Source organism: Oceanospirillum multiglobuliferum (assembly GCF_900167095.1).
Taxonomy (GTDB): domain Bacteria; phylum Pseudomonadota; class Gammaproteobacteria; order Pseudomonadales; family Halomonadaceae; genus Oceanospirillum; species Oceanospirillum multiglobuliferum.
On sequence record NZ_FUXG01000021.1, the window covers coordinates 1 to 54,990 of the forward strand.

A 54,990-nucleotide genomic window follows, 5' to 3' on the forward strand; every position below is an offset into this window, starting at 1 on the left:
CGTGAGGCTTGACCATATAACACCAAAGCAGTTTTTGACTTGCTTAACAATCGACGGATACGTCAGAGATTACAAGCGACAAGCTCAGGCTTGGACGTAAGAATACAAGATACGAACAAAGTAGAAAGTCTAATAACAGATAGGCTTAATTGGCAGACATTCAATCTACACCTTTTTTGCTTGACGACAATAGCGTATTGGAACCACCTGATCCCTTCCCGAACTCAGCAGTGAAACGGTACAGCGCCGATGGTAGTGTGGGGTCTCCCCATGTGAGAGTAGGACATCGTCAAGCGCCTTATATAGAACCCCAGTCTAGCGATAGACTGGGGTTTTTGCGTTTAAAGCGTTTGGAGTGCTTAACAATAAAAGACGGAAGCTCTTTAGTTTAGTGTTTAGGGGAGATTACAGTTGGAAATTAGAATATTAGAAAGTCGGCGTAAAATGTATACCGACTTTCCTGAGTAGCTATTTGATTAATTATCTTTAAGACTTTTTAGCCCGACGCTGTTTGTCTTCGTCTGCGATTGCATTGAGCACATCAACGACAATACCGCTTTGATCCTCCATCTCTTTTAGATGAGTGAGTGCTGTCCGGCAATCGCCTGATTGGGCTGATGCGACCGCAGATTGTCCTGCACGATGTACACCTGCATGTGGTGTTTCAAGTTGTTTAAAGTTACGCAGGCTGGAATAGCGTTCTTTGCCCTCACCCTGATAATACCACTTGCCTAAACGGCATTGAGTGTGATCTGTTAGATCATGGCTAGACTTACGGTTAAGTCCTAAATAAGCTTGATAAACTTCATTTTTATAAACGATATGGTCTAGTTTAACGGTTTCAATGAAGCTTGAAGTTGCACTGCCATCAATGGTTATTTTCATATCTTTAGACAGTTGAACAACTTCTTGAATCAGGGATTCTGCTTCGGCAACAGAGCTACTGATCTCGTGAGCTTCTTCATCCATTAACTTTGCACTGTTAGCCGTTTTGGTTGTCTGCTGTTCAATGATTTCCACAAGACTCGTGATTTCGGCTGTTGCACTACTAGCACGCTGTGCTAGGCTACGGACCTCATCTGCAACAACCGCAAACCCACGGCCATGCTCTCCTGCACGAGCCGCTTCAATTGCAGCATTCAGTGCTAGCAAATTGGTTTGTTCAGAGATGGTATGAATAATATTTACAAACTCTGAAATTCGACCTGATGCATCGTCTAACACAGCAACTTCTTTATGAGTACTGCTAGACTGTTGGCTAATCTCTTTAGATTGCACGTTGATTCGAGACAAAAGTGCAAGGCAGCGGTCAAAAAGCTGATTCGAGTCTTTAAGTGCGCTGCTTTGCTGTGCAAGTTGCTGAGCTGAGTAAGCTACTTTTTCGCGAACCTCATTAAGAGAGGCGTGTCCTGTACCCCATAAGGTATGAAATTTTTTATTGAGGTCGTGCAGCTCATCTTTGCCATTATTTGTCGACTTTAGTTGATATAGCTCAGATTCTAGCGCAGACTTCTCTTGGTTTAGGCGCTGATTTTGGGTTTCTAAATCATCTATTTTACGTTGTAGTTCAAGTATCGTTTTCTTGCCGCTGTTCCACATAACCCGCTCCAAGCGATCTAACTGTAGGGTAGATATCGTAACGCAGTGTAAGCAAATATTAATCTTATCTTACCAATGTCTGCATAGTATTGTCATAAATAAGATTAGATATTTCTGACTCTGCTATATGCCATAAAATGTCTTGTATAAGAGCGGTCATATATTTGACTAAAGTCTTGGGGTGCTTCGTTTATGTTTGTGCGACTAAAGAAAGGACTATTAACCACTATTTTACTAATAGTGTTGGGTGTGTGTTTGCTACTCAGTCCATGGGGGTTAACCAAGTTAAGCAATTATTTAGGCCAGCCCTATTTGTTATCTGTGGACAGGGTTAGCTTGACACTACGCCCTTTTGGTTTGCAGTTGCACGATATTGTGTTAGGTAAAGGAGATAGCGCACTAACGTTAACTCAGTTAGATCTACGTTTGAACCCTGCGGCCTTATGGGGTGAAGTTGCAGAGTTCACGGTTGTGGGTGATCGTTTACGCGTTGGTTATCAAGGCAATGATCCGATGGTAGCAGGATTAACTTTGCTACAGTGGCAAAAGCAGCTAAAACTTGATGCTGATACCTCAACGCAAGCGCCCTCTAACTCTTTGTCTTCTACAGCAAGCTCCGAGGAGAAAAGTGACGCATTACCCGCACTAATAATACCAAGCATCCGATTCGCAGAAATTAATCTGCAGTCAGAGCGAGCTGGCTGGCCTAATGTTGTGATTAAAAATATACAAATGGGCGCAATTAGCACAGAAGCAACAGAGCAGGCTGCAAGTCTAAAAGCATCCATTAATACAGGCAAAGGCGACTTTCTATTATCAGGATATTTCTATCCTTTAGCTCAGCAGCACAGTGGTGAGTTTGATATTGAAGTTAAACACTTCCAGCCCACGAATCGCTGGCTAAAGTTTGTCCCAGCGGCACTTAATAGTGTCAATGTTAACGCAAAACTGAAAGCAGCATGGAAACAAAATAAGAGCAGCCCACTACCAAAATTTCATCTACAGGGTGATATCAACTTAAATGCACTGCACTGGAAAACACTTGGACAGGATCTTCAGCTTGCTGCATTAGAGCTTAATGGATTAGTGCTTGATGAGCGCAGTATTCGGCTATCTGATCTGGATTTGCAAAAATTGGCGTTGAAGTTAGATGGTAATCCAAATACGGCAATTCAATACCAACTAGAGCAACTAACATTATCAGAATTTATCCTACATCATTGGCTGCAACCTGAGCACTTTGAGCTGGATCTGGTACAGCTTGATTTAACTGGGCAACGTTTTCAGCAAGCTAGTACTGATCTATTGTTGCAGAAATTGGCATTATCTAGCGTGGTGATAACACCTTCACAGCTGGCATTGTCACAAGTACTTGGACAGCAGATAGCGCTACAACTGCATGGAAAGACTACTGATCTGGCGTCGGGTGCTTCACCTTTGACTAACCAATACCTGCTACAACACTTTGAGCTAAAAGGTTTAGAGCTTGTGGACTGGCAATCAAGACCTCAAATAAAACTTAAACAAGCTGTAATTGTTGATGGTGAGTTGAACTGGCAGAAAGAAGAAATAGCGGTTTCAAAAGCTATCCCTACAGCTGAAGCATCAAAAAGCGAAGTGAAAAATGAGATGCTAGATGCAGGTTCTGTTAATGAAGTTTCAGCTAATGAAGAGCCGGAAAAAGCAAGGGAGCATTTATCTGTTCAAGTACAACAACTAAACATTCAGCGACAAAAGGTGCTTTACCAAGACCACAATTTACTGAAGCCAACTCAGAGTGAGTTCCTACTGGAGTCCATGACATTAAATGATTTTGAATGGCCTTCTGATAAAACCGCTCACTGGACATTAGACGCTTGGCTAGATGGACAGAGTCATTGGCTATTAGCAGGAAGTTTACAGCCGGAACCATTAGTATTTACCGCTACAGGCAGTCAAAAAGGGTTAGCACTACCCTCTATTAGTCCTTATGCAGAACAGGTTGCCCAAGTTTATTTTCTGCAAGGTGTCATGGATAACCAAATTAAGTTGGATTTTGAGCAAGATCATCTTAAAGGCGAAATAGGCTTTTTGTTTCATCAGCTTGATATGTCGCTAAAAGGTGAATTTGCCTCGCAAAACTTACCCTTGCAAATGGCTCTTTCGATATTAGAAGACAGTGATGACCGTATAGAACTAAACATTAGCATTGACAAAAAAGGCGATGAATTGAAAGTCGGAAGTGCCGATGTGATTCGCGAATTTATTCTCAGTGCCAGCCAAAAAGGCGCACTTAGCTACTTGAAATATACCCTTCAGCCTTTTGCTTCTCTAATGACTTTAAAAAGCCTAGGAGAAAGCTTGTTAGAAGGAGGAGCAATACCTCTTGAGCCTGTCGAGTTTGAACTGCTTCAAGCAGAGTTGAATGCTCAGCAAAAAGCCTATGCTGATAAAATAGGTGTGATACTAAAAGAGCGCACAGCTTTGAAGCTAACGAGCTGTTTGCGTTCTAATCAGGCGGAGTACCAGTTGCTACTGGAGCAGAATAAGGGAGATGTTAAGCTCAGCCAAAAAGCATTTTTGACACTAGAGCAAGGACGTTTAAGGCAATGGCGCAGAATTATGGCCAGCAAAGGAGTTGCTAGCCAATTAAAAGCCTGTGAATTACCAAGAAAAGAACTCAGTTCGCAGGATGCTAATGGTCCTGCAATGCTAGTATTAAAGTTAGCACCATGATGATTTTAACAACCCTTTAGGGAGATCGGGAATAATGAAAACAAGTCACTATTTATTGGCGACATCTTTGGCCGTTACATTATTGGCGGGCTGTGCCAGCGATGATGTTCAAGAGCAGCCGATGGAGCAAATGAGTGAGCAAAATGTAATGGGGGGGGCAGGCCCTATGACGTTGGCACATATCAATCATGTCCGCAGCCGATGGGCAGATACACCTAATCAAGTGGGTTTGTTAACGATAGCTAGGGAAGAGGCTGCTATAGCTCGTACTCACGCTCACTTGGCGGCAAAAAAAGCAGATAATACGGACTGGGTGAAAATGCATGCCGTACATATTAAACATGCATTAATACCTAATGGCGAAAAGGGACCAGGGAAGGGCTACGGTTTGATTAAAGCCGTTGCAGGTGTCCAAAAGCACACAATGTTGGCATTAGAGCAAGATGATAAGTCTCAAGCCGTAGCACTTTATGGCGAGCAGATTGTTGCTAGTACCGATAGTATAAATATGCGTTTGGAACAGATGTACAATCTAGTTGCTGAAATATTAAGAGCACCTAGAAGTGAAAACCTATCATCTCAAGCGCACATGTTAGCCAAACTATCAGACCAAGTTCTGATGGGCGAAGACCTGAATCAAGATGGTGAGATTGATTGGCGTAACAATGAACCTGGGCTGAATCAAACCCTGCGTTATCTTAATGATCTAAGTCAAAAAGAAGCGCTATAAAAGTCCAGTGGAGCCTAAAATCACGAGTCAAATCCTATAAAAAGCCCCTCAATATGATCCTGTTCACATTGAGGGAGGCTGGTCGTTTTTATTACTTATTTGATTTATAAGGGATTATTCTTATTGAAGTCTATCTTATACATATTTTTTGTATGCCTATGTGTCATCGTGTAAACTAATTGACAGTCGACATATTTGAAGTGAATCCCACCATGATCCTACCCAGCCTTAAAAGCAAAACCTTAGTGTTTGTTGTCATCAGTATTGTCTTTCTGTTAGTACAGATGGTAATGCTGCGTAATGAAACCTCGCAGGTCATACTTAATGTAGAACAATTGGCTGAGCAACGTATTCCCCAGTTGGAAAAAGCCCATGAGATGCAAATTGCGGTGATCCAAGTGCAGCAGTGGTTGACCGATATCAGTGCCACTCGAGGCTTAGATGGACTCAATGATGGCTTTGATGTAGCGGAAGAAAATGCGGTGCTCTTTCGCCAGCGCACAAACGAATTGCAACAAGTGGATCAGGCTAACGCAGCATTTTACCGTGAGTTATTGCCTGTTTTTGAAGCTTATTACAACACGGGCAAAAAAATGGCGCAGGGCTATATTTCTGAAGGGCCTGCAGTTGGGAACAAATTAATGGCGGAGTTTGACAGCACCGCCACAGCGATCAATGAAAAAATTGATCAATTAATGGTTTCGCATAAAAACAATACCAATACAGCGCTGGCTCAAGCGGTTGCAAGTGCCAAAAGTACTCAAAACACCAGTATGTTATTCACGGGCTTATTGGCATTGCTAATGCTGTCGCTAACTGCAGGATTAAGCTTTTTTGTGCTGACCCCTATTAAGCGCATGTTTATATTGGTTGAGGAGCTGGGTAAAGGTGAGGGTGACCTATCGCAGCGTTTACCGGAAGATCGCAAAGATGAAATTGGTGATTTAGCGCGCTCATTTAACCATTTTCTAACTAAAACGGATCAAACGGTTGCTACCGTGATGAAGTCTGTGGTGCGTTTGATTCCAATGGCAGATGAGCTGTCTGAAACCAATACCCATGTTCAAGACCGTATCATGAAACAGAATGAACAGAGTAAAAAAGTGCACAGCTGCATGCACACTACCCGTGATGCCTCTGACTCTGTTGCAAGTGCGGTACAACGTATTTCTGCTGCCACCACTCAAGGCTACGACCGCGTTCAGCGTGGCCAAGAGGTTGTGATTAGCTCCAGTCAAACAATGGAGCGTTTGGCATTACGTTTAGGCCAAGCCCAAGACACCATTACCCGACTCAGCGAGAGCAGTGAGCGCATTGAGGGGGTGATTGATGTGATTCGTAGCATCGCAGAGCAAACCAATTTGTTGGCTTTAAACGCGGCTATCGAAGCGGCTCGTGCAGGTGAAGCTGGCCGTGGTTTTGCTGTGGTCGCCGATGAGGTACGTGGCTTGGCAGGTAAAACCCACGAATCAACCGCAGAAGTTCAATCTATGGTCGAAGCGATTCGCAACCAAACCCAAGAGGTGGTTGAGGTCATGGGGCAAAGTATCAGTGAGGCTAACGCCAGTCGTGAATTAACAGAGGCGAGCAAAGAAAGTCTATCTGAAATTAATGATGCTATTTTGCATATCAAAAGCTGCTCAGAAGAGATTCTTGAGGCTATCAGCATTCAAGGTGATAACTTTGACAAAGTTGGTCGTAACTTCGATGTAATGGATGAATACTTCCGAGAAACATTAGCCTCAGGTCAGCTGACGTTTAGCTTTGGCGAAGATTTGAAAAAAATGAGTGCCAAGTTACAGAAGTTAATGGGTGAGTTTAAGGTAACTGATCGCAGTATTAGCACCAAACAGCGTGCCGGTGTACGCGTTAATCAAGAGGCGGAGCTGTTCTAAGCGCCAGCTCTCCTAATGTTTTTAATGCGTTTTCAACTGTGCTACTCCAAGGAATAGCACAGTTGAGACGCAAATAGTTCTGATACTGCTCTCGTGCTGAAAACAGTCGCCCCGGCATGACACCAATCCCTTCTTGCAACGCTAAATGATGCAAATTCATTGAATCGACCCCTTCCGGTAGACGTACCCACAAAATATAGCCTCCAGAGGGGTGGCTTAGGCTGGTGCCCTCTGGGAAATAACGCATGACAGCAGCACTCATCTTTTGCACTTGTGTGGCATAAGATGATTGGATACGCCGTAAATGACGGTCATAGCCACCGTTGGCGAGAAACTCAGCTACAGCCATCTGGCTTAATGTGGATGTGCCAACACTGCTAAAAGATTTCAGAAACTCTAGCTGAGATTGGTAGCGACCTGCAGAAACCCAACCAACTCGTAAGCCTGAAGCAATTGATTTTGAAACTGAAGAGCAGTAGAGCACTCTGCCGTCTTCATCATAGGCTTTAATCGCTTTTGGCCGACTGCCCGAATAGTTAAGATCGCCAAAGAGATCATCTTCTATCACAGGAATCTGTAATGGTTTTAACATTGCCAGCAACTGTTTGCGATGAGCGTCAGGCATAGTTGAACCTAACGGGTTGTTGTTAGTGGGTACTAGCGCAACTGCTTTAATCGGCCATTGCTCTAAGGCGAGCTTAAGCGCTTCTAAACTAATACCTTGTTCTGGGTGACAGGGAATCTCAACGGCTTTCATACCTTGAGATTCAATGGCCTGTAGCAAGCCCACAAACGCAGGGCTTTCTATTGCGATCACATCTCCTGCTTTAGCCACGGCTCTTAAACAAAGTGTTAGGGCTTCTTGGCAACCATTGGTGATGACAATTTCATTGGCGCTAACATGGCAGCCCGACTCTGCCATACGCTTAGCCAACTGCAAGCGTAACTCTTCTAATCCTGGTGGGAAAACAGACACCACCACCTCATCCATACGCTGGCGCACCAAGCTACCCATAATGCGTTGCAACTGCTTAACAGGTAAAAACTCAGCAGATGGAATCGCTGCACCAAGATTAATCAAACGTGGTTGTTGGCAACGTTTGAGCACCTCCGCAGCAGATTGCTTAATACTGACCGCAGTAGGTAGCGCTAAATCATCGGCTGCTTTTGATAGCATAAAAGCTGAACTAACAGGCAAGCGTACCCTCTCTCGGACATAAAAACCGGATTGAGGGCGAGACTCGATATGTTGGCGCAGCTCCAATTGCTCATAAGCGCTTTGAATGGTTGCTATACTGACCTGTTTTTGTTTGCTTAGCCTGCGAATAGAAGGCAGCTTGTCACCTACTTGAAATACGCCTTGGTCGATCTGAGAGGCCAATTCATCTGCAATCTGTTGATATAAGGTTGACATACTTTGTTCTCTACACTGCTGACTGAGGCCACAAAACAAAACGAGGCGATAAAAGAAAAGATAGCGATGATCAGTGTTTGACTACTATTAAAACTAGAGTTACGTGGTTATCAAAAGTAACCCTATAGAGGGTTCGCTTGTTGAAAGCTGCTCATTGTGATCTCTTGTCGTGCTTTTGATAGGTACAGTTTAGGTGAAAGCTAGCAGTACAGTTACTATAAATTGAAACTGTACCGATTCAATCAGTAAAAACTAGCTCTGCAACAGATCAGTAATATTGACCAAAATACTGGGTAATCAAAAAAGGTAGGCGTACTGCAGCTAAAAGACCTACCTAATTAGCCAGAATAATTATAAGGCAGGGTCATGACTTACAAAATTTTAAATGGTAACGAACTGATTATTCAGGGCGGACTGGAAGCAGGCTTCTCTCTTTATACAGGCTATCCCGGTTCTCCGCTGGCGGACTATTTCAACATCTTGCATGCACGCAAAGATGAACTGCATGATAAAGGCATTCGCGTTGCCCTTGGCAATACAGAAGCTAACGCCGCAGCTATGGCCGGTGGTGCTAAACAGGCTGGCCGTAATGTGATGGTTGGCATGAAGTCAATGGGGCTTCATGTGGCTTCAGATGCCTTGTCTGTGGGTAACTTTGCCAATGGCGGTATGCCAACGATTGACCCTGTCACCGGTGAAACTGTTTATTCCGGTGTGGTTGTGGTTGTGGGTGATGACCCTTGGTCGATGTCTACGTCAACCGCAGCAGATTCGCGCTACCTATTCAAGCATCTTCACATGCCTTTTTTGGAGCCTTCCACGCCTCAAGAGTTGAAAGACTGGATTGCCCATGCTCTAACTCTATCTCAGCGCTCCTCTTTATATACGGGTGTATTAGTGACCACTTTCATTGCGGAAGGTGGTGGGCGAGTACAAATTGGTGACGAAGCGCTTGTACCTCAGGAAAGGACAGACTTTGATCCAAGCACCTTTAACTTGTCTGAATCGGTGATGGTACCACCTAACTCTTTAGGTGCGGATCAGCGCATGATTCGCCAACGTTTTCCAAAAGTGAAGAAACTACTAAAAGAGTTGGCATTAGACCGTCAATTGGGGTTTGCTGACGCCAAAATTGGCTTTATCTCTTCAGGGGTGGTGTACGAATCACTCAAGCAAATCATGGAAGAAGAGCAGTACTTAGACGAGTTTTCACTGTACAAAGTGGCGGCGTCTTACCCATTAGTTGACGAACTGTTGGTGCCTTGGCTGTCGAAACTTGAAACCTTAGTTGTGGTTGAAGAAAAGCGCGGTTTCTTAGAAAACGAACTGCTGCACTTATGCCAAGAGCATGACATCAAGTTGAAACTCTTTGGTAAAGACTTCCTCGACCCGAGTTTGCCTGAGGGTGAACAGATATTGGAAGGCTTCCCCGCAGATGGTGGTATCTCTTACGAAATTTTACGCAGTAAGATGAACCAGTTGATGGGCTTATTGCATCGTCATCCTTGTCAGCACAAAACCCCAGAGCTTATCCGATTAGATAACCCGCTGCCGATGCGTTTGCCGACATTCTGCCCAGGTTGTCCGCACCGTGAAACCTTAAGCTTGTTAAAAGAGCTGCGCAAAGTCTTCAAAGAGGAAGAGGGGATTAACCTGATTTCGCATGGTGATGTGGGCTGCTACTCGCTGTCGTTCCTAGAACCCTTTAAAGAGATGCACGACATTTCAGCGATGGGGCAGGGGGGCGCATTTGGTGCGGGAATGGACTTGTTCTCCAATAACCCATCAGTGGTGTTGATGGGAGACTCGACCTTCTTCCACTCAGGATTAAGTGCGATCTCGAACTCGGTACAGTTAGGTCACAACATCACTTACATCGTATTAGACAATGACTTCACCGCGATGACTGGTCACCAGATGTCGCCTAGTACTGGTCAGTCTGTTGAGGGGCGCAAGCGCCCAGAGCAGGATATGCTGAACCTAGTACGCGGCATGGGTGTTGATGAAGCGGTTGAGGTGAATCCATCTGATCGTTATTTCTATCGCAATGTGTTGAAGCACTATGTGAAGAAATCAGGCACTAAGGTTATTGTTTCTAATAAAGAGTGCGGCTTAACCTTCGCGGCTAGCCAGAAAGCCCGTGATCGTAAAATCTTCGGTGCAGGCGAAACTAAGCCTGTGCAAACCTTTTTCCAGATCAACACCTCGGCTTGTGAAGATTGCCGTATGTGTGTGGAGATGACAGGTTGTCCCGGCCTATCTCAAACTGAAGATGCCTATGGCCCGAAAATGTTCATTGACCCTCAGATCTGTGTGTCGGACGGTTACTGCTCGAAGATTCTGGCCTGCCCAAGCTTTGAAAAAGTAGAAGTGATCAACTATCACCCAACTCGTTACCAAACGGCTGAGCAGGGCTTAAAAGCCGCATCTGCCAGTTTGCCAGAGCCAGAAAGGGTGAAAAGCTTTGACGATATTCTGCAAGGCAGTGACTGGCGAGTGGTGGTAACTGGTGTAGGTGGTTCAGGCGTGACCACCATCTCTCGCGTGCTGGCGGAAGCTGGTGAAGAGATGAATGGCATTGATGATCTTGATTTTAAGTTTATGGATCAGAAAGGTCTGGCGCAGCGTAATGGTCGAGTGACTGGCCACTTAAGTATCTTTAATCGTAATAAGTCAGCCAGTGCGATTACGCCACTTGGTACAGCCGATTTGGTATTGTCACCTGATCTATTGGATGGCAGTGCGGCAGTTGGTTTCTTAGCACCTTATGGTCAAGCCTTGTTAGATGAAGAGTTTCAGATTCCGCTTAGTATTTTGCTGAACTACGGTGAAGAGCAGGAAGTACTGAAATCGGCCAAACTGCGTGAACAACTGGCAGATAAGCTAAAAGAGCGTGCATTCTTTAGCCCAATGAAAGCTGTTTCCCACCGTCAGTTGGGTAAAAGTGTATACGCTTCGGCAATTTTACTGGGTATCGCATATCAAAAAGGCATGTTGCCGTTTACAGAGGCAAATATGGAGGGGGCTTTCCGTCGCAGTGTGCCGAAAGCAGAGTTTGATAACAACTGGCGTGCTTTCACTCTAGGGCGTGAAATGGTGGTGATGGGGGTTGAAGCATTCCGAAACCAATACCTGCCACAAATTGAGAACAGTTTGATTAGCTTGTTCCGTCAAAGTGTACAAGAAAGTGCAGCGGTTTGGGAAAGCAGTGACCGTTTGGCTCAGCTGTTCGATCAAGGTTTAAAAGAGCTACAAGTCTTATTCCCTGAGATCGATCATAATCATCTGGCTCACTATGTACATGATCTAGTGGTCTATGATCGCAATCAGGCTTTGACGGGCTTTATGGCCGATGCGAAAGGTTTAAAAAGCCTCTACCCTGATCCGTCTCTGCAAAAAATTGCGCTGCGGGCATTGTGTAAAACCTACTGGATTAAGGATGAGGTCTTTGTTGCGCATCTGATGATTTCGCCATTGAAAGAAGCGCAAGATCAGCAAGCCTATCAACACCTTGGCACCGACTACCGCATCATTCACTTGAACCGTCCAGAGTTTGATTTGATGGATCGCCGCATCGCGTTTGAGTTTTCACCTAAGAAGTGGATGCTAAAACAGATGCGTCACCAGCGCTGGTTGCGTAAGGCACAAGCTAAAGTACATGCGCAGGAACATGAAATTGCACTGAAAATACGCCACGAGCTGTTGAATGCAATCCCTAAACAAGAGGGAGATAAACGCCAACAGCTGATGCGGTTAGACAACATTAAAGGCTATCGCCAAGTGCGTTATGAGAAGGCAGCTAAAGTGTTTGACAACATGCAGCCTCCTGCTAGCACTGGGCAGCAGATTCCAGTTGTACAGGTGCATCAACCTTAACCTTTTACTGCTGGATGATAACCACTGCCGTAGTGCTCAACGGCAGTGGTATAAGATTTGAGGTTCCGAGTCGTTAAAAGCGCGTCAACTTGTTGATTAAGCGCTCTGCACATTTCCCCGCCATTGGCGGGGATTTTTTGTCTTAAAGGTCTTAAGCCAGCTTAGTTTGGTTGTGCTTTCTCTGTGTTTCTTTGAGCTTGAATTTCTGTTCACGATCTTTGGCTGCATGATGTTTAGCTTGACCGCCCACATGTTCAACACCTCGGGCTTTTGCCAGTTGCACTTGCTGCTCTCGGTCGCGGAAGCGCTTAAGCTGCTCTTCTGTATGAGTGCCAAAACACTTTGGACAACTGACACCGGCTTCATATTGTGCAGATAGCTTGTCAGCCTCAGTGATTGGCAGACGGCAGGCATTGCACATCTCATATTGGCCTTTCTCTAAACGATGGTTTACAGCAACACGGCCATCAAAAACATAACACTCACCTTGCCATAGTGACTCGCTTTCGGGCACTTCCTCTAGGTATTTCAGAATACCGCCTTCAAGGTGATAGACCTCATCAAAGCCTTGCTCTTTTAAGTAAGCGGTTGATTTTTCGCAGCGGATGCCACCAGTACAGAACATGGCAACCTTTTTATGTTTTGCGGGATCTAGGTGTTCTTTTACATAGGCTGGAAACTCGCGAAAACTGCTGGTGCTCGGGTTTTCGGCATATTTAAAGGTACCAATTTCAATCTCGTAATTATTGCGAGTGTCCACCAATAATACTTCTGGATCACTGATTAGCTCATTCCAATCTTTAGGTTTTACGTAGGTGCCAACCACATGGCGTGGGTCAATCCCCTCAACACCCATGGTGACGATCTCATTTTTTAATTTAACTTTGGTTCTATTAAATGGATTTTTGTCATGAAAAGATTCTTTGGTAACAATATTGCTAAGGCTGCTGTCTTTGGCTAACCAAGCTAAAACCTCGGCGATGCCGTTGGCTGATCCAGCAATAGTACCGTTAATACCTTCTTCTGCTAATAGCAGCGTACCTTTAACGCTGTTAGCTAACATGATCTGCTGTAGTGGTTCACGTAATGTTTTAAAGTTTTTAAGACGAACAAATTTATATAGTGCGCATACCGTAATCATAAAATCTCCAGCTAAACGAATCGTAAATCCGTCGCAAGTAATCTGTATCAAACCTGACTTAATTTGTCAGGTATTAGGTATGGGATTGTAATGATTCGGTTGAGATTAGATAGCATTATTGCTGGGACAGCGGTATGAATAGGCCATATCCAAGTACTAGTGCTTTGAATATGGCCATTGTTGGCTGGTTATAACGCTTCAGCCAATAGTTGATAGCTTTGCAGTCGATCTTGAAAGCTGTGTGTAACTGTGACCAGGCCAATTTCATCGCACTGGTAGGCTTTTGTCAGTTGGTTGATTTCATCCCAGCATTGCGTTGCAGTACCAACGGTAAAGCCGTTAAGAATATGGTCATACTGTGATTGGTAAGAGTGTGATAGTGCGTTATAGCGATCCTGCACTTGCTCGGGGGTTAAAAAGGGTTCCCTAAGCCCCATTTGTGCAGCCAGCTTTCGGTAAACTGCGGTTCCTGCTATTAGACGAGCTTCTTCATTTGTTTCTGCACAGATACAGGCAATCGCCAGCATTTTATTGGGTGTACCTGCATGTTTTGCTTTTTGCCATTCATTTAGGTGTGCTTTGAAAATATCTGGACTACAGTTGTCTGGGTCAATAAAACGCGCAAGGGCAATATGGTAGCCCAAGTGCCCTGCAAGTCCTGCACTACCGCCACTAGAACCTAACATCCACATTTCAGGTTTGGGGTCATTATCTGGCAAAACCTTCAAACTATGGAAGGCATTGTCTTTAGGCATAGAGCCATCAATAAAGTGTTTAAGATCTTGGGCTTGTGTGGCGTATAACTCACCATTATGCGGTCTTGAGAAATAAGACAGTGCTTGAGAGGTCAGCTGCGTACCACCGGGTGCGCGACCGATACCTAAGTCTATTCGATCTGGAAACAGTGTCGCCAGCATCTTAAAACACTCAGCAACTTTGTAGGGGCTATAGTGGTTGAGCATTACTCCGCCGCTGCCGACACGAATGTTTTTGGTGATACTGGCAATATGTGCAATCAATATTTCTGGGCAAGGATTGGCAAAGTGAATGCTATCGTGGTGTTCCGCAACCCAGTAGCGATAATAGCCTAGCTGGTCACAGGCTTGTGCAAGTGTGGCAGATAAACTAGGGGACTCTTTTGCAGGGTGAGAGCCATATACAGGGGATTGGTCTACAACCGATAACTTAATACTCACAGGTGATTCCTTTTATAGTTAATATATTAACTATATCCTGTTTTGTACTTTTTGTTAAATCAGCATACCGAATGACTCATGCTGCAAGCTTTAAAACAGGACATCCTTATCCTTAGCACTGCCTTAACCATGGGATTGATTAACTCTCCACAAAGGCTCTTTCGATTACATAGTGGCCTAAGTCACCATGGCGTGCCTCAATGAAACCTTGCTCGTTCAATATCTCGCAAGTCTCTTTCAACATGCTTGGGCCGCCGCAAATCATAAAGCGGTCATTTTCTAAATCGAACGCAGGTAGCCCCAAGTCTGTAAATAATTTACCGCTACGCATTAGGTCGGTTAAACGGCCTTCATTGGTATAGGCTTCGCGTGTCACTGTTGGGTAATAGACCAGCTTTTCGCGGACAACATCACCAAAAAATTCGTTATTGGGTAGCTCGTCTAATATCACATCTTGATAAGCCAGCTCTGCCACGTAGCGACAGCCATGAGTCAAAATGACTTTGTCATAATGCTCATAAATTTCAGGATCACGAATAATGCTCATAAAGGGTGCCAACCCTGTACCAGTGCTGAGCAAATATAAGTTTCTACCTGGCAGTAAATGGTCTTGAATTAATGTACCAGTGGGTTTGCTACTGAGCATAATCTCATCGCCAACTTGAATATTTTGTAGACGAGAGGTTAAAGGGCCATCAGGTACTTTAATGCTGAAGAACTCTAAATGATCTTCGTAGTTGGCGCTGGCGATACTGTAGGCGCGCATCAGTGGCTTTCCAGCAACTTCAAGGCCAATCATAATGAAGTGACCATTTTTGAAGCGTAAAGAAGAGCCTCGACTGGTTTTAAAACTGAACAAAGTATCAGTCCAGTGATGTACGCTGAGTACTTGCTCTTTCACTAACCCTGCCATTTTTTGCCTCTTTTGTCGTGATGACGCTGAAATTATTGCTGCGCTGAAATGCAGCTGTTGAATTTATGTCAGTCAGTGTAATGCAACGTATAAGTATCTAATAAACTGATAATTTTGATATGATTAATCGTTTTTTTAGATAACTCGTTTGCGTAAGTCTCGTTAGACTGAGTTTTAAATCTCAATTTTTAGATTTTTGTTATTGAAAGGTTATGTTGTGCTGATTATTTCTGGCCCGTTGGCTATTGCAGATGATGAGATTGAACTCAGTGCCATTCGTGCTCAGGGCGCAGGTGGTCAAAATGTCAATAAAGTGTCATCGGCCATTCATCTACGTTTTGATATTCATGCCAGCTCTTTGCCCGAGTTCTATAAGGCGCGTTTATTACAGCTAAGTGATAACCGTATTAGCAAAGAAGGCATCATCATTATTAAGGCGCAACAATACCGTACCCAAGAAAAAAATCGTGAAGATGCACTAGAGCGCTTAAAAGCGTTAATTTTAAGTGCAGTGATTGTACAAAAAGCACGTAGAGCCACGCGCCCTACAAGAAACTCACAGAAAAAGCGTGTGGATAGCAAAACCCGGCGCGGCAATATTAAATCGTTAAGAGGCCGAGTGACTGATTAATTAATCTACCATAGCCTAGTTTAATCTAGGGTTGTCCCTAGGTTTAGTGACACCGTTACTCTGTTAAGCTGTAGCTAATAACAATTTGAAACCAAAGGCTTTTTCGATATTAAAGATAAAGCTAATGATGAGTAGGGTGGTATGATATGGCAGAAGAAATAACTCGGTGTGATATCAATGAGATATATTGTTTTGAAGGTTGTGCCAGTACGGGTAAACAATGCTCTTTTTTTGATCAAAACCTACAAGCTTACTTGATGTGCCCCTCTTTGATCTGGCTGCAATATGCGGGAAAAGATTATAAACCAAGCATCAGCGAGATGCCGCAAATACAATCTTGTAGGCAACAGGTAAGCACCTGAATAAAAGTATTTCGGTGTTTTCCGGCCAGTGGCCGGAAAATATGAGAATTCTGTTTAGAAAAAACGCTGTGTGAGTGCTTATTGGCGCTGTCAATGCATAGCGCTGATTAAGACTAACAGTGCTTAGCCCGAAAGTGCCAATCCTCAGCTGCCATTGTATTGATGATTGACTGCCTTAACGTGAAGTCAATTTCATTGGAATCCTGATTGTACAATCCACAAAGCGCCAAAGCGCGTTGTTTATCAACAGATTCACCAAGGTATTCATATACCACCCTTGTACAGCAAGGCATACGTTCACCACTACCTGATACCCCCTGTTTTAGACCACTAAGCCGAGACACTCTGTTTTTGAAAGAGGGAAATAAGGTGGTCAATGTCATTTCATTGCCCGTCAGAGACTCATAGTCGATCATAAAAATACGATCTGTCAGAAGGTGTACAACACCTAAATAGATGGCATGGCAGGTTTTATCTTGTGCAGACTCTTTTAAACGCTCAGTTCTCTGGTAATAAACACAATCATCCTGCTGTTGAATACAAATTAGTGTACGCAATATTTTTCCGGGGCAGGCCATCGACTGGTAGTACTCAAAGTAGTATCCCAAATATTTGTCTAAACCTGAGAGGCTGCTGTGTTGCTTGAGTATATTAAAATGCTCTATTTCTGGGCGTAATGGCGCTTTTGAGCTTGAGGTTTTAGGGCGAACCTGTATTAAACGTTGAAACTGGTCATGAGGTAAGAGAATTTCGTACTCCTCTACGCCAAAAAAATCACAAAAGCGCAGCATAGTGTGTGCAGAAGGCTTACATCGACCGCTTAAATAACGATTAAACTGCGGCCTGTTGACATTTAAACGTCGGCAAACTTCAGATATTGATTTGTAGAAACTGCACAACAGCCTCAAATTGCGTGAAAAATCATCATGCATTGTAGTCCCCTTCAAATTGACGCCCACCTTATCCGGTTGCCGAGAGAAATCATAAGCTAAGGTTTATAGGATGAATATAGCTTGATTGGCGCTACTTGATGCTATTTTGACAACAAAATGCATCAACTGGTGCCAGTTAGCCAAATACCCACCCGTTATTTTCTTTGTTTGAATAGACACTTCCTAACAATAAAAAAATGCGAGATTGATTCGCACGTGGAGACTTTCAATGCTAGATCTACTGAACGATATACTCTGGGGCAAAGTGCTAATCGGGGTGCTCATTCTATTGGGGCTATGGTTTACAGTGGCTTCAAATTTTGTGCAGTTTCGATACTTTGGTCGCATGTTTCGTATTTTAGGGCTGAAACAAGCTAAGCATGATCAACATGGACATTTAAGCTCATTTCAGGCGCTGCTGCTGTCAGTAGCTGGGCGTGTGGGGGGCGGTAATATTGCGGGTGTTGCGGTTGCTCTGACATTAGGCGGTCCAGGTGCTATTTTTTGGATGTGGGTGGTGGGCTTAATGGGTATGGCAACCAGCTATTTTGAATGCACTTTGGCACAGGTTTTTAAAAAGGCTGAGCCAGATGGTACCTATCGTGGGGGACCTGCTTACTATATTGCCAAAGGTTTAGGGGGTAGCTGGAAGTGGCTGGCGTTTCTGTATTCTATTTTACTGCTGGTGACTTTCGGCTTCGGTTTTACCGCGTTGCAATCTTATTCGGTTGCAACCTCTATTAATGATGCTTTTGGTATCTCAACTTATTACACCGGCATTATGTTGGCACTGGTTGTGGGGCTGATTATTTTTGGTGGTGTAAAGCGTATTGCCAAGGTTTCGGAGGTGCTAGTACCTGTTATGGCGCTGGGTTACTTAGGCATTGCACTGGTAGTACTGAGTATTAACTTAGAGAAAATTCCTGACGTAATCAGTTTGATTGTGCGTAGTGCATTTGGTTTGGAGCCTGCCGTTGGCGGTGGTATCGGCGCTGCGATTTTAATGGGTGTTAAGCGAGGCCTATTTTCTAACGAGGCAGGTTTGGGTAGTGCGCCAAACGTTGCCGCAGTTGCTTACGTGCCACACCCGGCAAGCCAAGGTATTGTACAGTCATTTTCAGTTTTTATTGATACGCTGATTTTATGCTCTTGCACGGCTTTTATTATTTTACTGAGCGGTGTCTATGATCCTGCGACAGTCGGCAGCCAAGGTGGTGTTGCATTAACTCAAATGGCGTTGGCAGAACATGTTGGTGAATGGGGACGTATGTTTGTCAGTGTGGCGCTGCTGCTGTTTGGTTTTAGTACCATTTTGTATAACTACTACTTGGGCGAAAATAGCTTGAACTACCTCAGCGAAGAAAATAGCAATCTATTTAACGGGTTCCGTGTTGCCATTATCTGTCTGTGTTGTTGGGGGGCTATTATGGATCTTGGCACTGTATTCGCTTTTGCAGATGTCACGATGGGATTTTTAGCCTTGGCTAATTTATTTGCACTGGCACTGTTATTCAAAACAGGCCTGCGCATTATGAAAGACTACGATCAACAGCTTTTGGAAGGCCATGAGCAACCTACTTTTGATCCTGCAGATTTTCCTGACCTTGATATTGATTCAAAAGCATGGGAACTAGAGCCTGAACACCAAGCGTTGAAGCGGACGCCGATACAAGGCCAAAAATCTACAGTAGTGACACAGTCTTAATCACTCTTAACTTTAATGCACAATGATGCAATCTCAGCGGTTTAATAATGAACCGCTGTTTGGTTTCGTCGCCCTTGCCAATACTTCCTGATGGAGTTTAAAAATGACAGTACGTACTGAACATGATTTATTGGGTGATATGGATATTCCTGCGGATGCCTGGTATGGCGTACAAACTCAGCGCGCAGTCGATAATTTTTCGATTACAGGAGTGCCTATCAGCCACTTTCCAGAGCTGATAAAGGCATTGGCACTGGTCAAAATGGCGGCAGCCAAAGCCAATGAACAGCTAGGTTTAATCAGCAGTGCCAAGGCCAATGTTATTATCGAGGCTTGTCAGGACATTTGTCAGGGGCATTTGCAAGATCAGTTTGTGGTTGACCTGATACAAGGTGGCGCTGGCACATCAACGAATATGAATGCCAATGAGGTGATTGCTAACCTTGCGTTGGAAAAACTTGGACATGGTAAAGGTGAGTACCGTTATCTTCATCCCAATGATGATGTGAACTGCTCGCAATCTACCAATGATGCCTATCCAACAGCAGCTTGTTTGGCGATTCAATTTGCAGCAGAGCCTTTGATCGACACGATTCGAAGCTTAGTTGCATCGCTTTCAGTCAAAGGGGTTGAATTTTCTGATGTGGTTAAAATGGGGCGTACCCAACTGCAAGATGCAGTACCTATGACTTTAGGCCAAGAGTTTGAAGCCTTCGCGGTGACACTCAGTGAGGATATTGATCGCTTACATGAAGCTTGTGCGCTGTTATCTGAGGTTAACCTTGGTGGTACAGCTATTGGTACTGGTATTAATACCCATCCTGAATACTCTGCTTTGGCGATTAGCTATCTTTCTGATTTTTCAGGTAAGGCTATGAAGCCAGCCGCAAATTTGGTTGAAGCCACTTCTGATATGGGGGCGTTTGTTCTTTTCTCAGGCATATTGAAGCGCTTTGCGATCAAACTTAGCAAAATTGCGAATGACTTGCGCTTACTATCCAGTGGTCCAAGAACCGGTTTTGGTGAAATTAAATTACCGCCAATGCAGCCGGGATCTTCAATTATGCCGGGCAAGGTAAATCCGGTGATTCCTGAAGCAGTTAACCAAACTGCCTTTCAAGTGATTGCCAATGATCTTGCGGTTACCTTAGCGGCAGAGGCTGGTCAACTACAGTTGAATGCGATGGAACCATTGATTATTTATAACTTGCTGAATTCTATGAGAATGCTTTGCTCAGCTTGCACTATGTTAGAGGAACGCTGTATCAAGGGTATTGAGGCTGATCGTGCCCGTTGTGCTGATCTGTTGAATATTAGTATTGGCAGTATTACGGCGCTAGTGCCTCATATTGGCTATGCCAATGCCTCTCGTATCGCTCAGGCAGCATTGCATACAGGCAGCACAGTGCGTGAACTTATTTTGTCTGAGCAATTATTAAGCGAAGAGACTTTGGATCAGTTGCTGAGTCCACAGTCTATGCTAACACCTCAATTCAGAACAACTGCGAAACAATAGTCATGAGCGCGCACATACTTATTTTATACACTGGTGGCACTATCGGTATGATCCGCTCTGCTCGGGGGTATGTGCCAAAAGAGGGCTTCGAGGCACGGCTGGCAGAGCAGCTTCAGTGTCAAAGCTCTGATCAACTGCCAATGTATAGTGTTTTAGAGTTTGAACAGTTGATCGACAGCTCTAATCTACATCCCCGCGATTGGACTGCAATTGCGACAGTGATTACTGAGTATTGGGAAATGTATGACGGCTTTGTTGTCTTGCATGGTACTGACACTATGGCTTACACAGCGTCTGCATTGTCTTTTATGCTAAAGGACCTAGACAAGCCCGTGATTGTCACGGGGTCGCAAATCCCTTTGTCAGAGTTGCGTAACGATGCTTTAGATAATCTTATAACGAGTTTGATATTGGCTGGGCAGCAGAGTATTTCTGAGGTCTGTATCTATTTTAATGGTCGATTATTACGTGGTAATCGCAGTACTAAGCTAAAAAGTGTTGGCTTTGATGCCTTTGACTCTCCCAACTATCCTTGGTTGGCAGAAGTCGGTATTCATATCACCTTGAAAAAAGAGCTGTTGCTGAAACCTAGCACACCTTCCTTCCATCTTTTTGACTTTAATCCTGATGCTGTTGCTATGGTGCAGATGTACCCTGGTATCCAAGCGCAGGTGGTTGAGGCCGTTCTAAACAGTGGTGATGTGAAAGCGCTTATTTTGCAATCTTACGGTGCAGGTAATCCACCCGACAGTAACCAAGCGTTAATGCAAGTATTGGCGCAAGCCAGTTTGAGAGGCATTGTTATTGTCAATATCAGTCAATGTTTGCAAGGTGGTGTTTATCAAGGCGCTTATGCTACGGGAGAAACCTTAAACCAAATGGGTGTTATTTCTGGGCATGATTTAACCTTGGAGGCGGCTTTCACTAAGCTTCATTGCTTGATCAGCGCGGGATACAGCCCCTATTACATCAGTGAGCTTATGCCAACGGCTCTCTGTGGAGAGTGTCGTTAAGCTGCTTAATATTCAAACTCTGGTTTAAAGTTTCAAGGTTTCTCTGCGCTGATAGATATTTTCATAAACAAAGTGCCTGAACCATTTGTGTAAATGATCATGGTGCATACGGGCATGCCAGAACATGGATATTTCGATAGGTGGAATTGAAAACGGAGCTTCAATCACTGCAAACTTGTCAGAGTCTGCATAGCGCCGGATAAAATGACTAGGCAATAAAATCATCAAGTCGGTGGAGGCGATAATCTCTAATGCTGCAAAAAAATGCGGTACGCGTACGCCAATATTTCTAGTCTTGCCCTGTTGTTTAAGCAGCTCATCCACAACGCTTAAACCTGAGCCGTTAGGACTGACCATGACATGGTTTAGTGCGAGGTATTGCTCAAGGCTAACCCCGTTAGCGTTAGGGTGGTGTTTACGTACCAGTCCAAGATAATGGTCTTGTGCAACAATGCGTTGAAAAATATCCGCGGGAGGCTGGTCAGATGCACCGCCAATCATTAAGTCGACCTTGTTATCTTCTAACTCTGTCAATAAGTTTGATCGCCAGTCAACGGCCGATAAACGTACATAAGGTGCTGCTTCATTGAGCAAGGGAACTAGCCTTGGCAATATCGTATGCGAGCCATAATCTGTAGTCGCTAAACGAATAGCCCCCTGGTGAGTCAATGGATTGAATGCATCGGGCATCAATAAGATCAATGCACTTTCAAGCAACTGATTTAACTTCGGCTGTAACCGTTCCGCTTTGGTGGTAAGTGCCAAATGTTTGCCCGATTTAACCAAGATAGGGTCATCAAACATCTCGCGCAATTTGGCCAAAGTACGACTCACAGCAGACTGTGTTAGATTCAGTTTTTCTGCGGCTTGTGTCACATGCCTTTCATCTAACAGCACTTTGAGCGTGACGAGTGCATTCAAATCAATTTTCTTGAGCGTTTGAATATCCACACTTTGCCCCTATTTCAGCTTAAGATCAGCTTGAGAGCTTATCATTATGATTAAATGTAATCACAAACATTTAAACAATGAATTTAACTTATAGCTGAAAAAATAGAACAATAGTCCTATTCAAATCCAAGTGAGAGAGACTTATGGCTCAAGTAAGTGATGCACTTTACGAAAAAACCATTGAGGTTCGTTGGTCAGACTGTGATGCGAACCAACACATGCGCCACAGTGCTTACGCTGATTTTTGCGCCCATACCCGTGTTGGCTTTATGCATCAAGTTGGCATTAACGAAAAATGGCTAAAAGAGCATGGGTTAGGCCCTGTGCTGTTTAAAGAGGAAACAGAGTATTTTCGAGAGTTGTTTATGGGGGAGTTGGTGCGTGTAACCCTAGAAGCAGGCGAACCGACAGGCTCTGAAAAATCAATTTGTGTCATCAATCATCTTTATAACGCAAAAGGCGAATTGGCCGCACGACACCGCGCCGTTTTTGGCTGGTTTGATATGACTCAGCGCAAAGTGGTTAAGCTGCCAGAAACTATTCGTCAGCTTTGTCTGCCGGAACCAGAAACCCTAGAGTAAGCCTATCTGATAATCCCGTAGGCAGTACATTTTTAAGTCCTGAAGGCAATTGCCCGCCTGATCCTTAAACCCGACAGGCGGGATTTTTTTGCATTATTTAAAGCAAGTTATGACTTTAAAACAGCAATGCCTTGTTTATAACCTAAGCCACCGTTGCCATGCACAATACCCAGCTGATTATCGCCTGCTTGCAAACTGAGACACATTGAAATTAAGCCATTTAAGGCGGGATTGTTCCAAGCACCTCGACCTAAGTTCATCCCACCTGTTTGAGTAACAGGCTTGGTGGATAGCAATGCTAATAAAGCAGCTTTGTCTGTTGCCGCTCCTGACTTTACCAGTAACGCAAGCGGTACAACAGGGTAGCAGGTATAGGCGTCTAGTTTGACATTGGGAGCCGCAATAGCGGTAGCCATCTCGATACCTGATTGCACTTCTGCATAGTGCAGCGCCTTTTCTAGCGCGTGATAGGTTGCCAAGTTTTTAACCTGTTCTGGGCCATCTGCATCAGCAAGTCCTATACCTATGCCTTGTATTCTGATGGGCTTAATTGCGGGGCTGAGTTGCGGCAATGTTGCAGGGGTACAGAGCACAAGACAACCTTCGAAATCGACTAATGGATTTGCGCAATCGACACCACGGAATAGCTCTGTGAGCAGTGAATACCAGCGCTGGTCTGGTAGTGGTAAATCAAGTTCTGCTGCGGTTCTGGAGAGGTTGTTAAATAGCGCATCGCGCAGCTCAATAAAGTCATCAAGGCTCAAGTTGTGCAGCTGGCAAAACTGTTTGGCAAGGGCGGTATAGCCTTCTGGCAAGCTGCCTGCGTCACCATATACATTCATCAATTGATGACGGTCGGCTTTACTGTATTCAGAGCGTAAGTAATCACGCCCATGAATGACCACAATATCGGCATCAGACTCGTTGAGCAGGCGATTGGCCACGGCTAAAGCTTCTATAGGCGCACAACCACTGCGATAGTGGTTATCTTGTACTGGACTGTTCCAGTCGGTGCGCAGCGGGTCAATTTCTAATGTTCTAATGCGCAGATTAAGCTGTGCAGCTTGAGCCAGTATTTGCTCAGAGGCACTGAGGTCGCCCTGCTGGTCTAATATTCGATCAGCGGCAATAATGCAGTTTTGTGTCATGTTCCGACCCCTATTGATTATGCTTATGGTTTCTTGTTTTTAAACTATTGGTTTATGACTTAGACTCAGTAGTTGCAAAATCAGGCCATAACCTCTTTGCCACAGAGGAGTGCTCTGCCAACGAGTGACAAGTGTTCATAATGGCAGGCTTGCTACCACTGGCTTCTTCTTTTTTCTTCAGTTCTGAGTACAGCGCCTGATATGCCGTCGTCGCCATAGGCCCTAGTAGCTCTGTATGATGGGTGCAGCCGTATTGATTACCAAGGCGTGCTTTGATCTCCTTATTCCATCCTGCGCCAATTTTTAAACCAATCAGTTTTTTATAAGCAGGGGTGATATCAGCACAGATATTAAAAGGTGCATAGTCTGTGCAGGCTTCTGCATCATGGATCAATAGATCCACATCAATACTGATTCTTAGCCACATCTCATGTACAGGCTCGCCTGCGGCAATTACACCACCACGATCTTCGTTGTCTATAGCTTTGGTTTTGATGTCGGTCATATGGCCTTCAATATCCCAAAGGCCATCGTTACGGGCGTAGGCACGGCAAGTTACTGTGCGAGTGTGTACTAACTGCCGTGTTTGGCCATCTGATAAAGGCATAATCAATTACCGAAACAAATTAAGGTCATGTATTAGGTTGAGTATATTGTTATGGATGAGCCGATAAAAAAGCCGACTATTTGTCGGCTTTTTGGTAGCTAGATAAGGTGCTCAAGCTGGAGCTTATCCTAAAACGGCAAGCATTTCAGCGATTGAAGTGAACTTTTCCCTTGGTTTTCCCTCAGGCGCACGGTCAACCTCTGCTTGGCTGATTCTCTGCCAGTCCTCGTTGTTCACCACACGTATGTTGCGCTCATTTAGCAGTTGATCCATTGCGTGGCTGCCTGCTTTATGTTCAACAATAGGTGTTGCTTCTAAGTCAGCAATAATGCGCTTGGCCACATCCATTGAGTCTGCACGGTTTGCAGGAATCACACCGTTAGGGCCACGTTTGCACCATCCTGAGGTATAGACACCTGACTCAACAAAGCCGTTGTCATTGGCAACAATACCGCGCTGTTCATCAAACGGCATACCGGGAATGGCTTTGCTGCGGTAGCCAATGGCAGAAAATAGGGTGTCAACGGGTAGATTAACGCTTTCGCCAGCACTGTTTTCAAGTATCAAATTGCTGATGCGACCATTGTTTCCTGTAATGGCCTTTGGGCTATGCCAAAATAAAAAGTGCAAACGTACTGGTTTTTGCTCAGGGGTATTGGCCGCATACTCCTGTAGAATCTCTAGGTTGCGTTGGCGCGCTTTGGCATCGCGAGGGTCATAACCTTCGCCCACTTCTGCTGGTACTTCAATGTTCTGTACCAGTGGTACACAGCGTGTCATCTCTGCAAATTCGCCCAGTTCTGGCGGGGTAAAGCTGGCCTCAATTGGGCCACGACGACCAATCAGGTAAATATCTTCAACGGTAGATGCTGCAATGGCATCTTGGGCGTGCTGGCTGATATCTGAGCCGACCATCTCTTCTGGTGTTTTAGCCAAAATACGGGCGATGTCCAAAGATACGTTACCGTTGCCGATAATGGCGATAGATTTGCCATCTAGCTTCGGGTTGAGATCACGGTGATCAGGATGGCCGTTATACCATGCCACAAAACGACCTGAGCCATAAACGGCATCAAGGTCGCTGCCTTCGATGCCCAGCTCTCGATCTTCTAGCGCGCCAATGGTGATGATTACAATGTCGTAAATAGACTTAAGCTCGTCATAACTGACATCGCGGCCAATCTCAACGTTACCCAGAAAACGCACATTGTCTTTTTGCAACGTGCGTTCAAACTGGCGGGAGATATTCTTAGTGCCAATGTGGTCAGGGGCAACGCCTGCGCGTACCAAGCCAAACATGCTAGGTAGTCGATCAATCAGATCCACTTGGCTGTTTTCAATCTTTTTGGATAACAGATCTGCAAGGTAGAACCCAGATGGGCCGCTGCCAACGATTGCGATACTGGTTGTCATTTTTATCATCTCCAGCTTAAAAGAAATTAAAGGCCACCGAAGCGCTTGTAGAATGCTGCGGACGCATCTGGTAGAGGGCCTTCGGCAGTTTCAAGGCTGCTGGATAGGTGCAATTCGGTTTTTTCTGTGACTAATCGGTAGAGATTGCGACAAAGTAGGCGGGCTGAGGTGCCTTCCCAGTCGCTGGGCAGTAGCTCTTCCGGTAGTTGTGGGTCGCGTAATAAAACACGACGGTATTCATGGATCAAAAGGGTACGTACTAAAAAACAATCTTCAGGATCTAGCTGGTCTGCGCTTTTTAGCTCATTCCAAACGGGGCGGAACTTGTTCAAAAACAGCTTATAGCTTTCTGAGAGTTGATCAAGGTTCCAGCAATCACGTACTAATAAGCGTAAAGGTTTGCCGTTCAGCAAATCTTGCTTATAAGTATCAAAAATGATGGCATCATCCAGTGCGTTTAAATCTTTCAATGTGGTTTTTAGCTCAGTCATATCGGCCATTGGGTGAGCTAAAACACCCGGTGCGATATTACCAAAGCCTAGCCAGCCTAACTCTTCTTTTACGTTTTTCTTGGTTTCGGCCTCAATTTGATTGGTCAGCACGATACACCAGCGACCATCCCAGTCAGGAATGACTGGGGCATAAACACGTTTGAATGCTTTTTCAAATCGACGGCGACCTGCGCCCGTTAAGCTGTAATAGCTTCTGCGACCAATTTGTTCTGCGTTTAACCACTCTTCTTTGGCTAAACGAAAAACAGAAGTGCGCACCAAGCGCTGATTTAAACCTAAAGGTTCCAATAGGTTGATCAAGCTGCCTAGCCAAACTGTACCGCCTCTTGGTGCGATAGCGTCACCATAAACTGTAATGATCAGGGAGCCCGCTCGAATGGGGCGCTGTTGGCAAAAGTCATTCACAAGCTGTTGAACGGTACGATTATTTGGCATGGCTATGATTTTTTTGTAACACATAATAAAGAGTATTGAGATGGCTTCGAATTGTACGGTGCGACACTGATACAGGCAAGAGTTAAGCTTCAGTAGGGTGATTTCTATCCCTGTGAATTATTGGTCACATTTACAAATGATACAAAAAATTAACATCGAGTGTTGACAGGGTATCGCTTGATACAATATCTTAGGTGCGTTGGCTGTGTTTTGTGTCGCTTTGGGCTGTGTGCGGCATGGAATGGTGCAGTCGGTTTATAAAATAACAAATAGCTTGAGTGTAACGACTACGACAGAACTTGAAGCGTTACACACAGAAAGTAGAGGAAATCCACATGAAAATGTACGACAAAGGCGATGTGCTGCCACCTGAGTATAAAGAGCTACTGGTTAATCTGATGACGTTCCAAGCTGATTCAGAATATGCAGGTGCACAACGTGTTGCTGAAAACCATCGCTTTGCTCCTCGCCCTGAAGAAGCTTACCGTCTGTCCAAAAAAGTGATGGAAGAGATGGGTCATGGCTACTACATCTGGAACCTATTGCGTGATCTAGATGTAGACGTGGATTCACGTCTACATGAGCTGGCTTCTAATCCAGACAATCCAGATCCGAAGAAAGTGAACGTGATCAACGGTTTCCGTAAAGAAAACTGGTCAACTTTCTTTGAGTGCTGGGAAGATGTTGCCCTGTTCTCTACTGTAGTAACGCCAGCGGCGGTTGCTTTCCTAGGTCAGTATCGTGAGTGTTCTTACCTACCTTGGGCGAAAGTAAACGTACGTATTCATAAAGAAGAGTATGGCCACCTAGCATTTGGTGTGTGGGCGTCTAAGCGTTGCATCGAGTTCGGCGGTGAGAAAACTCGCGAATTCATGCAAGAGCGTATTGCTAAGTTTATGCAGATTGGTCTGGGCTTCTATGGTCGTCCGTCAACAGGTTCAGGCAAATCTGAGATGTTCGACAAGTACTACGAGTACGGCATCAAAGTTAAGAAGCCAGAAGAGCTGCAAGCAGAGTATCTGGAACTGCTAGAAGACCGTCTGAAAGATATCGGCTTTGTACTGCCACAAGGTGTAGAGCCGAACTATGATATGCGTGTTGGCTATAACTCTTAATCGTTAACACGAGGTTTTACTTATGATTATTCCATCTCCAGATCAACTGGTCGAACAAGGGGCCAGTGTATTGGCGAAGTTTGGCTACGAGCCTTTTGGTGGCGAAGAAGAGCACTGGTCGGCGATGTGGGATCTGTTGAAAGGTGATTTTACCACCCAGAAACACCCTGAGATTCCGTCATTTGACGACCTAAGCTTAAGCTTAAAAGAAGCTGCCAAAGTGTATATGCGCCGTCGTTTGATTGCTGATCGCTTTTTTGAAGAGTGTCGTAAAGCGCAAGCGGACCTGTTCAAAGGCATCGATACAGATGGCGTTGAGCGTTACACCATCGCACGAGATGCGTATGAGGATAGCGTTGGCGACTTCGGAGCAGCGCGAGAGCGTATCGCAATGCTGCTGGATGGTAAGTACTGGGAAGAAGACTAATCGGTTCTTCCGGTTAGCTTCTACTCAGGTCTGATCATAAAAAGGTGGCTTTGTTTAACAGAGTCACCTTTCGTTGTTTTTAGTTAACATGTTATAAAGATAAAACTGTTTTAACCTGTGTTGCCATGTACCCAGTGGTGTACTCAATGACTCTGTTGTTAGGGTTGGTCATAAAACAGTTTTAGATGATAAAGAACAAGAACGATTACATCTAAAAAAAATATAATAAAAACGTAATAAAAAGTTGGTCGGTACAACTCAAATCCGAAATGCTGCGTCCAAAAAAATAACAATACAATAAATTGGAGAACACAAACATGCTTAAGCGAGTAGCTATCAAAGGTGCTATGGCCCTTGCAGTTTCAGCGGCCCTAATCAGTGGTGTGCAGGCTGCCGATACGATCAAAATCGGTTCCTTCCTAGCCGTTACCGGCCCAGCCTCTTTCCTTGGCGACCCAGAACTTAAAACCTTGCAAATGTACGTTGATAAAATCAACGCAGAAGGCGGTTTGCTTGGTAAACAAGTTGAACTTGTTCACTATGACACCGCAGGTAATGCACAAAAAGCCCGTACCTTTGTGAAGCGTCTTATCGAATCAGATAATGTTGATCTAATCGTTGGTGGTAGTACTTCTGGTGCGACACTCGCTGTTATTCCATTGGTTGAAAGTGCAAAAGTACCTTTTATCTCGCTTGCGGGTGCTGTTGCGATTGTTGATCCAGTGAAAAAGTGGGTTTTCAAAACACCACACACAGACCGTATGGCCGCAGAAAAAATCTTTGAAGATATGAAATCTCGTGGCTTCAAAAAAGTGGCTCTAATTTCAGGTACGGGTGGCTTTGGTCGCTCAGGTCGCGCTCAAGCAACACAAGTAATTGGCAAATATGGTCTAGAGTTGGTGGCGGATGAGACCTATGGTCCAAAAGACACTGATATGACTGCACAGCTGACTAAAATTAAATCTACAGCAGGTGTGGATGCGATCCTAAACTTTGGTTTTGGCCAAGGTCCTGCCATTGTGACGAAAAACTATAAACAGCTGGGTATTGATCTGCCGTTGTATCAATCACACGGTGTAGCCTCTAAGAAATTCATTGAGCTAGCAGGTAACGCATCTGAAGGTGTACGCTTGCCAGCCGCAGCACTATTACTGGCAGAACAGCTACCGGATAGCAGTGCGCAAAAACCAGTCGTTGTAAAATACAAAACCGAATACGAGCAGAAGTACAACTCAGAGGTTTCAACCTTTGGTGGGCACGCGTATGACGGTTTGATGCTGGCTGTGAATGCCATCAAAAAAGCAGGATCAACAGACAAAGAAAAAGTGCGTGCTGCTATCGAATCTACTAAAAACTATGTGGGTACAGGTGGCGTCGTGAATATGTCTGCAGAAGACCACTTAGGTCTTGATCTGTCTGCGTTCAAAATTTTGGAAATTCGTAACGGCGACTGGACATTAGTTAAGTAAGCCAAAGCTCGAAGTTTTCATATCTATAAAAAAGAGCAGGGGCGTAACAATACCCCTGCTCGGTCTCTCTACGTTCATCAAAAGTAAGTGATAGGTTATGTCAGTAGAATTTCTGCAATACCTGTTTTCTGGCGTCACTATTGGTGCTACCTATGCATTGGTAGGCTTAGGTTTCGCCATTATTTATAACGCCAGCCATGTGATTAACTTTGCCCAAGGCGAATTCATCATGATTGGAAGTATGGCTACGGTCAGCTTCTTAGCGATGGGAATGCCGATGCCAGTGGCGATTTTATTAGCCGTCGCACTCGCTGTAGTAACAGGCATGTTATTACAGAAGTTCGCGGTTGCTCCGGCAAAAAATGCGGATGTGGTCACCATCATTATTATTACAATCGGTGCTTCCATTTTACTGCGTGGTTTGGCTCAAGTATTTTGGGGTAAATCATTCCATGCGTTGCCAGCGTTCTCTGGTAACGAGCCGATCAATATCGCTGGCGCGACTATTGTGCCGCAAAACCTGTGGGTGCTAGGCGTTACCTTGGTAATTGTAGCCGCAGTGTCTTGGTTTTTTACCAAAACCATTATTGGTAAAGCGATTTTAGCCACCTCTCACAATGCCGATGCCGCTAAGTTAGTGGGTATTAACACCAACATGATCTTGTTGTTTGCCTTTGGCTTGTCGGCTTTGCTGGGTGCCGTGGCAGGGATCATTGTGGCACCTATTACCACCACCAGTTATGAAGTGGGCATTATGCTGGGTCTAAAAGGCTTTGTAGCAGCAGTGCTTGGTGGTTTAGGCAGCGGTGTTGGCGCTATTGTGGGTGGTTTGATTTTAGGTATCGCGGAAGCGATGGCCGCAGGTTACATCTCATCAGATTACAAAGATGCCGTACCTTTTGTGATTATTCTTTTCATCCTGTTCTTCATGCCGAGCGGTTTGTTTGGTAGCCGCGGAACGGAGCGTGTGTAATGTTTGAAAAACTCAACTCCCCTAGAACTGGTGGTTTATTAGCGCTGATATTGGCCGTGTTGATTTTACCGCTGTTCTTTCAAAATACCTTCCACTATGACGTTGCCATTCACGTAGCCATTAGTGCAACCGTAGCGATCAGCTTAAATCTATTGGTGGGTTACGCAGGCCAGATTAGTCTGGGTCATGCGGGCTTTTTTGGTGTGGGTGCTTACTCCAGTGCGATTTTAACAGGCTGGGACTTTGGTTGGTCGCCAATTACAGCCATGCTGGTTGCGTCTTTAGCTGTAGGTGTGCTGGCGTTAGTGGTCTCTGGGCCTATTTTACGTCTTAAAGGCCATTACCTTGCAATGGCGACTTTAGGCTTGGGCATTATTATCGCTATTGTGATCACAACTGAAGATTGGTTAACAGGCGGCCCTGATGGTTTATCCGTAGAGCCACTGACCATTTTTGGCCTTTCACCTCAAGGTGAAGCGCAATGGTACTGGGTGTTTTGTGTGGTTTTAATCGCCAGTGTTTGGCTGTCGTTGAATCTGATCGACTCTCCGGTAGGACGTGCGATGCGTGCTGTGCATGGTTCAGAGGTAGCCGCGCAAGTAGCAGGTGTTGATACCACTTACTTTAAGACCTTAATTTTTGTGATGTCAGCCATGTTTGCCTCTTTAATGGGCAGCTTAAGCGCACATTATTCTGGCTTTGTGACCCCCGATATTGCAGGTTTTCACCACTCAATCGAATTGATCACCATGGTGGTTTTAGGTGGTATGGCGTCTGTATTTGGTGCCATAACAGGTGCTGTTATCTTGACGCTGCTACCACAAATGCTCACTGGATTAGAAGATTGGGAAATGGTGATTTTTGGCTTGATCTTGATGCTGACCATGATTTTTATGCCAAAAGGACTTGTCCCTACTCTACTGACTAAATTTCGTCGAGGTGAGGCATGAGTTTATTAAAAGTATCAGGCCTGACAAAAACCTTTGGTGGCGTACACGCCATTGAAGACCTCTCTTTTGAGATCAAAAAAGGCACAATCCATTCGGTGATAGGCCCCAATGGGGCGGGTAAAACCACACTATTTAACTTGCTGACAGGGGTCTATACCCCAACTCAAGGTGCGGTAAGTTTTAACGGTGAAAGTGTATCGGGTAAAAGTCCACACTACTTGGCAAAACGCGGCATGAGCCGCACTTTTCAGAACTTGCAGATCTGTATGAACATGTCGGCAGTGGAAAACGTGATGGTGGGTCGTCACCTGCACATGAGTCATAACCCTATTGCCGCAATGCTTCGTCTACCCAGTATTACCAAGCAAGACAAAGCCTGTCGAGAAAAAGCCATTGAATTAATGGAGTTTGTCGGCACAGGTCAGTACATCAAAACCAATGCAGATGCGATGTCTTACGGTGCGCTCAAACGTTTAGAGATTGCCCGTGCGTTAGCCGCTGAACCTGAAATCTTATTGCTAGACGAACCTGCCGCAGGTTTGAACGGCACTGAAACGGCAGAGGTGGATGAATTGATTCAGAAGGTCGCAGACTCGGGTGTCACCGTCATGCTGGTTGAGCACGACATGAAGCTGGTGATGAACATCTCCGATTACTTGTTGGTGTTGGATTACGGTAAAAAACTGGCGGAGGGTACGCCAGAAGAGATCCGTAACAATCCTGCTGTAATTGCGGCCTATCTTGGTGCTTAACCTGACTCGGAGGAAAGTGTTGTGACAACTGAAACAGTTGAAAACCGCTCGCTGATGAATGGCGCAATCCGAGTCATCATTGCAGAGCACGGGGGTGTCTGGCGGGTGCTGGATATTCTAGAGCAGCTGCAAACGCAGATGAACCTGCACGATGAAGCACCGGATGAAGTGTTGATTGGCACGATTCTAGATTACCTAGAAAAGTTCTCGCAGCGCATTCACCGTTCAGGTGAAGACGTTTTGCTCTATAGCCTGTTGGTGCAGCGCCACCCGGATGCCAAAGGCCTGATCGACAAGCAGATTCAAGATCATGTTGTGGGTGCTGATCGTATCCCTCAATTGAGATTGCTTTTGAATGATTGTGCTCGCCACTACCCGCAAGGCCGAGATGAGCTTAGCAAGCAACTGAGTAAATTCACCTTTGCGCTACGTAAACACATCAAGCGTGAAGAGGGTATTGTGGTGCCTCTTGCTCGCCAGCACTTGCTAGACAGTGACTGGGAAGCCATTGTGAATTCAAAGGATCAGATGAATGATCCTCTGTTTGGTAGCAATGTTCGCGAAGAGTTTAGCGTATTGCGTAGCCGAATTGTCTCAATGACCCCCACAGGAATGGGCGGGCTAGGTATTGCTCACGCACATCTACAGCAGCCTTTTGCCAGTATTGCCAGTGACAACAGCGCCCCGAAAACTCTGTTAGAGATTAAAGATCTCACCAGCCATTACGGGCGAATTCAAGCACTGCATGGCATCTCGATAGAGATTAAAGAAGGAGAGCTGGTCGCTTTGGTGGGCGCTAATGGAGCAGGTAAGAGTACCTTGCTACGTACCATTAGCGGCATTCAGCCTATGAGTGGCGGTAGTATCAACTTCAACGGCCAAGACCTTGCTGTTGTCTCTGCCGACAAGCGCGTTTTTGCGGGTATCTCACAAGTGCCTGAAGGTCGGCAAGTGTTTGGGCCTATGAGTGTTGAAGACAACATCCGCCTTGGTGCCTACAGTCGTAAAGACAGTGCGGAGATTGCCGCAGATATGGAAAAAATGTACGACCTATTCCCTATCCTGCGTCAGAAATGCAAACAGGCTGCGGGTACATTATCAGGTGGCCAACAGCAAATGTTAGCGATGGCACGCGCCTTAATGGTTCGTCCTAAACTTCTGCTTTTAGATGAACCTAGCATGGGGCTTGCACCACTGTTGATCGAAGAGATTTTCAATGTTGTAAAGCGCTTGAAAAAAGAGGGCATGACTATTTTCTTAGTGGAGCAAAATGCTGCTCAAGCCCTGTCATTGGCTGACCGTGGCTATGTGCTTGAAACGGGCCATGTTGTGCTCAGTGGCCCCGGAAAAGTGCTCTTGAATGATGATAAAGTGAAAGCCGCTTATTTAGGGATGTAGTTTTTTTGGGAGTACTGCACCTAGAGCCTGATTGGAATAATAGGTTCTAGGGGTTAGTCGATGTGCCTGTTTTAGCCCTGCTTCGGTAGGGCTTTTTTTGTTCATCTAACAAAAGCACTGTATTTTGTCGCCATACTGACAGGTATAATGCCTGTTTAGCTACTTTAGTGGACATTGCCATGACTGACGAGATTAACTACAAAAACAACCCGCTACATGGGGTTAGTTTAAAAACCTTGTTAACTGAAATGGTGGATCACTACGGTTTTACAATTTTGCATGCCTACCTGAATATCAACTGCTTTAAAACCAAACCGAGCATTGAGTCCAGCGTTAAGTTCTTGAAAAAAACCGATTGGGCACGGGAAAAAGTAGAAGCCTTCTACCTGTACCAATTCAAAAATCTACCTAGAGCCTCAGCCGACCAGTTTGCGTTACCACCGAGAGACCGCATTGTACCTTCAGATCAAAAGCCTAAAGAACCTGCGGCATTAAGCCTAGAAGATGCTGAGCGCCTACGTGAAAAGCGAGAGAAGAAAGCCGCCGAGCGTAAACAAAACTCAAGCCGCCGTCCTGATTCCGGCAAACGCTTTGGCACAGCTCGCAGTGGTGGAAAGTCGAACCATAGTGTACAAAAAAATGATGTTTGGCAGCAAGAGCGCAGTTCAGCAAACCGCCCTGAGCATACCCGCAGAGAGTCAACAACAGCGCAATCTACAAGCGGTAATATTTGGAATAGCAGGGTTAGCAACTCAAGCCCCCGTGAACCGCAAACAGAGCAGAAATCCAACGAAGGCAGCGTGAACCCTTGGACGCAGGGGAAAAAATAGCAGGTTAGATCAAGTCTATCCGTAGGTTGGAGAAGCGATGCGTCTTTTAGCAGTATAACGCCAACGAAGGGCTATATTGTCATATTGTGCTTGTCGCTTATCCAGCCTACTTGTTATGCGCTTATACTCTCGTTCGGTGCAATACTTCTCTCTAGTATCTTTGTTACGGCCTCTACCATCTCTTGACTGACGTTGTGCTCTAAGCCTTCAAAAACCTCTAAACTTGTCGTTACGCCCAAAGCTTTCAGCCAAGCCTCACCTTGCTGAGAGTGATTTAGGGTAATGACTTGATCTGCTGATCCGTGCAGAAAATGTACGGAGGTATTGGCGGGCTTGACCAGAGGTTGCTCTGCAAAACGTCCTGCTAATGAGATGATGTGATGCGCCAATGGCTGTGGTTCTAACTGTGTAGAAGATAGCGCCATTATTGCACCTTGGGAAAAGCCGATAATACTGGTGTTTTCTGCGCCAAGCTTAGCGTTTGACTGCCAATTTCTAACACAGTTAACAAAGGCGGGCATGGCGTGCTGAATACGGCTTAAGCGATTGTCTTCGGTAACGCCTTGTATAGAGAACCATTGAAAACCATGGCCTAAATGAAAGGCGTAAGGTGCTGCAACGGATACAATCATAGACTGTGTCATTGACTCTGCAAGCCATTGCCCTAGCGGTAATAAACTACGGGGTGTTGCCCCAACACCATGAAAAAGCAGTATCAAATGCTGAGGGAATACCGGCTGTTGAATAACAATGCTATGGCTCATGGTGGTCTCCGGAACAAAGGAGGTCGCACTGTAAGTGAGAAAAGCATTTAAATAAACTGCTCAGAAATAAATTGAGCGTTGAACAAAGTGCAACAATGCGCCAATTTCAGTTTGGCTAATGCCAGCCTTGTTGCCATAAGGTTTCATCTTTTAAGCTTTGCCACTGAATCTGTGTAGTACGGTGTGACAGTATGGCCTCTATCTCGCAGGCGATAACGCGCCCCTCTTCATCAAACTCGACATCTGTGATCAAAAAGTGCTTTTCTTTATTGATTGGTTTAACTGCTGTCCACTTACTGTGATGCAGTTTCTTAGGATTAATTGAATTCATTACAACCTCTCTGCGAGCTGTAGCATTGGTAGGCTACAGCCGTCCGGTTATTGGTTGGCTTGATCAACAAAGATTAACTCGTTGGTATTAAACCCCCGTGCTTTTGCCGCTTGGATAAAGCGTTCGCGGATATCTGTGCTTAAAGTTGGCGTGCGAGAAAGTAGCCAAAGATAGTTGTGATTTGGCCCAGAAATGAAGGCATATTGATAGTGCGCTTTGTCTAATTCAAATACCACATAAGCACCATAGAATGGGCCAAAGAAAGATACCTTCAAATAACCTTGGTCAGATGACTCAACAAAATAAGCTTTGCCTTCGGCTTGTTGCCAAGCGCCTTTCTCCTCAGAGTAACCACGATTGATCACCTTTACTCCGCCATCACTACGTAAACTGTACTCTGCGCTTACTTGCGTTAGACCTCGCTCAAATGAGTGGTCTAAGCGGGCGATTTCGTACCAAGTCCCTAGATAGCGTTGTAATTCAAACTGGTCAACGGGAGTGACTTGTTTGGGCATGCCTGTGCAGCTTGCCAAAAGGACTATAGATAATAAAAGCCCAGCTTTAAGCGACAAGTTTTTCATAAGCACAGCCTTTTGATTTCTGAATGTTTTGAGATCAGTTTAACCTAGCTATACGTAAACTTGTCGCGATTGGAGCGGATAAATCTGTTTGGGCTACAGTTTTTTCTCTAGGCTAAACGCACCTCTTAAGTCGCCTACCTTAAAACCTGTGGCATTATCATGAGGGTAAAGGCTATTGAGCTTGGCATTTACTGCGGGATTTAGCTCACTACCATGACAAGCTAAACATTGTTGTGCTACAGGAATAGCCTTCATCATACGTAAGCTTTTTTGGCCATTTGTCGCTGTGATTACTTCTGAATAAGCAAGCTTGGTTAGATCTGCGCCTTGGTCCGCTTGTAGTGCAAACTGTTCTAAAACTTTACGCTCCCAAGCATCTGGCGCATTGTTAGGGTTACGCAACTTTAAGCTAGTACGCCCAATTGTCCAACCCTTCATACCCGATACATCATCAGTGATAGGTATTGCTTTGGTGTTGCAAACTTCAATTGTCGCAGGTAAACCGTCACGTTGAGCGGTGGTTTTCAGCTCTTTGCCAAGGCTGCTTGCGAGTGTCTGAATGACACTTTTAGCTTCAGCTTGTAATGCACTAACCTCTGCTGGAGTAGATTCGGCCAGAGATACGCCAGATACACCTAAAGAGAGGCTTGTCACAATAGCTTTAATTAAACGCTTATTCATAAGTATTACCGAATTATCCTATCAAGGTATTAGAAAGTACTTATATTATTGAGCGTATGCAAAATTAGCAATGCCTTAAATTATTGTGCGACTCTAGCGATAGCGGTACAAAGCTTTACCTTAGTCAATTTTATTCAACTAGCAGACTGTCCCAAGTCTGTTTTTTGCGATAGATCGTTGAGGGACTGATCTCTAATAACGCCGCAGCTTTAGGAATATTGTCATCACATAGATGGATGGCGTGCTCTATCACCTCTTTTTCAACCTGCCATAATGGCCTAATTTGTTCTGAACTGCTGGCCAGTAAAGGGCTGGTGGGCTGTTCTGTTTGCTCTAAGCTTTCTGCACTTTCAGCCAGCGGGTTTGTTGTATCATTCGGGATAGGTTGTATTGGTTGGAAAGGCTGTTCAGTTGGCGCTATTGGGCTTTCAGCATTCAAGTCGATGTTTTCATCCAGTGCTTTTTGGGTAAATTGTGGCGTTGCAAACTGGCTGATACGTTGCTCTATATTGGCGGTTAAATTATTCAAAGGTGGCGGTAGCATGTCGGCACTGACTTGCTCGCCATCATTCAACACGATGATATTCCGAATCACATTCTGTAGTTGGCGAATGTTGCCCGGCCAGTTAAAGCTACTGAGAATCACCTCAGCTTCTGGATCAAACTGTTTGAATTTCTTACCTTCCTCTTTGCTGTACAGTTTCAGAAAGTGTCGCGCCAAAATCATAATATCGCTACCACGTTCTCGCAGTGCTGGAAGTTGAATGGGAATAACGTGTAGGCGGTAATAAAGGTCTTCCCTAAAGCGCCCTGCCTCAACCTCTTTTAGTGGCTCACGATTAGTGGCACATACAAAGCGCACATCTACTTTTTGTGTTTGGCTGCTGCCTACCTTTTGAAAGGTGCCTGTTTGAATGAAACGTAGTAGCTTAACCTGCAACTCAAGATCCATTTCGCAGATTTCATCTAAAAATAGGGTGCCCCCATCTGAACGCTCCGCAGCACCTTGACGTGGGCTTACTGCGCCAGTAAATGCCCCCTTGATGTGGCCAAAAATCTCGCTCTCCATTAAATCCTTTGGAATCGCGCCACAGTTAAGTGCAACAAAAGCCCCTTTATTACGGGGGCTTAGCTGATGAATGGCTTCGGCACATACTTCTTTACCTGTACCGCTTTCACCCGTGATAAATACGGTTGCCTTACTAGGTGCTGCACTTTCAATAATGCTGTAAACCCTTTGCATAGGCAGTGCGCCACCAACAAAACCAGCAAAACGTTTGCGCTCGAAACTGTCTTGAAAATTTTGTAACTGTTTCTCTAATAGCTTACTTTTCAATGCGTTTTTGATGGTGACGATAAGGCGGCTGGAATCAAAAGGCTTTTCTAAATAGTCCACTGCGCCGTAATGCATAGTTTCTACCGCCGTGGCCACAGAGCCGTGGGCGGTCATGATAACCGTCGCTGCGGGGTACTGTTGTTCATGTAGGCGCTTTAAAATTTCAATGCCGTTGAGATCGGGGAGTTGCAGGTCTAAAAGTAAGCCGTCAAAAAGCTGTTGGCTTAGCAGGGCTAATGCTTGTTGCCCAGTTTCAGCGACGGTAATTTTATAAGCTTCTTTCTCTAAATAGCTTTGATATAACCCAGATAGCGATGGGCTATCTTCAACAATCAATATTGACAGTGCCTGTTGATCCATTGCCCTATTCCTTATTGGTGTGGCTCAATTACTAGATATTCTAGGCTATTTTCTCCAATAAAATCACACTGATATCATCATTGATTTGATGCTGACTAATCCACTGGTCTAGTGCATGTTGTAGCTGTGTTAGCGGCTGGTCTTGTTGTTCACAAATTAATTGCTGTAGTTGTTGGAGATGTAAAACTTGTTGTTCGGTTTGGTTGGAGATCTCCAATAAGCCGTCAGAGAACAGCATTAAGCGCTCGCCCTTCTTCAAATGAAAAGTAAAGCCTTGATATTCAGGCTCAGTGTTCAACCCTAACAGTGCACCTGTGCAAGGTAGTGATGCGATTTGATTTTGGCTGATATGCCAAGGCGGTAAAGCACCTGCGTTGAAGAGTACGAGCTGGTCATCTTGCGCTATCAGTATTTGCAGCGTGGTCAGTAGTTCAGGCTGAGATTGATCAAGCCATTGAGAAAGCTGGGTCAGCTGTTCTGTTGGTGGCAGGTTACAGGCTTGATGTTGTAAGCCTTGCAAGAAGCCTTGTTGGCGTCCAGCCATAAAACAAGCTGCAATATCATGTCCCATCACATCTCCTAGATAAAGCTGTAACTGATCACTAGGGGGGCATAACCAATAATCTCCGCCACCAATCTGGGCGCTATATGACAAGCTGGCCACCTGATAGCGGCTGACTTGTGCGGGTAAGCTAGGGCGTAGATGTTGTTTTAGGTCGCGGTCGATCAGTGCAAAGGTGTGTTGCAGTAAACGTTGTGAGCGCTGTATCACTCGCGTAATCACTTGGTTGATCTGCTCGCGCTGCACAGGCTTGAGAAGAAAGTCATCAATGTCTTTATGAACAACAGACTCGGCTAGGCCCGCATCATCATCTCCTGTTAAGAATATAAAAGGGGTCATCTGTAAGTGTGAATAGTGTGAGATTTGGTGACGAAAACTTAAGCCGTCGATCTCGGGCATGCGTATATCTGAAATGATTAAATCAGGTTGATGGGTTTTGAGCCAAATTTCAGCCTCTCGTGCAGAGGTGAAACTTTGTACTTGATGAGGCTCTAGATACATGGCGATCATATTGAGTTGAATCAGATCATCATCTACCAACAAGATCAGCTTGGCATCAAACTGTTGCTCTAATTTAAGCTGCAAGCACCACCGATTGAACGACTGTGCATGAGTGGCGGGAATGTAATCCACTTGGTCAAACTGCTCTTGTAGTAGAGCCAAGCCGTAACCGCTGCAATTCGGCTCTTCTTCTAATAACTGGTCAAGTGCTGTGCAGTGTTGGGGCGTAAAGGCTGAGCCATTGTCAGCTAGAGTAAGACTGTAGTGTTGATGGCTCCAACGGCATTCTAAATTGATTTGAGTTGGTTTGACGGTACTGTGGCGTAAGAGATTGGCCGTGAGCTCTGTCACCGCTAATAGTATGGTGTTGCGCTGCTCTAGCTGGAGTGAGCTGTGTAATAATACCGCCGCCAGTGCATGGCGTGCTTTTCGTGGCAACTGTGGGCTGTATTCAAAGTGCAGCTGATACTGTCGTTCCATTACTTAACCCTCAATAGTTGAACCCTGCTTATCTTCTGATTGGTTTTGATACGCTTTAAGTAACGCCACTGATGCAGGTAACAGAGTTTGTAATTGTGTAATCAGCTTTTGGTGCTGCTGCCCTTGTTCATAGCGGCAGTCATGCTCTAGCTGTCGGGCTAACTCGGCAACTTGTAGTAAGCCAAAGCTAGCACTGGTGCTTTTGATGGTGTGAGCCTGCTCTCCAATTGCGCTAATTTCTTGAGCTTGCTGGTGTTGCAGCACAAGTTGCATGCGATGATCTAGCTCCTTCAAAACAATACCGATCATCTGTGTGCAGCGGTCTAAACCAATGTCTTGCTCCATTTGCTTGATTACTGAAATAGAGAGCGCGTCTATATCGGCCATAGTGTCTCTTGTCTGAGTGTCTTTTGTCTCAGTGGCAGGGTCTACAGCGCTACCCTCTGCTTCAGATGTTTCATCTGTGAGCGATAACTCGGGCTTAGCTTTGTGGTTATAAGTCTTGTCGTTATGGGGCAACCATCGCAGCAGTAAGCGCCTCAGCTCTGATAAGTTCACGGGTTTAGGTAAGAAGTCGTTCATACCCACCTCAAAGCAGCGTTCTTTGTCTGAAGTAACCACGTTAGCCGTCATGGCGATAATAGGGATGTGCTGGTATTTGACTTGTGCCCTGATCAGTTGAGTCGCCTCGTAACCGTTCATTTCTGGCATTTGCAGATCCATTAAAATCAGGTCAAAAGGTCGTTCTTTTAATGTTTGCAGCGCCTCAACACCGTTATTAGCCACTTCAATCTGTTGGTTCAGAGCCTCCAGCATACGAGTGGCAATCAGTTGATTGGTGATACTGTCTTCAACCAGTAGCACGCGATATTGCTCGTTCAGCGGCTGTTCTGATTGGGACAGTACAGTAGGGCTGTAGTTGGTAACGGTTGTATCGGTTTTGGGGCACTTAAGATACACGCAAAATTGGCTGCCTTTTCCTTCTATACTGCTAAAAACAATGTATCCCCCCATGAGTTTTGCAAGTCGCTGACTGATAACCAAACCTAAGCCTGAACCACCAAAGCGCCTAGAATCACTCTGATTGGCTTGAGTGAATTCGTTAAAGAGTAGAGCCTGTTTGTTGGCAGAAATTCCTACACCTGTGTCGGTAACGGCAAGACGGACGTAGAGTAGTTGGTCATTACTTTGTGGTAGTTTTTCCAACTCAACATGAATATGACCTTTAGGGGTGAACTTCACTGCATTACTGAGCAGGTTTAAGCAGATTTGTCGAATGCGCCCAGCATCAGCTAACACACAACGGTTGATAGAGGGGTCAATACTCACCTTAATAGGTAATGACAACTGTTGAGCTTTAGGGCCAATAATCACTAGAGCTTCGTCGATAATATTAGCTAAGCTGATTTCATTACTTTCAAGCGTCATTTTTCCGGCTTCGATTTTTGCGAAGTCTAAAATGTCGTTGATCAACTGCATCAGTACATCACTGCTCAACTCTGCGGCTTGAACCAACTCTAGTTGTTGAGTGCTTAATGGTGCATTTTTCAATAAAGAGATTGAGCCATGAATGCCATTTAAAGGGGTTCTAATTTCATGGCTCATGGCGGCTAAAAATTGCGATTTGGCAATGTTGGCGCTGTCGGCCGCCTCAATAGCCGCCTCTAGGCGTTGTTGATCTTGTATTCTTTGGGTGATGTCACTAACCACTAAGGTGTAGTAGAGCTGCCCATTGGCATCAAAGGCTTGAATATTAAATTCGATATGTAAAACCTCACCCTCTGGCGTTATCAGTTGTTGTTGGTGCAAATGGCTATTGATTAGGCTGTGGCGCTCAAGGGTTTCTATACGGCTTTCATGATCGACTCTTGCGATATGTAGCAGGTCAAATAGATCCAGTGATTCTTGCTCGGGTTTAATTCGGTTAAGCAGGTTAAACATACTCAGATTAAAACTAATGGTATTGCCCTCGTTGTCCATTAGTAAAATCGCGTTAATACTGGCATCCATTAACGCGGCTTTTAGAGCATTTTGCTGCTCAACCTCTCGCTGAATACGCTTTTCTAAAGATAAATTGCGTAGAGAGATAATCGTAAACGGCTCTTGCTCAGAACCCGTTTGAGAACCTCTAATCTCTACAGGGATAAAGCGCTGGTTTGGTGTGAATATACAGCTGTCTTCTAAATGAAAAGGCACTTGGTGACGGTAAAGTTGTGCCAATGCTGTTTTAGCCGCAGGCGGTAGTAGGGCATCTATTTGAATATCCGTTGCGGTCTCAAGGCCTAGGAGTTGTAGTGCGGCTAAGTTGGCAACAAATACCTCTTGTTGCGCGTTTAAGCCTAAAATACCCTCATCGGTGCTGTTTAATATCAGCTCTAAGCGGCGGTCTTTTTGCAACAGGTCGTGGTAAAGCGCATTTTGCTCATCTGATATTAGGCTTAAACGCTTAGACATACGATTAAAGGCTTCTGCGGTAGGTGTCAGTTCGCCTAAGTGTTCACTTTTAATCTTATAGCCAAGCTGACCAGATTCAACGGCACTGACCGCTTGCCTAAGCGCCTGTATACCTTTGCCATAATCACGAAATAGCCCCAAACCTAATAGCGCTACACCAGCAAGCAAACCTAAGGTTGTATAAAGGTGTTGCTGCTCTAGCTGGCGTAATGCTTTAACGGTAGGACGCAGGTTAAGGGCAATATCCACTTGATAGCGATGACTGCCAATACTCAGATCAGAGGTGGTGCAATAATAGGGTTTCTCTAGACTTAAATAGGTGTCGGGCTTGAAGTTGCCGTTGAAATAGCTGGCTCTTGCTTCTAATAAAAGCTTAGGTTTATCCGTTTCTATTGGGCTACTTTGCTGCTGGTCTCTAACGCGAATATAAGCGATATCACCCTGCCCTTGTGTCAGTTGAGTCAGCGCCAGCTCTAAGCGCTGCATAGGGGCTGTTAAGCCACCTTGTTGGCTATGAGATTTAATCAGGCTATCAATGAATTGATAATGGCTTTGATATTGAGCTTGAATACTGTTTTTGGTGTTCTGAGCTAAAGTTTGGCTGTGCAGATAGTAAAGTGTGCCGCCTATGGCGCACTCAATCAGTATTAAGCTGATTAACAAGCGAATTCTAAAACTCATAATAAACCTGTTTTTAGTGTGCCAACGTCTTGGCACTATACCCTAAGGTTAAGTAAGGTTGATTGGTTAACCCAGTGTTTTAAACGAGCACATATCTTAGGTAGAAAAGGTTTTAAGCGGTTGGCCTCTCGTTTTAACTCATCGGCTAATGAAGGATGCTCAACATCATTCATAATACAGCCAATAAGGTTGGCTTTAACTTGTTGTAGCTGTTCGCAGCTCTCCTCCAATATGCTCTGTGTGGTAAAGCCAGACTTGATCAGTAATAAGGTGGCATCGGTTTCAGAGCAAACAGTGCTTGCGGGAATATTACGGTAGTTAGTGGCATTAAGCGGAGAAGTGTCAATAATCACTCGATCATAGCTTTGCAGCCAATGCTGAATGGTCTCAGAAAACGCGCCTTGATTACGAAACGAGAGCGACGCTGTATTGCCCACAGGTGCAGGTAAATAATGTGTGCCTTGTGCCGATGGCGCGCAAATAGACGCGGTGGTTGACGCTCCAGCTTGCCAAGCCTGACGCTGAAAACCAAAAGAGTGGTCAAGGTTAGGACGCTGTAAGTTGAGATCAACCAACAGCACTTTATAACCATCAGCCTGATAGCGTTTTGACAGGGCATAGGCCAGCATCGAAGTGCCACAGTCACCATGACAGCCTGTTAACGCCGTGGTTTTATAGCCTTGAGCTTCTAATTGGCGATAGATGCGCTCTAGCTCAACATAGTGTACGGGTAAAGTGTTCATGGTGGCCTCTCCTATGGTGCTATGTACGGTTTTTCTACATGGTAGAAAACGGTTTATAGCAACAGCATTAAGGTTAAAAGACTGACCAGATCACGCACTAAAGCCATACTCTCTGACCAGCGGCTTTGGCTGCGCACGGGCATGAAAACAGTATCTCCTGCCCTTACTACAGGCAATAAGTGTGCCTGTGGCGCTTTTAAATAAGCTCTTAAATCAAAATGAGTGGTGCGCGTGTCGCAGCAACCTTGATGCACAATATGTACATCCTCTGTCAGTGCCTCGCTTGTGGGGCCGCCCGCTAAGGCCAATAGGTCTAACAGATTCATATCATCATTAAAGCGATAGTAGCCGGGGCTGTTTAAGGCTCCCATAATGCGAACCGACTTATGAGCTTGGTTAGGGTAGTTGGTTAACACTTGGTCAGGGATAAAAATAGTGTCCCCTGCTTGCAGCTGTGGCAGTAAGCTTTGATCGCCTGTTTCAAAGTACAGTGCCAGATCAATTTGTGTTAGCTGCACTGCTGATTGGTTACGGTGAATTACCCGCACCTCTCTTAGGTCTGCCTGTTGGCTGGGGCCATTGGCTGCAGCCAATACATCTAAGAAGCTGAGTTCAGGGCTAAAGCGATAGCGACCTGGCACTCCCACCTGACCCAAAATAAAAACGGACTCTTCACTTGATTGTTTAATCCAAGCCGCTTTATTACCTGAGGGTAGTTCTGGCTGGCGAGGAATGATGACCGTGTCACCGCCCTTAAGCTGCGGTAATGGCGTTTTATCTCGACCAGAAAGGTAGGCTTCTAGATTGAAAATTTCTGGTGCTTGCCCTTTTCGCTTAATACTGAGTTGCGCTAGATCGGCATCTTTGGCGGGGCCGCTACTCTCTGCTAGCAGATCAAGTAACGTCATCTCATTAGACCACTCATAACGTCCGGGGTTGGTGACCGCTCCCAGAACATGTACCGCTTTATCAGGGCTAATTTTTAACCAAGAGGTTTGGTTCAAGTCATTTTTCTCAGGCACAAAGATCGCATCACCTGCGGCAATTGTCGGCACACTTTGAGTATTTAAGCCCTCGGTATAAGCTTGCAGATCAAAGTTCACCACGGTGCCATTACGCCGAATAATACGAATTTCACGGCTTCTGGCATAACGAGTAGGGCCGCCAGCATTGGCTAAAATATCAAAGAAGCTTGCCTCTGCTTTGCTTTCATAAGCGCCGGGGCGAAACACTTCACCCATGATATAAATGGTACTGTTACCTGTTTTAATCTCTTCCTCTTTCATGGGCACAAAAATGGTTGCCCCTGCGGCCACTGCGGGCATTGACCTTGAGCTGCCGCTGTCTAAATAGGCTTTAAGATCAAAGAGCTGTGGTTCTCCTTCGGTAATGAGGCGGATCTGTGAAACACTGGCAAAGCGAGTGACACCACCTGCCCGCATCAGCAGATCAACCATATTTTGATCGGCTTCAAAACTGAATGTACCGGGGTTATGCACCTCACCAAAAATACGTACAGACTGCTTTTTTTCTGCGGCATCGCCACCAGCCAATAAACTGGCGGCATCAAACTCAACTTGCACGTTGCCTGTTAGAGGTGAGGAAGGTACAAACACTATGTCTAAAGGTTGTAGATCAGGTATTAGTGCTTCATCTCCGCTGTCCATATACTTTTTAAAATCAACAACCTGAACTTGCCCTGCCCGCTTGATCTGGATGCGGTCTAACTGCGCACCGGGTTTTAAACCACCCGCTGCCGTTAGTGCCATTTGCAAATTGCCTTGGCCTGAAATATTCACCTCGCCGGGCGTTTGAACGTAGCCCAACACGGTAACTAACAAGCGTGATTCTTTCAGGTTGATCTGGAGCTGCTCTGTATTGCGATAACTCTGCGCAAGCTGCTGGCGCACGACGCTTCTAAGGTCTTCAATGGTTAAGCCTGAAACTTTTACTAAACCTACTTCAGGCAGATTGATATAGCCTTGACGGTCAACCTCGAAGCTGTTTTCAAATCCTTCCTCACCTAAAAAGCTGATCTGTAATTGATCACCAATGCGGATTAGGGTTCTAACCTCGGTTTCAGCGTAAAGCCCCGTAGATAACAAGCTGCAAGCCATTGCTAACAGCCATATCCGTATCAATATGAAAGGTTTTACTGTCCTGTGATTACAGATGTCCATATTAACGATCTCCCCAAAGCTCCGTTACTGACGGCCAGTGTTTGACCTGCTGGCTGCGACTGCTGCGCTCCAGCAATAAACGAAGATTAAACCTTACTCGACGATTTTGTGCGCGGTTTTGTGCTAACGCATTGGTCGCAATAGGATTATGCTCGCCTTGAGCATCCGTTAAAATTTGATGATCAGCAATACCTTGCTGTTTTAAAAATGTTGTTACAGCCTCAGCTCGTTGTAGTGCTAACTGTGCATTATAAGACTCTGAGCCAACAGCATCGGTATGACCGATTAACTCGACGCGATAGACCGGATGGTTTTTCAACCAATGGCTTAAATTCAATAGCGGTGTGATCATCTCGTCAGGTAGTTTGGCTTGGTCGGTGGCAAAGCTGAATCGGCTTAACTCATCCAGTAGTGGCTGCATCGCCGTCAGTTGGCGGTCAGGTTGGCTGTCCATGCAGGTTGTGCGCGTTTGTAGATAGCGCAGACCATACTCCGTATCGTTAATCTGTTGATCAAGCACGCGTAAATCATGTAAAGCATCTTGGTTTAAACCGCTTAAGTGTTCTTGCTGAATGCGGTGTGCCAGTTGCTGCATACGATAAATACGCGCAGGTACACAGTCGCCGCCACCGGATAAGTTGAGTTGTTCGATACGCAAATTGGCAATACGCAACGCATCGGCTACTCGATTTTTTAAGCCTTGCTCAAGGGGGTAAGGGTAAGGTTGATAGCTGTTTTGTACGTCGTTTTGAGAGGCAGACCAACTCACACAGCCGCTACTGAGCATAACGCTTATCAATAAAAGCAGCTTTAAAATAAACAGGTAGACCGGAGCAGGTGCTCGTAATGGTTGAGCACCTGCAATATTGTTGCCTTGATGAGATTGGGCTAATTGCATGATCCTTCTCCCCTATTCCTGATCTACCACAGGCCTACAGATTCGCAGATTATCCAAATTAAGAGACCAGCGTTTCTGTCACACAGCTTCTGATGTCGGCATGAACCGGAATCGCTCTATTGATACGTAACAAAGTGGTAAGTTCTTTAGGTTGACCTGTTAAACCAACCAAAACCAGCTTTCGGTTTTGCTCACGTAGGCGCTTAAATAGAAACACTAAAGCACCAATACCTGAAGAGTCCATAAAGGTGACTTTGCTGAGATCGCACAGAATATGACCTGAGAACTGAGTGGGGATCTTTTCAAGCAGATCTTTGCGCTCAGCTACGGCAACACAATCAAGCTCGCCGCTGATCTCTAACACCTCATACTCATTTAAAGTGTAGTGTGATTGATACATGATCTTGCTCCTTAATAACCTACTTGTTTTGTCTGTTACTGAGCAGAAACCACACCAATTATATTAAATTCTTTAAAAACAATGAGTTAGAAGGTTGTCGGAACGTCAGGTAATAAAGAATTGCACTTTGCATTTGCAAAATGCAAAAACTTAGAAGTGATCACCCATAAGTTAAGGTTGATTGAATTCAAGTAATCAGTACTCTTCAGATTCACTTGATTATTGCATGGAGCCACAACTATGAATCCAGCAGGTTTAATTTTAGGACAAGATCAGCAGCATCGTTGTTGGTGGTGCGGCGAAAATGATGCGCTTTATCAGCATTATCATGACCATGAATGGGGGCACCCTGTCACTGACGATGTGCGTTTGTTTGAAAAAATCTGTTTAGAAGGTTTTCAAGCGGGCTTAAGTTGGATCACCATCTTACGTAAGCGGGAAAATTTTAGGGCTGCATTTGCAGGCTTCGATTTTCACAAGTTGACCCACTTTACAGAACAAGATGTTGAGCGCTTGTTGCAAGATGCCGGCATTATTCGCCATAGGGGTAAAATTCAAGCCACCCTTAATAACGCTGCCCGAGCGGTTGAAATGCAGCAAGAGTTTGGCTCATTAGCCGCTTATTTTTGGCACTTTGAACCCACACTAGAGCAGCGGCCAAACCAAGCGGATTACGAGAGCATTCGGCAAATCGCTCAAACTGAGTTGTCTCAGAAAATGAGTAAAGACCTGAAAAAACGGGGTTGGAAGTTTGTAGGCCCCACCACTTGTTATGCCTTTATGCAGGCAATGGGTTTGGTGAATGATCACCTTGAAGGTTGTTATGCCAGACAAGTTTGTTTAGACGCAAGAGCTGCACTCGATAAACCTATCGTGCTTGATAAGTAAAAGCGCAATGAAATTAGCAAAACTGGCCGCCTCATCAAAAAATGATAGGCGGCAGTAAAATCAGATGATCTAGTACCTAAGCCTTTTTTAGATGACTGGCGTGAAAGCTTAAATGCAGGTCAATAAAGCTGGCAATAAAGTAGTAGCTATGGTCATACCCCTGATGACGATAAAACTGTACAGGATAGTCGGCTTGTTGTGCCGCAGCTTGTAGCGCCTCTGGTTTTAGCTCTGTATGCAAAAATGAGTCATCTTCACCTTGATCAATGCGTATAGGTAATTTGATTAGCTTAGGCTGCGCCGCTGTTTGCTTGATCAGCTCGCAGCTGTCGTAAGCTCGCCAATGCTCAAGATTATTGCCTAAGTATGCACTGAATGCGGTTTGCCCCCAAGGGCAGTTCATTGGGTTGCTGATAGGGCTAAAAGCTGAGACGGCACAATATTGATCAGGGTTTCTCAAGGCAATAACAAGCGCACCATGCCCACCCATTGAGTGACCTGCAATAGAACGCTGTTGTGTGACTGGAAAGGTGGCCTCAATCAGACTTGGCAACTCCTGCACAATATAATCGTACATTTGATAATGAGCCTGCCAAGGCTGCTCTGTAGCATTAAGATAAAAGCCCGCTCCTTGCCCAAGACTGTAACTGCTGTCGTCGGCAACCGCCTCTCCCCTTGGGCTAGTGTCAGGTGCCACAATGGCAATGCCTAGCTCGGCGGCCACTCTCTGTGCCCCTGCTTTTTGCATAAAGTTTTCATCGGTGCAAGTCAGGCCTGAAAGCCAATACAACACAGGGACTTTTTCGCCATTGTTTACTTGAGGCGGCAAGTAAATAGCAAAGCGCATCTCGCAGTTTAAAACGGTTGATAGGTGACGATACTGCTTATGCCATCCGCCAAAGCTTTTGTTACAACTGATATTCTCAAGGCTCATCACATACTCCTGCATCACCCTTAATCGTAAACACACGAAAAAAGGTGATGGTGCTGGAAAGGTATTGCAGGTTTGGGCTACAGGTTGAAATGAACCACGCTGCGAATGCTCTTGCCCTCATGCATCAAGTCAAAAGCTTCATTGATTGCAGACAGCCCCATTGTGTGAGTAATAAAGTCATTCAGCTTGAACTCGCCACGTAGATATTGCTCAACAATACCCGGTAACTCAGAACGCCCTTTTACACCGCCAAAGGCACTACCCCGCCAGACGCGACCTGTAACCAATTGGAATGGACGTGTGGAGATCTCTTGTCCTGCACCCGCTACGCCGATAATTACAGACTCGCCCCAACCTTTATGACAGCACTCTAATGCCGAGCGCATCACATTAACGTTGCCAATACACTCAAAAGAGTAATCAACACCGCCATCAGTCAGCTCAACAATCACTTCTTGAATGGGCTTATCATAGTCATTGGGATTAATGCAGTCGGTTGCACCCAATTGACGGGCTAGGTCAAACTTACTGCTGTTAATATCAACCGCAATAATACGGCTGGCCTTGGCCATAGTCGCACCAATTACCGCAGATAAACCAATGCCGCCAATGCCAAAAATAGCAACGGTTGCCCCTTCTTCAACCTTTGCTGTGTTCAGTACCGCGCCCATGCCAGTTGTAACGCCACAGCCGAGCAAACAAACCTCTTCTAAGGGGGCCGCTTTATTCACCTTTGCCAAAGAGATTTCAGGCAGCACGGTATATTCAGAGAAAGTAGAACAGCCCATATAGTGATAAATGGGCTGGTCATCTTTATAAAAGCGGGTTGTGCCATCTGGCATTAAGCCTTTGCCTTGAGTGGCACGAATTTTCTGGCATAGATTGGTTTTGCCAGATAGGCAGAACTTGCACTCACCGCACTCAGGAGTGTAAAGCGGAATCACATGATCGCCCACGGCCACGCTGGTGACACCCTCACCAATTGACTCAACGATACCGCCACCTTCATGGCCTAAAATGGCAGGAAATACGCCCTCAGGGTCATCGCCAGACAAAGTGTAAGCATCAGTATGGCAAACCCCAGAAGCGACAATGCGTACACGCACTTCACCTTTTTGTGGTGGCATTACGTCAACTTCTTCAATAGAAAGAGGCTGGTTTGGCCCCCAAGCAATTGCAGCACGGGACTTGATTATTTCAGCGGTCATGGTTCTCACTCCTACATTATTTTGAAAGCCCATTGGCATTGTTTCAAAGTGTAGTTGTTTCTATAAAAATGATAATTGGCTTTTTTTGCAAATGACTTTTACTGTCGTGTAACAATACAATTGCCCTTTACCACCAGCATAGCGAGTGAATCATGACGCCAAAATGGGACGGTGTAAGTGAATTTGTCGCAGTAGTCGAAACAGGTAGTTTTACAGAAGCTGCCAAGCGTATGGCACTTTCAACCGCACAGATTAGCCGACAAGTGAGTCAGCTTGAACAACGCTTAGCAACCAAACTGTTGTATCGTACAACCCGCAAAGTTTCAGTAACCGAAGCAGGCCAGCTTTACTACCAACACTGTCGACAGGTATTAGAAGGTTTAGCAGAGGCAGAACGTGCGGTGGTACATTTGCAGGATACGCCAAGAGGCAAATTGAAAATCACCGCACCTATCACCTACGGTGAAAACATCATCGCCCCATTGCTGAATGACTTTGCCTTGCGCTACCCAGAGTTAGATATTCAGCTGGTGCTTAGCAACCAACGCTTTGATCTGGTTGAACAAGGGTTTGACCTTGCCATCAGAATTGGCCGATTAGAAAACTCAAGCATGATCGCCAAACCGCTATCCATGCGTAGCCTTTATACCTGCGCGGCACCTGATTATCTTCGCCAGTACGGCGAGCCGCATACCTTGTCAGAACTGGCAAGGCATAACTGCTTACTGGGCACCTTAGACTATTGGCGCTTTCAAGATGAACAAGCCAAACAAGAACATCACAAAGAGCGCAACCTACGGGTGAGTGGACGTCTAAGATACAACAGCGGCACCGCACTGTTAGATGCTGCTCTTAAAGGCCTTGGCATTGTTCAACTGCCTGATTTTTATGTACGAGATTATCTTGAACAAGGCTTATTAGTAGAGCTGCTACGTAACTATCAACCCATTGACGAGAATATTTGGGCGCTGTATCCGCATAACCGACAACTGTCGGCAAAAGTGAGATTATTGGTGGCGTTTTTAGAAGAAGCGTTACTCAGTAGATAAAGCGGGGTTTAAGGTCAGACGGCATGGCTTAGTGCAGAGTGCGTAATCAACGCAGTCTGTTAAACCTTTGGCTATAAGGTTGAGGAAAGAGTGTTGTTAGAACTACAGAAAAGAGAGTTTCATTATAAATAAATAGTGAATCAACTATTTGGTTTCACGTATCACACTGTTGGTGTTGGCAGAAAAACATATGTAGAGGTTGATTTACTTTAAATACTCTGAGTCAGTACGGGAAGCGATTTGCTCAGCAAGTGCGATTGGAATTGTACATTGCCTTTCTCGAAAACTGACCATGGCCAAATTGCCAATGAAAATACATTGCTCAAGTTTCAATATTCGGGTACGTTGACGGCCTATTTGGCCTGCCGATCTTTAGAGATACAATATGGTGAATAATCTCATTTAAGATAAGTTGTGCGGTTTATTTTTATTTTTTAGGCGTTGTATCTATATTTTTAAGGAGGAAGAATTGAAACTATCTGAACTTTTAAGAAAGGAAAATAATAATATAGATCTGTTTAGAGTTATTGCCGCAGTTATGGTTATATATGGCCATTCTTATGCTATTTCTCCTGAGGGAGGAAAGTTTGATTTAATTGGTGGTTTAATTGGTTATGACTATTCTGGCTCAATAGCTGTAAAGATTTTCTTTTTTCTTAGTGGGCTGGTTGTTACTAATTCTCTTCTTAATAATGGAGATTTAATTCGTTTTTTTATGTCTCGTGTTTTTAGAATTTGGCCTGCTCTTATATTGTCTAGTGTTTTGACAGCTTTTGTCATTGGGCCAATCCTGACATCATACTCTATCGCTGAATATTTTAGTAATAAGGAAGTATATAGCTATATCTTTAAAATATCAGTAATGAATATTCAATTTACTCTTCCTGGCGTCTTTTACAATAACCCATATCCAAATGCAGTGAACGGGTCTCTGTGGACTATCCCGTATGAAGTGCTTGCGTATGTATTACTATTTGTATTTCATGCTATTGGTGTGCTCAGCTCAAGAAAGTTAAGTGTAGCTATATTTGCTGTTATATTAATTGCGCCATTATTAAATTCAAAGGCAATATTTCCTTGGATTGTATCAAATCATGAGGTTGATTTTCTGTCTCCATGCTTTGCATTTGGAGCGATTCTTGCACTGAATAAAGATCTGGTAGTAATGCGTTTTAGCTTGTGTGCAGGTTTTTTTGTACTTTATTTTTTGTTTTCAGATACTATTTATGCGCCATATTTGCTGTATGCATCAATATTCTTTTTTATACTTTATGTGTCGTCGAGAAGTTTGTTTTTAAAGCTTAAGCCTAAAGCTGATATATCTTATGGTGTTTATCTTTGGGGTTTTCCCGTCCAGCAGATTATGGTGTACTATTTTAGCGGTCAGGGCGTTTTGTTTAATCAAGTAACATCAATATTAGCATCTCTTGCTCTTGGTTACTTATCTTGGCATTTATGTGAGAAGCACTTCATTAAATATGGTTCAAACCTGTCAACTTTTGTTAAAGGGCGGTTGCAGACTTTGGGGGCAATACCCCACTGAACTGATGTGATTGCGTTATCACTTCGCTAATAAAAGGCGAGAGTCGAGTCGGTATTCCTCAAGTGGGTCGTTACTGGCAACATCATGCACAACTCTTTGGATAACGAGCTTGGTGAAATACCCTGTGCGGAGCTATATGCAGGGTGTTGTGGGGGCTGAGGACTAAAAAACTCGACTTATTCGTAACCTATTGAGTAAAAAGCTGTTCTACCGTATTCATTGGCAAGAACATACGAACTCGACAGTTATGCTCGCATAGAACCTCAAAGCCAAATTTCGTATAAAAGGCTTGGGCAGAGCTAGTCAGACAATCAACAACAATGGCATACGCTTTCATGTGATGATTGACTGCCCATAAGTACTTAAGTGCCCTAATTAGGCTAACCTTTCCCAAGCCAGAGCCGTGATACTCCTTATGTACGGCAAGCTGAGCAAGTAAGAATACAGGTATGGGATAACTAGGGAGCTTCTTTGAGAGTTGTACGGGTAAGGTTTCGCGGCTAATTGAACTTGCTGCCACACTGTAAAACGCACAAATCGCATACTTTTGATTGAGCAATGGCTGAAGACTAGGTAACACCATTGTCCGGCTAATACCCGCTTGCATATGTTTAGCCGCTTGAGTTTTGATAAACGTATTTAACTCTTGCTCACTACAATCAAAAGAATTGCGATCATGTTTCGATTTACTCAGTTCAACGAACGCCTTACCCCAACTCACTTAATGCTACTCTCATCTGTAAATTTCGCCGCTTCAAGCAAAGCCTGATTGGGTGCTTTAGCTTTATCGCACGCATGCATAAATTTATCAAAGACGTTGTCCTTAACAGCGATGCTCTCATGCTTTTCAATTACGTGCGTAGCGTCTTCGTCCATTAACCTAACTACATATTCAGTTAAACTTCTTAGCGGCAAATTCTGAGTGCAACACCTAATCCAATATCGGGTAAGGTGTTGTTATGACATACAAAGAACTCAACATAGAAGAGCGTGCCACTATTCAAATTGGCCTGCTTCACAATCTCAGTCTGCGAAGTATTGCTCGCCTACTTGATCGAAGCCCCTCAACAATCAGTCGAGAGATTCGTCGTAACCAGCTTGCCGATGGCCTATACGAAGCACCTAAGGCTCAAGCCAACCGTCAGGCTCGAAGAGTAGGCTGTCGACCAGTGAAAAAGCTTGCTCAGGGTAATGAACTGTTTGACCTCGTGATTTTG

47 protein-coding genes and 1 rRNA gene are annotated in these 54,990 nt (G+C 44.9%); 22 read left to right on the forward strand and 26 right to left on the reverse strand.

Annotated elements, in window-relative coordinates:
- The first annotated feature begins 179 nt into the window (after nucleotides 1-179).
- A 5S ribosomal RNA gene (gene rrf, locus B5D26_RS12900) occupies nucleotides 180-295 on the forward strand.
- A gap of 191 nt (nucleotides 296-486) precedes the next feature.
- On the opposite strand, the gene B5D26_RS16555 is transcribed toward rrf, so the two are convergent.
- Nucleotides 487-1,599 carry a methyl-accepting chemotaxis protein gene (locus tag B5D26_RS16555; RefSeq protein ID WP_078746140.1) on the reverse strand — a complete coding sequence of 371 codons (1,113 nt, stop codon included), beginning with the start codon at nucleotides 1,597-1,599 and terminating at the stop codon, nucleotides 487-489.
- Between the two features lie 192 nt (nucleotides 1,600-1,791).
- On the opposite strand from B5D26_RS16555, the gene B5D26_RS12910 reads away from it, so the two are divergent.
- From B5D26_RS12910 to B5D26_RS12920, 3 genes are all read left to right on the forward strand, one after another.
- Complete coding sequence (locus B5D26_RS12910; protein WP_078746141.1) at nucleotides 1,792-4,314, forward strand: DUF748 domain-containing protein; 2,523 nt, start codon at nucleotides 1,792-1,794, stop codon at nucleotides 4,312-4,314.
- A gap of 34 nt (nucleotides 4,315-4,348) precedes the next feature.
- A complete protein-coding gene (locus B5D26_RS12915; RefSeq protein WP_078746142.1) occupies nucleotides 4,349-5,044 on the forward strand; it encodes a hypothetical protein in 696 nt (231 codons plus the stop codon).
- A gap of 212 nt (nucleotides 5,045-5,256) precedes the next feature.
- On the forward strand, nucleotides 5,257-6,939 hold the full coding sequence (locus tag B5D26_RS12920) for a methyl-accepting chemotaxis protein (RefSeq protein ID WP_078746143.1): 1,683 nt from the start codon (nucleotides 5,257-5,259) through the stop codon (nucleotides 6,937-6,939).
- Here the strand turns inward: B5D26_RS12920 and B5D26_RS12925 are convergent.
- A complete protein-coding gene (locus tag B5D26_RS12925; RefSeq protein WP_078746144.1) occupies nucleotides 6,914-8,353 on the reverse strand; it encodes an aminotransferase-like domain-containing protein in 1,440 nt (479 codons plus the stop codon). The two genes, B5D26_RS12920 and B5D26_RS12925, sit on opposite strands and share 26 nt — an antisense overlap.
- 366 nt (nucleotides 8,354-8,719) lie before the next feature.
- On the opposite strand from B5D26_RS12925, the gene B5D26_RS12930 reads away from it, so the two are divergent.
- A complete protein-coding gene (locus tag B5D26_RS12930; protein WP_078746145.1) occupies nucleotides 8,720-12,229 on the forward strand; it encodes a thiamine pyrophosphate-dependent enzyme in 3,510 nt (1,169 codons plus the stop codon).
- Nucleotides 12,230-12,380: 151 nt separating this feature from the next.
- On the opposite strand, the gene trhO is transcribed toward B5D26_RS12930, so the two are convergent.
- The 3 genes from trhO to B5D26_RS12945 form a co-directional block, all read right to left on the reverse strand.
- Nucleotides 12,381-13,370 carry an oxygen-dependent tRNA uridine(34) hydroxylase TrhO gene (trhO, locus tag B5D26_RS12935; protein WP_078746146.1) on the reverse strand — a complete coding sequence of 330 codons (990 nt, stop codon included), beginning with the start codon at nucleotides 13,368-13,370 and terminating at the stop codon, nucleotides 12,381-12,383.
- A 188-nt stretch (nucleotides 13,371-13,558) separates the two neighbouring features.
- Entirely contained in the window at nucleotides 13,559-14,566 is a 1,008-nt protein-coding gene (locus tag B5D26_RS12940) for an MsnO8 family LLM class oxidoreductase (protein WP_078746147.1), read from the reverse strand.
- Nucleotides 14,567-14,705: 139 nt separating this feature from the next.
- Nucleotides 14,706-15,479, reverse strand: coding sequence for a ferredoxin--NADP reductase (locus tag B5D26_RS12945; protein ID WP_078746148.1), 774 nt, complete (start codon nucleotides 15,477-15,479; stop codon nucleotides 14,706-14,708).
- A 217-nt stretch (nucleotides 15,480-15,696) separates the two neighbouring features.
- Here B5D26_RS12945 and arfB point away from each other — a divergent pair, with 217 nt between their 5' ends.
- Nucleotides 15,697-16,110: an alternative ribosome rescue aminoacyl-tRNA hydrolase ArfB gene (gene arfB, locus B5D26_RS12950; RefSeq protein ID WP_078746184.1), complete on the forward strand. Its 414-nt coding sequence runs from the start codon at nucleotides 15,697-15,699 to the stop codon at nucleotides 16,108-16,110.
- A 475-nt stretch (nucleotides 16,111-16,585) separates the two neighbouring features.
- Here arfB and B5D26_RS12960 read toward each other — a convergent pair whose 3' ends face one another.
- Complete coding sequence (locus B5D26_RS12960) at nucleotides 16,586-17,404, reverse strand: helix-turn-helix domain-containing protein (protein WP_078746150.1); 819 nt, start codon at nucleotides 17,402-17,404, stop codon at nucleotides 16,586-16,588.
- 229 nt (nucleotides 17,405-17,633) lie between these two features.
- Between B5D26_RS12960 and B5D26_RS12965 the strand changes: the two genes are divergently transcribed.
- The 3 genes from B5D26_RS12965 to ansA all read left to right on the forward strand — a co-directional run bounded on the left by B5D26_RS12965 (nucleotide 17,634) and on the right by ansA (nucleotide 21,638).
- Nucleotides 17,634-19,109 carry an alanine/glycine:cation symporter family protein gene (locus tag B5D26_RS12965; protein WP_078746151.1) on the forward strand — a complete coding sequence of 492 codons (1,476 nt, stop codon included), beginning with the start codon at nucleotides 17,634-17,636 and terminating at the stop codon, nucleotides 19,107-19,109.
- Nucleotides 19,110-19,212: 103 nt separating this feature from the next.
- On the forward strand, nucleotides 19,213-20,625 hold the full coding sequence (locus tag B5D26_RS12970; RefSeq protein ID WP_078746152.1) for an aspartate ammonia-lyase: 1,413 nt from the start codon (nucleotides 19,213-19,215) through the stop codon (nucleotides 20,623-20,625).
- Between the two features lie 2 nt (nucleotides 20,626-20,627).
- Nucleotides 20,628-21,638: an asparaginase gene (gene ansA / locus B5D26_RS12975; RefSeq protein WP_078746153.1), complete on the forward strand. Its 1,011-nt coding sequence runs from the start codon at nucleotides 20,628-20,630 to the stop codon at nucleotides 21,636-21,638.
- Between the two features lie 24 nt (nucleotides 21,639-21,662).
- Here the strand turns inward: ansA and B5D26_RS12980 are convergent, their stop codons facing one another.
- A complete protein-coding gene (locus tag B5D26_RS12980; RefSeq protein ID WP_078746154.1) occupies nucleotides 21,663-22,589 on the reverse strand; it encodes a LysR family transcriptional regulator in 927 nt (308 codons plus the stop codon).
- A 143-nt stretch (nucleotides 22,590-22,732) separates the two neighbouring features.
- Between B5D26_RS12980 and B5D26_RS12985 the strand changes: the two genes are divergently transcribed.
- On the forward strand, nucleotides 22,733-23,170 hold the full coding sequence (locus B5D26_RS12985; protein ID WP_078746155.1) for an acyl-CoA thioesterase: 438 nt from the start codon (nucleotides 22,733-22,735) through the stop codon (nucleotides 23,168-23,170).
- A 107-nt stretch (nucleotides 23,171-23,277) separates the two neighbouring features.
- Here B5D26_RS12985 and B5D26_RS12990 read toward each other — a convergent pair whose 3' ends face one another.
- From B5D26_RS12990 to paaX, 4 genes are all read right to left on the reverse strand, one after another.
- Nucleotides 23,278-24,318, reverse strand: coding sequence for a hypothetical protein (locus B5D26_RS12990; protein WP_078746156.1), 1,041 nt, complete (start codon nucleotides 24,316-24,318; stop codon nucleotides 23,278-23,280).
- 52 nt (nucleotides 24,319-24,370) lie between these two features.
- On the reverse strand, nucleotides 24,371-24,925 hold the full coding sequence (locus B5D26_RS12995; protein WP_078746157.1) for a DUF2889 domain-containing protein: 555 nt from the start codon (nucleotides 24,923-24,925) through the stop codon (nucleotides 24,371-24,373).
- A gap of 123 nt (nucleotides 24,926-25,048) precedes the next feature.
- On the reverse strand, nucleotides 25,049-26,338 hold the full coding sequence (locus tag B5D26_RS13000; protein WP_200810679.1) for an FAD-dependent oxidoreductase: 1,290 nt from the start codon (nucleotides 26,336-26,338) through the stop codon (nucleotides 25,049-25,051).
- 26 nt (nucleotides 26,339-26,364) lie between these two features.
- On the reverse strand, nucleotides 26,365-27,285 hold the full coding sequence (gene paaX / locus B5D26_RS13005) for a phenylacetic acid degradation operon negative regulatory protein PaaX (RefSeq protein ID WP_078746159.1): 921 nt from the start codon (nucleotides 27,283-27,285) through the stop codon (nucleotides 26,365-26,367).
- Between the two features lie 335 nt (nucleotides 27,286-27,620).
- Here paaX and B5D26_RS13010 point away from each other — a divergent pair, with 335 nt between their 5' ends.
- The 8 genes from B5D26_RS13010 to B5D26_RS13045 all read left to right on the forward strand — a co-directional run bounded on the left by B5D26_RS13010 (nucleotide 27,621) and on the right by B5D26_RS13045 (nucleotide 35,199).
- Nucleotides 27,621-28,400: a Phenylacetic acid catabolic protein gene (locus tag B5D26_RS13010; RefSeq protein ID WP_078746160.1), complete on the forward strand. Its 780-nt coding sequence runs from the start codon at nucleotides 27,621-27,623 to the stop codon at nucleotides 28,398-28,400.
- 22 nt (nucleotides 28,401-28,422) lie between these two features.
- A complete protein-coding gene (locus B5D26_RS13015) occupies nucleotides 28,423-28,827 on the forward strand; it encodes a hypothetical protein (RefSeq protein WP_200810680.1) in 405 nt (134 codons plus the stop codon).
- Between the two features lie 317 nt (nucleotides 28,828-29,144).
- Nucleotides 29,145-30,296, forward strand: a complete 1,152-nt coding sequence (locus tag B5D26_RS13020) for an ABC transporter substrate-binding protein (RefSeq protein ID WP_078746161.1) — start codon at nucleotides 29,145-29,147, stop codon at nucleotides 30,294-30,296.
- Between the two features lie 97 nt (nucleotides 30,297-30,393).
- A complete protein-coding gene (locus tag B5D26_RS13025; RefSeq protein WP_078746162.1) occupies nucleotides 30,394-31,269 on the forward strand; it encodes a branched-chain amino acid ABC transporter permease in 876 nt (291 codons plus the stop codon).
- Nucleotides 31,269-32,219 carry a branched-chain amino acid ABC transporter permease gene (locus B5D26_RS13030; protein WP_078746163.1) on the forward strand — a complete coding sequence of 317 codons (951 nt, stop codon included), beginning with the start codon at nucleotides 31,269-31,271 and terminating at the stop codon, nucleotides 32,217-32,219. Before B5D26_RS13025 ends, B5D26_RS13030 begins: the two co-directional genes overlap by 1 nt.
- On the forward strand, nucleotides 32,216-32,971 hold the full coding sequence (locus B5D26_RS13035) for an ABC transporter ATP-binding protein (RefSeq protein WP_078746164.1): 756 nt from the start codon (nucleotides 32,216-32,218) through the stop codon (nucleotides 32,969-32,971). Before B5D26_RS13030 ends, B5D26_RS13035 begins: the two co-directional genes overlap by 4 nt.
- Nucleotides 32,972-32,992: 21 nt before the next feature.
- A complete protein-coding gene (locus B5D26_RS16740) occupies nucleotides 32,993-34,369 on the forward strand; it encodes an ATP-binding cassette domain-containing protein (protein ID WP_200810681.1) in 1,377 nt (458 codons plus the stop codon).
- Between the two features lie 179 nt (nucleotides 34,370-34,548).
- Entirely contained in the window at nucleotides 34,549-35,199 is a 651-nt protein-coding gene (locus B5D26_RS13045; RefSeq protein WP_078746165.1) for a VF530 family protein, read from the forward strand.
- A gap of 113 nt (nucleotides 35,200-35,312) precedes the next feature.
- On the opposite strand, the gene ypfH is transcribed toward B5D26_RS13045, so the two are convergent.
- The 11 genes from ypfH to B5D26_RS13100 all read right to left on the reverse strand — a co-directional run bounded on the left by ypfH (nucleotide 35,313) and on the right by B5D26_RS13100 (nucleotide 48,151).
- A complete protein-coding gene (ypfH, locus tag B5D26_RS13050) occupies nucleotides 35,313-35,963 on the reverse strand; it encodes an esterase (protein ID WP_078746166.1) in 651 nt (216 codons plus the stop codon).
- 115 nt (nucleotides 35,964-36,078) lie between these two features.
- Nucleotides 36,079-36,294: a TIGR02450 family Trp-rich protein gene (locus B5D26_RS13055; RefSeq protein ID WP_078746167.1), complete on the reverse strand. Its 216-nt coding sequence runs from the start codon at nucleotides 36,292-36,294 to the stop codon at nucleotides 36,079-36,081.
- 47 nt (nucleotides 36,295-36,341) lie between these two features.
- On the reverse strand, nucleotides 36,342-36,809 hold the full coding sequence (locus tag B5D26_RS13060) for a lipocalin family protein (RefSeq protein ID WP_428838714.1): 468 nt from the start codon (nucleotides 36,807-36,809) through the stop codon (nucleotides 36,342-36,344).
- Between the two features lie 159 nt (nucleotides 36,810-36,968).
- Nucleotides 36,969-37,556, reverse strand: coding sequence for a Tll0287-like domain-containing protein (locus tag B5D26_RS13065; protein WP_078746169.1), 588 nt, complete (start codon nucleotides 37,554-37,556; stop codon nucleotides 36,969-36,971).
- A gap of 130 nt (nucleotides 37,557-37,686) precedes the next feature.
- The gene (locus tag B5D26_RS13070) at nucleotides 37,687-39,252 is read right to left on the reverse strand and encodes a sigma-54-dependent transcriptional regulator (protein WP_078746170.1); all 1,566 of its coding nucleotides are present in this window, start codon (nucleotides 39,250-39,252) and stop codon (nucleotides 37,687-37,689) included.
- A gap of 40 nt (nucleotides 39,253-39,292) precedes the next feature.
- Nucleotides 39,293-40,795, reverse strand: coding sequence for a SpoIIE family protein phosphatase (locus B5D26_RS13075; protein ID WP_078746171.1), 1,503 nt, complete (start codon nucleotides 40,793-40,795; stop codon nucleotides 39,293-39,295).
- A 3-nt stretch (nucleotides 40,796-40,798) separates the two neighbouring features.
- Nucleotides 40,799-43,930: a response regulator gene (locus tag B5D26_RS13080; protein ID WP_078746172.1), complete on the reverse strand. Its 3,132-nt coding sequence runs from the start codon at nucleotides 43,928-43,930 to the stop codon at nucleotides 40,799-40,801.
- Between the two features lie 35 nt (nucleotides 43,931-43,965).
- Complete coding sequence (locus B5D26_RS13085; protein WP_078746173.1) at nucleotides 43,966-44,673, reverse strand: nucleotide-binding protein; 708 nt, start codon at nucleotides 44,671-44,673, stop codon at nucleotides 43,966-43,968.
- 53 nt (nucleotides 44,674-44,726) lie between these two features.
- Nucleotides 44,727-46,790, reverse strand: a complete 2,064-nt coding sequence (locus tag B5D26_RS13090) for an SLBB domain-containing protein (RefSeq protein WP_200810682.1) — start codon at nucleotides 46,788-46,790, stop codon at nucleotides 44,727-44,729.
- Between the two features lie 64 nt (nucleotides 46,791-46,854).
- Nucleotides 46,855-47,751 carry an OmpA family protein gene (locus B5D26_RS13095; RefSeq protein ID WP_078746175.1) on the reverse strand — a complete coding sequence of 299 codons (897 nt, stop codon included), beginning with the start codon at nucleotides 47,749-47,751 and terminating at the stop codon, nucleotides 46,855-46,857.
- Between the two features lie 58 nt (nucleotides 47,752-47,809).
- Nucleotides 47,810-48,151: an STAS domain-containing protein gene (locus B5D26_RS13100; RefSeq protein WP_078746176.1), complete on the reverse strand. Its 342-nt coding sequence runs from the start codon at nucleotides 48,149-48,151 to the stop codon at nucleotides 47,810-47,812.
- Between the two features lie 240 nt (nucleotides 48,152-48,391).
- On the opposite strand from B5D26_RS13100, the gene B5D26_RS13105 reads away from it, so the two are divergent.
- Entirely contained in the window at nucleotides 48,392-49,039 is a 648-nt protein-coding gene (locus B5D26_RS13105) for a DNA-3-methyladenine glycosylase I (RefSeq protein WP_078746177.1), read from the forward strand.
- A gap of 76 nt (nucleotides 49,040-49,115) precedes the next feature.
- On the opposite strand, the gene fghA is transcribed toward B5D26_RS13105, so the two are convergent.
- Nucleotides 49,116-49,973, reverse strand: coding sequence for an S-formylglutathione hydrolase (gene fghA, locus B5D26_RS13110; RefSeq protein WP_078746178.1), 858 nt, complete (start codon nucleotides 49,971-49,973; stop codon nucleotides 49,116-49,118).
- Between the two features lie 77 nt (nucleotides 49,974-50,050).
- The gene (locus tag B5D26_RS13115; RefSeq protein ID WP_078746179.1) at nucleotides 50,051-51,181 is read right to left on the reverse strand and encodes an S-(hydroxymethyl)glutathione dehydrogenase/class III alcohol dehydrogenase; all 1,131 of its coding nucleotides are present in this window, start codon (nucleotides 51,179-51,181) and stop codon (nucleotides 50,051-50,053) included.
- A 152-nt stretch (nucleotides 51,182-51,333) separates the two neighbouring features.
- On the opposite strand from B5D26_RS13115, the gene B5D26_RS13120 reads away from it, so the two are divergent.
- On the forward strand, nucleotides 51,334-52,230 hold the full coding sequence (locus B5D26_RS13120; protein ID WP_078746180.1) for a LysR substrate-binding domain-containing protein: 897 nt from the start codon (nucleotides 51,334-51,336) through the stop codon (nucleotides 52,228-52,230).
- A 469-nt stretch (nucleotides 52,231-52,699) separates the two neighbouring features.
- Nucleotides 52,700-53,773 carry an acyltransferase family protein gene (locus B5D26_RS13125; protein ID WP_078746181.1) on the forward strand — a complete coding sequence of 358 codons (1,074 nt, stop codon included), beginning with the start codon at nucleotides 52,700-52,702 and terminating at the stop codon, nucleotides 53,771-53,773.
- 187 nt (nucleotides 53,774-53,960) lie between these two features.
- Here the strand turns inward: B5D26_RS13125 and B5D26_RS13130 are convergent, their stop codons facing one another.
- Both B5D26_RS13130 and B5D26_RS13135 read right to left on the reverse strand, forming a co-directional pair.
- Complete coding sequence (locus B5D26_RS13130) at nucleotides 53,961-54,494, reverse strand: GNAT family N-acetyltransferase (protein WP_078746182.1); 534 nt, start codon at nucleotides 54,492-54,494, stop codon at nucleotides 53,961-53,963.
- Nucleotides 54,491-54,688, reverse strand: a complete 198-nt coding sequence (locus B5D26_RS13135; protein ID WP_268808415.1) for a type II toxin-antitoxin system TacA family antitoxin — start codon at nucleotides 54,686-54,688, stop codon at nucleotides 54,491-54,493. The genes B5D26_RS13130 and B5D26_RS13135 overlap by 4 nt, the downstream gene beginning before the upstream one ends.
- Nucleotides 54,689-54,732: 44 nt before the next feature.
- Between B5D26_RS13135 and B5D26_RS13140 the strand changes: the two genes are divergently transcribed.
- The coding region (locus tag B5D26_RS13140; RefSeq protein WP_143833120.1) for a helix-turn-helix domain-containing protein at nucleotides 54,733-54,990 on the forward strand (258 nt) is incomplete at its 3' end.

What these genes read in the sequence shown, in the direction of transcription:
- B5D26_RS16555 (WP_078746140.1), bottom strand. Translation starts at nt 1,599, where the DNA reads ATGTGGAACAGCGGCAAGAAAACGATACTTGAACTACAACGTAAAATA.
- B5D26_RS12910 (WP_078746141.1), top strand. Translation starts at nt 1,792, where the DNA reads ATGTTTGTGCGACTAAAGAAAGGACTATTAACCACTATTTTACTAATA.
- B5D26_RS12915 (WP_078746142.1), top strand. Translation starts at nt 4,349, where the DNA reads ATGAAAACAAGTCACTATTTATTGGCGACATCTTTGGCCGTTACATTA.
- B5D26_RS12920 (WP_078746143.1), top strand. Translation starts at nt 5,257, where the DNA reads ATGATCCTACCCAGCCTTAAAAGCAAAACCTTAGTGTTTGTTGTCATC.
- B5D26_RS12925 (WP_078746144.1), bottom strand. Translation starts at nt 8,353, where the DNA reads ATGTCAACCTTATATCAACAGATTGCAGATGAATTGGCCTCTCAGATC.
- B5D26_RS12930 (WP_078746145.1), top strand. Translation starts at nt 8,720, where the DNA reads ATGACTTACAAAATTTTAAATGGTAACGAACTGATTATTCAGGGCGGA.
- trhO (WP_078746146.1), bottom strand. Translation starts at nt 13,370, where the DNA reads ATGATTACGGTATGCGCACTATATAAATTTGTTCGTCTTAAAAACTTT.
- B5D26_RS12945 (WP_078746148.1), bottom strand. Translation starts at nt 15,479, where the DNA reads ATGGCAGGGTTAGTGAAAGAGCAAGTACTCAGCGTACATCACTGGACT.
- B5D26_RS12960 (WP_078746150.1), bottom strand. Translation starts at nt 17,404, where the DNA reads ATGCATGATGATTTTTCACGCAATTTGAGGCTGTTGTGCAGTTTCTAC.
- B5D26_RS12965 (WP_078746151.1), top strand. Translation starts at nt 17,634, where the DNA reads ATGCTAGATCTACTGAACGATATACTCTGGGGCAAAGTGCTAATCGGG.
- B5D26_RS12970 (WP_078746152.1), top strand. Translation starts at nt 19,213, where the DNA reads ATGACAGTACGTACTGAACATGATTTATTGGGTGATATGGATATTCCT.
- ansA (WP_078746153.1), top strand. Translation starts at nt 20,628, where the DNA reads ATGAGCGCGCACATACTTATTTTATACACTGGTGGCACTATCGGTATG.
- B5D26_RS12985 (WP_078746155.1), top strand. Translation starts at nt 22,733, where the DNA reads ATGGCTCAAGTAAGTGATGCACTTTACGAAAAAACCATTGAGGTTCGT.
- B5D26_RS12990 (WP_078746156.1), bottom strand. Translation starts at nt 24,318, where the DNA reads ATGACACAAAACTGCATTATTGCCGCTGATCGAATATTAGACCAGCAG.
- B5D26_RS12995 (WP_078746157.1), bottom strand. Translation starts at nt 24,925, where the DNA reads ATGCCTTTATCAGATGGCCAAACACGGCAGTTAGTACACACTCGCACA.
- B5D26_RS13000 (WP_200810679.1), bottom strand. Translation starts at nt 26,338, where the DNA reads ATGACAACCAGTATCGCAATCGTTGGCAGCGGCCCATCTGGGTTCTAC.
- paaX (WP_078746159.1), bottom strand. Translation starts at nt 27,285, where the DNA reads ATGCCAAATAATCGTACCGTTCAACAGCTTGTGAATGACTTTTGCCAA.
- B5D26_RS13010 (WP_078746160.1), top strand. Translation starts at nt 27,621, where the DNA reads ATGAAAATGTACGACAAAGGCGATGTGCTGCCACCTGAGTATAAAGAG.
- B5D26_RS13015 (WP_200810680.1), top strand. Translation starts at nt 28,423, where the DNA reads ATGATTATTCCATCTCCAGATCAACTGGTCGAACAAGGGGCCAGTGTA.
- B5D26_RS13020 (WP_078746161.1), top strand. Translation starts at nt 29,145, where the DNA reads ATGCTTAAGCGAGTAGCTATCAAAGGTGCTATGGCCCTTGCAGTTTCA.
- B5D26_RS13025 (WP_078746162.1), top strand. Translation starts at nt 30,394, where the DNA reads ATGTCAGTAGAATTTCTGCAATACCTGTTTTCTGGCGTCACTATTGGT.
- B5D26_RS13030 (WP_078746163.1), top strand. Translation starts at nt 31,269, where the DNA reads ATGTTTGAAAAACTCAACTCCCCTAGAACTGGTGGTTTATTAGCGCTG.
- B5D26_RS13035 (WP_078746164.1), top strand. Translation starts at nt 32,216, where the DNA reads ATGAGTTTATTAAAAGTATCAGGCCTGACAAAAACCTTTGGTGGCGTA.
- B5D26_RS13045 (WP_078746165.1), top strand. Translation starts at nt 34,549, where the DNA reads ATGACTGACGAGATTAACTACAAAAACAACCCGCTACATGGGGTTAGT.
- ypfH (WP_078746166.1), bottom strand. Translation starts at nt 35,963, where the DNA reads ATGAGCCATAGCATTGTTATTCAACAGCCGGTATTCCCTCAGCATTTG.
- B5D26_RS13055 (WP_078746167.1), bottom strand. Translation starts at nt 36,294, where the DNA reads ATGAATTCAATTAATCCTAAGAAACTGCATCACAGTAAGTGGACAGCA.
- B5D26_RS13060 (WP_428838714.1), bottom strand. Translation starts at nt 36,809, where the DNA reads ATGCCCAAACAAGTCACTCCCGTTGACCAGTTTGAATTACAACGCTAT.
- B5D26_RS13065 (WP_078746169.1), bottom strand. Translation starts at nt 37,556, where the DNA reads ATGAATAAGCGTTTAATTAAAGCTATTGTGACAAGCCTCTCTTTAGGT.
- B5D26_RS13070 (WP_078746170.1), bottom strand. Translation starts at nt 39,252, where the DNA reads ATGGATCAACAGGCACTGTCAATATTGATTGTTGAAGATAGCCCATCG.
- B5D26_RS13075 (WP_078746171.1), bottom strand. Translation starts at nt 40,795, where the DNA reads ATGGAACGACAGTATCAGCTGCACTTTGAATACAGCCCACAGTTGCCA.
- B5D26_RS13080 (WP_078746172.1), bottom strand. Translation starts at nt 43,930, where the DNA reads ATGAGTTTTAGAATTCGCTTGTTAATCAGCTTAATACTGATTGAGTGC.
- B5D26_RS13085 (WP_078746173.1), bottom strand. Translation starts at nt 44,673, where the DNA reads ATGAACACTTTACCCGTACACTATGTTGAGCTAGAGCGCATCTATCGC.
- B5D26_RS13090 (WP_200810682.1), bottom strand. Translation starts at nt 46,790, where the DNA reads ATGGCTTGCAGCTTGTTATCTACGGGGCTTTACGCTGAAACCGAGGTT.
- B5D26_RS13095 (WP_078746175.1), bottom strand. Translation starts at nt 47,751, where the DNA reads ATGCAATTAGCCCAATCTCATCAAGGCAACAATATTGCAGGTGCTCAA.
- B5D26_RS13100 (WP_078746176.1), bottom strand. Translation starts at nt 48,151, where the DNA reads ATGTATCAATCACACTACACTTTAAATGAGTATGAGGTGTTAGAGATC.
- B5D26_RS13105 (WP_078746177.1), top strand. Translation starts at nt 48,392, where the DNA reads ATGAATCCAGCAGGTTTAATTTTAGGACAAGATCAGCAGCATCGTTGT.
- fghA (WP_078746178.1), bottom strand. Translation starts at nt 49,973, where the DNA reads ATGAGCCTTGAGAATATCAGTTGTAACAAAAGCTTTGGCGGATGGCAT.
- B5D26_RS13115 (WP_078746179.1), bottom strand. Translation starts at nt 51,181, where the DNA reads ATGACCGCTGAAATAATCAAGTCCCGTGCTGCAATTGCTTGGGGGCCA.
- B5D26_RS13120 (WP_078746180.1), top strand. Translation starts at nt 51,334, where the DNA reads ATGACGCCAAAATGGGACGGTGTAAGTGAATTTGTCGCAGTAGTCGAA.